Raw genomic sequence first — 49031 nt, 5'->3', positions numbered from 1 at the left:
CTGGCATCCGACACCCCCCGAACAACTTCCGGCGCCGACCACTTAGCCGCTGACGGTTATACCCATGGACCGCGCGGTCCCGGCAATGATCTTCTCGGCGGCTTCCAGGGTGGTCGCGTTGAGGTCGGGCAGCTTGGTCTGGGCGATCTGGCGGATCTGCTCCGCAGTGAGGTTCGCCACCTTGGTGCGGTGCGGAACACCGCTGCCCTTTTCTATTCCAGCGGCCTTGAGGATGAGCCGCGCCGCCGGCGGGGTCTTGGTGACAAAGGTGAACGAACGGTCGTCGTACACGGTGATCTCGACCGGGACGACATTCCCACGCTGCGACTCGGTGGCCGCGTTGTACTGCTTGCAGAACTCCATGATGTTGACACCGTGCTGGCCGAGCGCCGGGCCGACCGGAGGCGCAGGTGTCGCCACACCGGCGTTGATCTGGAGTTTGATGATGGCCGAGATCTTCTTCTTCTTGGGAGGCATGGTGTCGTTTCTCTCTGGGTTTCCTGGGGTCTCCGTCGGTGCAGAAAGTGCTGCGACGGCGCCGCCGTCAACCGACTAACGGATCGCCGGGCTGGTGGGAACCTCCGGCGGCGCGAGACCACACATGATCGCTCCACCATCGGCCATCGGGCAGATCAGATCTTCGCAACCTGGTTGAACTGGAGCTCGACCGGGGTTTCGCGGCCGAAGATGGACACCAGCACCTTGAGCCGCTGTGCATCGAGGTTGATCTCGCTGATGGTCGCAGGCAGGGTCGCGAACGGGCCGTCCATGACGGTCACCGACTCCCCGACCTCGAACTCCTGTACCCGGACCGTCTCGGTCTTCTTCTCGGGCGGTGCCGGGGGCGCGAGAATCGACACGACCTCCTCCGTCCGCAACGGCGACGGCTTGTTGGTCAGGCCGACGAAGCCGGTCACCCCTGGCGTGTTTCGAACGGCCGACCACGACTGGTCGGTGAGGTCCATACGGACGTAGATATAGCCCGGATACTTCTTCTGTTGAACCAGCTGGCGCTTGCCGTTCTTGATAACCGGAACCTCCTCGGTCGGCACCTCGATCTGGAAGATGTAGTCCTCCATGTTGAGGCTGGAGATCCGAGTCTCGAGGTTCGTCTTCACCTTGTTCTCATAGCCGGCATACGAATGAATGACGTACCAGTCTCCGGGCGCGTCCGCCAGCGCCCGCCGGACATCATCATCATCGTCGTCATCGTCATCGAAGGCGGGCTGGTCGACATCCGTGACCGCCGTGGCGAGATAGCCGGGGTCCGTGTCGGTGCCGGTGGAGCCGTCGCCGCCCTCGCCGTCCTGCGGCAAGGCGCCGGCTTCCGTGCTTGCCACCTCGTCGTGCGCCAGTGCCGCCAGCGGGTTGAGACCGTCGAGAGCCTCCCCCTGTTCGGAAGAGACGTGCTCGGGAAACTGGGACACGCGGACGTTCCTTCTCTCTTGACCGTGCTCTGTGAGCTGTGCGGGCGTTGCGGTGACATGGCTCCGCGGAACGCGGTTCATGTCAACCGAAGATCGCCAACACCGCCTTGGTGAGACCGAAGTCCAGCGAGGCGACGAATGCCACCATGATCGAACAGAACACGAGCACTACGGCCACGTAGGTGATCAGTTCACTCCGACCCGGGTAGATGACCTTCCGAAGCTCGGCGACGATCTCTCGGTAGAAGCGCAGCGGCGTGGTACGGCGCCGGGCTGCAGGCCGGGTCGCTTGGCCGGCCCGCGGTGCCGCGTCACGTGTGTCGGTCGCCACTCACTCCACCTACCTGATCGTCGGATACCGCAGGGGCGACAGGACTCGAACCTGCAACCGCCGGTTTTGGAGACCGGTGCTCTACCAATTGAGCCACGCCCCTTTAACGCCACGACCGTCGCCGCGGTAGCAGCCGCCGATCGAAACGAACCCAGGCTCGACCGTGACTCTGAAGATCACGCGACCCTGGAGATCATCCGCGATGCTACATGCGAGGATGACAGCCTAAGCGCATCCACCATACTCCCTACGCGACCCCTTACGCGGCCCACACCCACGAGTCTGCAATCGGGTTCAACATCTCCACCGCACCCAGGCTAGCTGGAAAGAGGCTGGCTGCACAGCGACCGACCGGACCGCGGCCTGCCTGACCGGCTGCCCACCTGACCGCCGACCAGCTCACCGAACCGGGGGCGCGATTATAGCTCGACATCGCGCCACCGCCAGGCCCAGAGGTCACAGCCGACATAGCCACCAGGTCCGGATACGCCGGGTATCCCGGCACGATCCGGACGGACCGGCCCGATGATCGAGCGGGCAACCCAGTATGCGTGGCAGCATGACGGTCATGACCCGGATCTCTCACCGCGTCGGAGGCATCGCCCCTTCGGCGACACTTGCCGTGGATTCGACCGCTAAGGCGCTGCGCGCGGCCGGCCGGGACGTGATCGGCTTTGGTGCCGGCGAACCGGATTTCCCCACTCCCGACCATGTCGTCGCCGCTGCCGAGAAGGCATGCGGCGATCCGAAGATGCACCGCTATACACCGGCCGCCGGCCTACCGGAGCTCAGGGAGGCGGTGGCGGACAAGACCCGCCGCGACTCCGGCTTCAACGTCCCCGCCAGCCAGGTACTCATCACCAACGGAGGCAAGCAGGCCGTTTACATGGCGTTCGCGACCCTCCTCGACCCTGGCGACGAGGTGCTGCTGCCCGCTCCGTACTGGACGACCTACCCGGAGTCGATCCGGCTTGCCGGCGGCACGGCGGTGGACGTCGTGACCACTCCCGACCAGGGTTACCGGGTCACGGTGGAGCAGCTGGAGGCGGCTCGCACCCCCCGTACGAAGGTTCTGGTGTTCTGCTCGCCGTCCAACCCGACCGGCGCTGTACACACACCCGAGGAAGTCCGGGCGATCGGGCGTTGGGCCGCCGATGCCGGGCTGTGGGTGATCGCCGACGAGATCTACGAGCATCTGGTGTACGGCGACGCCCGGTTCGCCTCCCTGCCGGTCGAGGTCCCCGAGATCGCCGACCGCTGCATCGTCGTCAACGGCGTCGCCAAGACCTATGCGATGACAGGGTGGCGGGTCGGCTGGCTCATCGGGCCGGCGGATGCCGTCAAGGCAGCTATCAACCTGCAGTCCCATGCCGCGTCCAACGTCTCCAATGTGGCGCAGGCGGCGGCGCTGGCAGCCGTGGCCGGCCCCCTGGACGCGGTGGCCCAGATGCGCCTCGCCTTCGACCGACGTCGCCAGACCATGCACCGCATGCTCTCCGACACCCCCGGCGTGGTATGTCCGATGCCCGAAGGCGCTTTCTACTGCTACCCGTCGTTGCTCGGTGTAATCGGTCGCACACTGCGGGGACGCACCCCGACGACCTCAGCGGACCTGACCACGCTCATCCTCGAGGAGGCCGGCGTCGCGATCGTGCCAGGTGAGGCGTTCGGGACGCCCGGCTACGCCCGATTGTCATACGCACTCGGTGACGAAGACCTGACCACTGGTGTGCAGCGCATGTCCGACCTGCTGGCCGAGGCGGACTGACCAGAGGTCGCCCAGAGGGCCAAAGGGCGCGCGATGATCGTCAGATCGCGCGCCCGGAGGCCGCAGTCCCCGGAGCACCAACAACTGACGGTGTGTTCGGGAACCGCGCCAGGCTCCCCGACACACCGTCACAGGTCGTAAGGATGGGTCGCGGATTGTCCCAGGATACGATCAGGAAAGCTGGACGGTGGCACGCGAGCCCAGCAGCACCTTGGTTCCGTCGCAGCGGACGGTGATGTTCACCACTACCTGGTTGTCGTCCAGCTTCTTGGCAACCACGCCGCTGACCACGACCGCGGCACCGGCATCGTCGTCCGGCACCGGCACGAACGACGAGAAGCGGACGCCGTAGTCGACGACCGCCCCGGGATCGCCGGCCCAGTCGGTGACAAGCCGCGCCGCGCTGGCCATGGTGTACATCCCATGGGCGATGACTCCGGGCAGACCGACCTCGGTAGCGGCCCGGTCATTCCAGTGGATCACATTGAAGTCGCCTGACGCCCCGCAGTAACGAACAAGATCTTCACGGCGGATCCGGAACTCGCGTTCCGGAATCAGGGTACCGACCTCAACATCGTCATAGGCAACGGTCGTCGGCATGGTGGCCCTATGTGCCCTTCTCGGCCATGGCTGTTCCGCGGGAGACCAGCGACGCACGTGCCGCTGCCACCACCTCACCAGCAGTCGTCACGAACTCGTAGTCACTGATCAACAATTCGTTGCGGCCTGCATTTCGGATGTCGGTGATCGTGCCCGACACCACGATCTCATCGCCGGCGACGACCGGCCTGCGCAGCGAATATCGCTGCTCACCATGCACTACCAGTGAGTAGTCAAGGCCGAGCGTGGGATCATGAGTGGGAATGACCGGCCGCCACATACCGAGCGCTGTCAGGAAGGTGGGTGGCGCGACAAGATCAATATAGCCGGCAGCCTTGGCAGCATCAAGATCATGGCAGAGTGGACTGTGCTCGCCGATCGCCAGCGCGAACTGTCGGATGTGCTCGCGTCCGACCAGAAACGGTGTGTCAGCGACAAACCTGCGCCCGACGAAATCCCGGTTGAGCGGCATCGCATGCTCCGATCTCACCCTGGTGGCGCGTGGAGCACCACGGCCTTCGCGGTACCCCATGCCCCGCCAGCCGAAAGACAGCCCGCCATCGACGATCCAGCATTCAATCAGGATGAGGAAATCAATCAGACGGGCACACCATAACGCGACGGGCCCACGCAACTATGCCGACATGCCGAACCGGGTTCACACAGCGAAAGAGACCAGCCGGGGTCAGCGAGTCTCGCGGTGGTCGGTGTGCTGCCGGCAGTTCGGGCAGAACTTGCGCAGATCCAGACGATCGGGATCGTTGCGGCGGTTCTTGCGTGTGATGTAGTTGCGGTGTTTGCACACCTGACACGCCATGGTGATCTTCGGACGGACATCGGTGGCGGCCACGGTGCTGTGCCTCTTCCTGCAGGTCGGACAAGAACGAACCAGAGCTTATGGACATGCGGGACGACCGCGTGTCGTTTTTGGCGGGTCGCGACACCCGGCCGGTAGCGGTGGCCGGATTTGAACCGGCGACACAGCGATTATGAGCCGCTTGCTCTGCCTGGCTGAGCTACACCGCCTTGGTGGATCAGCTCCGCCAGCAATCAAGCCAGCCGACGGAGCAGCGGCCGGACGTCGGTTGCCCGACTACCGACCGCTACCACAGAGCCCCTTTACGGAATCGAACCGTAGACCTTCTCCTTACCATGGAGACGCTCTGCCGACTGAGCTAAAGGGGCATGTGCGCGCGCTTAAGGCTACACGACAGAACGACGCTTCGGACGGCACCCGGCCGACGAGCTCGAGTCCCCGGTCGCGGCGAATCCACAGCCCGACCGGTAGGCGACCGGCAGGGGCGAGCCGCGGCAAGTAGATCTTCAGCGGATGTCGCCAAGATCAAAATTCAGATTACTACTTAATGCTAGGAAGTTTCGCCCAATCGCGACGCATGAAGACTGTGAGTAGCGACAGAGTCTGTCTGGCGCCCATCCATATACCTCTAAGTAATATGCCAAGCGCTTAGCGTAGCCATCGGTCGAGCGAGGCTGTCATCAGGGATCACCCATCGGCCAGTCCACCCCACCTGCCAGGGAGCCCCATGCACGTGACACCTCCCACCACCCGCCGCCACGATGATCCGGGCCACTCGCCGACTCCCCTCCGACGGCGCCCAATGCGAACGGTCACACGCACGATCACCACCACTGCCGTGGTGACGCTCATCACCGCCGCGAGCGCCGGCGCCGCCGGCAACCTCACCGCCGCGAACACCACCGCCGCGAACACCACTGCGGTGGACCTCCGCCAGGACTACGTCTCACCCGGCGATGTTCCCCTGGGCGAAGGCACCACCGTCGCGCCACCCGGCGAGGGGATGCCGACCCGAACCCGCTCGGCGCTGGCCATCCCAGCCGGCTGGCCGCGGGGCGTGGACGTCTCGTCATGGCAGCATCCCGGCAGCACGGAGATCGGCTGGAACGCGGTCCGCTCAGCCGGCATCGACTTCGTCGTCATCAAGGCGACGGAGGGCAACAGCTACACCAACCCCTACTTCGCCACTGACCGCGCCCACGCTCAGCAGGCTGGCCTCGTGGTCGGCGTATACCACTACGCGCGGCCCATGCTGCCGATCGCGACGGCGGTCGACCAGGCAGACCGCTTCCTCGCCGTCACCGGACCGACCCGCTCCGCGGGGCAGCTGGCGCCCGTCCTCGATCTCGAGGCGCAGGGCGGGTTATCAGCCGACCAGCTCGCCGCGTGGGCTCATGCCTTCCTGGAGGAGGTCGAGACCAGAACCGGGCGGGCTCCGATCCTGTACACCTATCGATCGTTCTGGACCGACATCATGAAAAACACGACATCGTTCTCCCGCTACCCGTTGTGGTTCGCCATCTACAACGCGGCATCGTCCCCCGGACCCCTGCCCGGTGGCTGGCAGAAATGGTCGATATGGCAGTACACGTCGTCCGCGAGCGTCCCCGGTATCGCCGGGAACATCGACATGAACGTCTTCTGCTGCAGCGCCGGATCATTGACACTCGGTGCCGACGGGCGGACCAGCGAGATCGACAAGCGCTACGGCGCGGACGCTCGAGTACGTTCGCTGCTCGCGGTGCCCAGCCGGGACGAGGAACCCGCCGGCGGCGGCGGACGGTGGAGGCAGTTCCAAAAAGGACTGCTCTTCTGGTCGGTTGCCACCGACGTCCACGAGGTTCACGGTGGAATCAGCACCCGGTACCTCGCCCTGGGTGGCAGCAACAGCCTCCTGAGACGGCCAACCAGCGACGAGGTGGACGCGGAGGCTGCGGGCAGCCGCCAGTCGGTGTTCCAGGGCGGGCGGATCTACTGGAGCCGCTTCACCGGCGCGCACGAGGTCCACGGGTCGATCCTGCGCAACTATCTGGCGTTCGGGGCTGCCGGCTCCGACCTGGGCCTGCCGATCAGCGACGAGTACTCGGTGGACGGTGGACGCGAGAGCGCCTTCCAGTACGGCTGGCTGCGCTGGGACGAGGCCACCAACTCGGTCACCATCATCCGCCCCTGAACAGTGGATCCGGCGCAGGGCGACCGCCCGCAGCGGGGAACATCACCCGCCGAGGGTGGGATCCGCACCCACCAGGCTCGACCAAAGGCCGAACAACACCACCATTGCAGGCTGTCGGAGCTGTCGTGCACCTGGTCCCGGACGGGGATGTCGGGCAACCGGGCATGTCCTGGGCATCACGAGGGCATGCCAAGGAGGGCTCACCGTCCCGTCACGCTCCGGGGAGGATTCGTATGGAACGGGCACGCTCTGCGCACACCGGCGGTGGATGGCTGGTATTTGCGGCAGCCATGATCTTCATCGCAGGCTTCCACAACCTCATCTATGGAATCGCCGCACTCAGGAACTATGCCGTCCTCATCACGGCCAACGACACCGTCATCTACCAGGATCTGGACTTCTGGGGCTGGCTGCTGCTGTGCATGGGCATCGTCCAGATAGGCACCGCCGCCGCGATCCTCACCGGCAAACAGTGGGCGCGGTGGTTGGGCATCGCCATGTGCGGGATCAACGCGATCGCCCAGCTCGCCTTCTTCGCGATCTTCCCAGGCTGGTCGTTCATCCTCATCGGGCTCGACCTACTCGTGATCTACGGACTGACCAGGCACGACGCGCTGCCGCGCGACTCCTACGACCCGTACCCCGAAAGCGACCGGACCCAGACTCGAATGGATCGCCCGGAATATACCGGATCAGCCCGGTCCGGTCCGACTGGTACCTCCCGGTCCGGCCCGGACGTATAACCTCGGAGCTGATCCATCAGGTCGGCCGACGGGCGCGTGATCACAGCAGATCCATCAGGTCGCTGCAGGATTTGCCATGACCACCAAGATCACGCGTCCGAAGACGCCACGCGGCGCTGCCGGCCGCCGGTAGCGGGCGCCTTCAGGCGTCGCGCACCTCAGGCGACGGCGTCCAGATCAGCACGGGTGAGCACCGAACGAAGGTCAAGGCCGATTCCAGCGAGGTTCGCCCGCCCGCCCTCCTGACGATCGATCACGCACAGGGCTTGTTCCACGATCGCGCCCTGTTCCCGCAGGACCCGGGCCGCGTCCAGGATGGCACCGCCGCTGGTCACGACATCCTCGACGAGCACGACCCGCAGGCCCTCGACAGTCCCGCCCTCGGCGGTCCGACGGGTGCCGTACTCTTTGGCCTTCTTGCGGACGAACCGAGCCGGCATTCCCGTCCGCTGGGACAGCAGGGTGACCAGAGGGATACCACCGAGCTCAAGACCGGCCAGCACGTCCGCGTCCGTGGGTAGCAACGGACGCATCGCGTCGACGATCCCGGCGAGCAGCCCCGGGTCGGCCTCGAACAGATACTTGTCGAAGTACTCGCCGCTCGTCCGCCCGGAACGCAGCAGAAACTGACCGGTCAGATGCGACACGGCCCGTACGCGGCCGGCAAGCGTGCCAGTGTCAGTCATGTCTGCGGACTCTATAGATCGAATAGATCCGCCGTACCGGGACGGCATGATCCCGCAGCGTAGGTGGTTTCGGTCATGATAACGACCGCATCCACCTACTACTTCCGCCGCCGAGGCCTGGGCGTAGGTAGAAACTGTCACCGCAGCGACCATTACCACCTACAGCGTCCGCTGCCGAGGCGGACGCGACCGGGGAGCGTCGGACGGACGCAGGCAGGCCCCGAGCATCGCTCGGGGCCTGTGCAGCAGCGTGTTCCGGGACGAAGCTGAGGTGGTGGCAGGTGTTGGGTTCGAACCAACGTAGGCTGAGCCGGCGGTTTTACAGACCGCTCCCTTTGGCCACTCGGGCAACCTGCCGTTGGTGGACAGCATACGGGATGGACCGTGTTGGTCGACAACCGGTCCCACCGAGGTGAGCGGCGGGGCACGAACGAGGGCGTGCCGGGTTACGCGGGCGCGGGCAGACTCGGGATCAGGGATCGGGCACTGCCCTCGCCCGAGGCGCTGGGCGAGGATGCGAAGGTCCTGCGCCTACGCGCAGGTACGGGCGATGAGAAGGAGGCACGTCACCGTGGCGGACCCGTCGTTCGACATCGTGAGCAAGGTCGACCGTCAGGAGATCGACAACGCCGTCAACCAGACCGCCAAGGAGGTGGGGACCCGCTTCGACTTCCGCGACACCGGCGCGTCAGCGGCGTGGTCCGGAGAATCCATCCTGCTCACCGCGAGCACCGAAGAACGGGTGAAGGCCGTACTGGATGTCCTTCAGGAGAAATGGGTCAAGCGTGGCATTTCGCTCAAAGCGCTGCAGCATGAGGAGCCCACTCAGTCCGGCAAGGAGTACCGGCTGGTGGTGACCGTGCAACAGGGCATCGCCGACGACAAGGCCAAAGCGATCTCGAAAAAGATCCGGACCGACGGCCCGAAAGGTGTGCAGGCCCAGATTCAAGGGGATCAGCTCCGGGTCACCGGCAAGAAACGGGACGACCTCCAGCGCATCATCCAGATACTTAAGGAAGCCGACTTCGGACTGCCGCTCCAGTTCGTCAACTACCGCTAGCCGGCCAAAGGGCGTGCGAGCATGCTTCTCCCCGCACGCCCGGCGGCCCCACACAGCCGACACGGCCAAAGGGCGTGCGAGCATGCTTCTCCCCGCGCGCCCGGCGGCCCCACACAGCCGACACGGCCAAAGGGCGTGCGAGCACGCTTCTCCCCGCACGCCCGGCGGCCCCCAGCAACTCAGCACGCCAAAGAGCCTACGATCCTGCGCAGAAAGGTGCGCCCCGCCCGATGGGGGGTTTCGGGCGGGGCGCTGCACGGCGAGGCATGGGGGGTTTGCCTCGCCGCGGGTCAGGGATTACGGGGTGCCTGGCGTCTTCGGCGATACGAAAGCCACGATCACTTCGCCGTAGGACGCCCACTCCCCTGACCGGCCGCCAAGCGCCGGCCAGCTTGATGATCTTACAGGATCGAGTGTGCTAGCTTTTTCAGGGTACGACTTTCCGTCGGAGATTCAACGGTAGGGGTCCATCCGAGCCATCTCCTCCAGCCGCTCGATCCGACGGTCCATGGGTGGGTGGGTACTGAACAGCTGGACAACCCCGCCGCCCCGAAACGGGTTCGCGATCATGAGCGACGACACAGGTCCAAGCTGGGAAGTCTGCGGGAGCGGTCGGGCAGCCGTGCCAGCGTCAAGTTTACGCAGCGCCGTCGCGAGGCCGAGCGGATCACCAGTCAACGTCGCGCCAGAGGAATCCGCCTGATACTCCCTGGACCGGCTGATGGCGAGCTGGATGATCGTTGCCGCGATCGGTCCCAGCAGGACGAGTAGCATGATCTCCAGGATGCCCGGACCGTCATCGTCCCCACTCCGACCAAAGCCGAAAATCGCCGCGAACTGCGCAAGGTAAACGATAACGCTCGCAAGCGCACCGGCGACGGACGCGATGAGGATGTCTCGATTGTAGACGTGGCTGAGTTCATGGCCCAGGACGCCGCGCAGCTCACGATCATCCATGATTTCCAGAATTCCCGACGTACAGCAGACCGCCGCGTTGCGGGGGTTGCGGCCGGTGGCGAACGCGTTCGGCGCCCCGGTCGGGCTGATGTAGAGCCGCGGCATCGGCATCCTTGCCCGAGTTGCGAGTTCCTGAACGATCGCGTACATGCGTGGCTGTTCAACCTGGCTCACCGGATAAGCCCGCATCGCGCGTAGGGCCAGCTTGTCCGAGAAAAAATACGAGAACCCGTTCACACCCAGGGCGACAATGAACGCGATGGCCAAACCACGGCTCCCGAACAGGGAACCGACAAAGAGAATCACCGCGGACAGCACGCCCAGCAGGGCGGCGGTTTTAAGACCGTTGTGGTAGCGGTGGGACATGGCGATCGGGTGTCCTGTCATCTCGAAGGTCGCACCTGTAGTTAACGTCCGGATCAACCAGAACCGTTCCCCACCCCAAGCGATCGCGGGATGCACCAGGAAGGTCACCTGATACGAAGTGCCCCGTTCATCCGGAAGTCACGCGCGACCGTCACCTTCTGTGGCGATCACCACACCAGTGCGTCCTCCGCGCCATCCGTGCTCTCACAAGACCCATCCGTGCTCTCACAAGACGGTGTGCGTGACCGGAGCGGACAACGCTTCCCGGACGGCCTCGCCGCGCTCACGCTCAGTAAGACCCGCTTGTTCGAGCTGGTTCAGAGCGAGCGATGCCAGCGCCGCGTAGGCCGACATCGCAGCCGGGTCGAGTGCGCCGAGCGCGTCCAGATGCGCACGTACCGTGCCCGCATCTCCGCGCCGGACCGGGCCGGTCAGCGCGGCCGGGCCCCGTTCGATGGCGCTGTCCAGCGATTGTCGCAACAGCGGAGCGAGGGCATCGGCACCCTCGGGGACGCCAAGCTCGTCCAACAGGGCCAGAGTGGCCGTGACCAGCGTCGCCAGATAGTTGGATCCGAGGACGACGGCGGCATGGTAGGCCGTCCGTACCTGCTCGGGTACGAAAACGACCCGACCGCCGATCGCTGCGACCAGCGTGCACACGACCTGCTCGGCGGCCGGGTCGGCGGTCACTCCGAACGAAGCCCCGGACAGCAGGCCCGCGTCCGCCACGGTGCCGCTCAATGTCATGATCGGATGCACCGCTGCTCGTAACGCTCCGCAGTCACGAGCGGGCTGAAGAATACCCACCCCGTGCTGTCCGCTGGCGTGGGCGACGAGCTGTCCGGTCCGCAGCACTCCCGCAGTCACGATGTCCGCCAGGACATCCGAGATCGCGTCATCGGAAACAGTGAGAAACGTCATATCCGAAACATCAGCCACTTCGGCCGGCGTCCCCGGCGAAGCCGCCGGGAAGGCGACCCGAGCCCGCGCCCGGCCCGCCGCGGACCGCGCATGCACCGCTACGACCGGATGGCCGGCATCGGCAAGAGCCACGCCCAGCGCTGTCCCCGCCCGTCCGACACCGACGATCCCGATCCGAAGTGCCGGCGCCACGATCACAGTCTCGGCCGAGCGCCCTGCCACGGAACTTGTGTCGCCAGCCATCGGGCCATGTTCCCACCATGCTTTCCCCGCCCACGCACCTGACCGCCGCCACCATGATCGGACCAGCCCGTGTCGCAGTCGTCACACTCAGATGACTCCGTCGGGACGTTACGCCCCGCCTCAATAGTCCGCCCGGTACGCTCGAGAGGTACCCGAGGAGGTCACACAACGTGTCAGGCCAGGTCAGAGACCGTCAAATCCATCGACTCGACCGGGTCGTCATCCGCTTCGCCGGTGACTCAGGTGACGGGATGCAGCTCACTGGGGAGCAGTTCACCAGTGAGACCGCCGCGTTCGGTAACGACTTGTCAACTCTTCCGGACTTTCCAGCGGAAATCCGTGCGCCAGCAGGTACCCCGGCCGGCGTGTCCGGATTTCAGCTTCACTTCTCAGACCACGACATTCTCACGCCCGGCGATGCCCCGAACATGTTGGTGGCCATGAACCCGGCGGCGTTGAAGGCCAACCTGAAGGACCTGCCCAACGGCGCCGACCTCGTCGTCAACACCGACGCTTTCACCGGCGCGAACCTGAAGAAGGCCGGATATTCCTCCAACCCGCTCACCGATGGCTCGCTGGACGAGTATCGGGTGCACCGGGTACCCCTGTCGTCGATGACCATCGACGCGGTGAACGCCCTGGAAAGCAGCGCGGGGACGGTCAACAAGAAGGAAGCCGAACGGGCGAAGAACATGTTCGCCCTCGGGCTCATGAGCTGGCTCTACCAGCGGCCCACCACCGGCGTCGTCGCTTTTCTTGAGAAGAAATTCGCGAAGCGCCCGGAAATCGCCGCCGCGAATATCGCGGCGCTGCGCGCCGGCTACAACTACGGCGAGACGACCGAGGCTTTCGCCGTCACCTACGAGGTCGCGCCCGCACGCATGAAGCCGGGCCGGTACAGGCGCGTCTCCGGCAACACGGCGCTGTCCTACGGACTGGTCGCCGCCGCCGAACTCACCGGCTTGCCGCTGTTCCTGGGCTCCTACCCGATCACCCCCGCATCCGACATCCTGCACGAACTGAGCAAACACAAGCGCTTCGGGATACGGACCTTCCAGGCCGAGGACGAGATCGCCGGCGTCGGGGCCGCGCTCGGCGCCGCCTTTGGTGGTTCACTCGGCGTGACCACGACGTCCGGTCCCGGCCTGGCCCTCAAGACCGAGACCATCGGGCTCGCGGTGGCTCTGGAACTCCCGCTCGTCATCGTGAACATCCAGCGCGGCGGGCCGTCCACCGGGTTGCCGACCAAGACCGAACAGGCCGACCTCAGCATGGCCGTGAACGGCCGCAACGGCGAGGCACCGCTGCCGGTCATCGCTCCCCGCTCGCCCGCGGACTGCTTCGACGCCGCCATCGAGGCGGCACGGCTGGCGACGAAGTACCGGACGCCCGTCATCCTGCTCTCCGACGGATACCTCGCCAACGGTTCGGAACCGTGGCTGCTCCCCAGCCGCACGGACCTCCCCGACCTCGAAGTGTCGTTCGCGACCGAGCCGAACCACACCGGCGACAAGGGTCCGGAGTTCTGGCCATATCTTCGTGACGGCGAGACGCTCGCCCGGCCCTGGGCCGTTCCGGGAACACCCGGGCTGGAGCACCGCATCGGCGGTCTGGAGAAGGCGGACGGTTCGGGCGGCATCTCCTACGAGCCTGCCAATCACGACCGCATGGTCCGTCTGCGCCAGGCGAAGATCGAGGGAATCGCCCGTGACATCGCCCCGCTCGAGGTCGACGACCCGTCCGGCGACGCCCGGGTGCTCGTCCTGGGCTGGGGTTCGACCTACGGACCCATTGCCGCCGGATGCCGGCGTGTCCGCGCAAAGGGGCTGCACGTCGCCCAGGCACACCTGCGTCACCTTTTCCCGTTTCCCGACAACACCGGGGAGGTCCTGCGTGCCTACGACAAGGTCCTCGTCCCGGAGATGAACCTCGGTCAGCTCAGGGCCATGGTCCGGGCGGAGTTCCTGGTCGACGCCATCGGCTACAACCAGGTGCGCGGGCTTCCGTTCAAGGCCGCCGAACTGGCGGGCGTCTTGGAGGACGTGATCAACCAGTGACCGTCACGACGAACCAGGCCGGCATCACCAACCGACTACTCGATCTCATCCCGGTCAGCGACCGCCCGCAGACCCGTAAGGACTTCACCTCCGATCAGGAGGTCCGCTGGTGCCCCGGCTGCGGCGACTACGCCATCCTGGCTACCGTCCAGGGGTTTCTGCCCGAACTCGGGATTGCCCGCGAGAACATCGCGTTCATCTCGGGTATCGGGTGCTCGTCCCGTTTCCCGTACTACCTCCAGACCTACGGGATGCATTCCATCCACGGTCGAGCACCGGCCATCGCAACGGGGCTGGCCGTCTCCCGACCGGATCTGTCGGTATGGGTTGTCACCGGCGATGGTGACGCACTGTCCATCGGCGGCAACCATCTGCTCCATGCGCTGCGCCGAAACGTGAACATCAAAATCCTGATGTTCAACAACCGGATCTACGGGTTGACCAAGGGTCAGTACTCCCCCACCTCGGAAGTGGGGAAAATCACAAAGTCGACACCGTTCGGGTCCCTGGACCGCCCCTACAACCCGATCTCACTCGTGCTCGGGGCCGAAGCGTCCTTTGTCGCTCGCTCGATCGACTCCGAACGGGCGCACCTGACCGCCGTCCTGCGGGCAGCCGCCGCGCATCCCGGGTCAGCGTTCGTCGAGATCTTTCAGAACTGCAACATCTTCAACGACGGGGCCTTCGACGCCCTCAAGGAGCGGTCATCCAAGGATGACGCGACCCTGCGCCTCGTCCACGGCGAGCCGATGATTTTCGGTACGGACCTCGACAAGGGCATCCGCCGAGGTGCGTCGGGCGAGCTGGAGGTGTGCGCCGCGACCGACGATGGTGTGCTGGTCCACGACGCACAGGCCGCGGAGCCGAGCCAGGCGTTCGCGCTGTCACGACTCACCGGAAGCTCGGCCGGGGTCACCCCGGTCGGGGTCTTCCGCAACGTCGACGCTCCCACCTACGACGAACAGCTCAACAACCAGATCACCGACGCCCGGGCCCGCCAGGGCGAGGGCGACCTGATGGCTCTGCTGAGCAGCGGCGACACCTGGACGGTTGCCTAGGAGGCCGCTGAACAACGTCTGTCCGGCCCGTCGGCATCCGACGGGCCGGATGCGTCTGACGGGCCGGAGACCGCGCGACCAGCTGCCGATCCGACCGCCGCGGGCGGTCCCGGGCTCCACGGCTTCAGCCGCTTCGGGGCCTTCGACTGCTTCGACGGCAAACCACTGTGATCGTGAAGCGTGCCTGCGTTGCGCCCGGATAGCACCTTTGATGCAACCTTGTCCGACTCTTGCTGGGATGACGGCAACCGGTCGGGTAAGGTCATAGAGCAGCTGACATCCCGACTCCGCCTTTTCGGATCAATCTGGATCAGTCAGGCGTGTGGTGGGGTTCGGGGGGCTACCATCAGCTACCGATCCGGAGGAGCAGTGCAGGACGAACCGTCCCGTCGCCGGCAATCCCGAACAGCGCGGATGTATCCCCAGATCGCACCCGATACCAGATTCGAGGTGGGCCGTGGGTAACCACTCCGCTGGCCGGCATTCACTTCAGGCGCTCGACAACCCAGGCCGCCCAGATCCCGACCATGCCCGCCCGGCCACCGGCCCTGCGATCACCAGGTCCGCGGGCGGAGCGGAGCGGACACCCAGGCCGGCGGGGGCGATGTTCCTCCCTCGCCAGCAGCTGTTCGACTCCGGTGAACTGGACACGGTAACCGGCCCGCTCTCGATGAGCACCACAGCCCGCGCCGGTCAGACGACGGTGCTTGCTTCCACCGCGATGGCACGACGCCAGGCATGGCCAACCGGCAGCACCGACGAGCGGAGTGCCGTGTCTGCGTCAGACGTACCGGCTTCAAGCAACGACGGCAGTGCCCGATCGCGCGGCACCCGCCCACGTGGCGCGCATCGCGCCACGCACCGGCGCGTCGCCACCAAGCAGGGTCGCAGCCGCCTGGTCGTCGCCGGCACAGCATCGCTGGCCGGTATCTCCGCGATACTGACCGGCATGGCCCTGGCGGGTGGCGGTGACACCCCGGCAGGTGATCCCGCCACCACGGGAGCCGCACCCAGCATGGGGATCGGTACCGGGGTCTCGTTCACCGAACCCGCCACCACCCAGGGGCACAGCGAGACCGGTCAGCCGTCGCCAAGGCTCGTACCCCCAGGCATCCGGAGCAGATCAACCCTTTCCGGACGGACCGTTACGGGCGGCGATCCGACCACGGCGCCCGACGATGCCGGCCGACCACAGGTGGGCATCCCGGCAAGCGCCCCAGTCACCGGCACCGGCACCGGCACCGCAGCCGGCGACATCCCAGCCGGTGCACCCGCGCTCCCGGTACAGCCCGGAGCCACCGCACCGTCCACCGACGGGGCATCCAACGGGCCGACCGGTACCGGACAGGTAGCGACCACCGGGAACGATCCGGCCGCACCCGCGGCGGGCCCGGCGACGTCTGTGGCGGTCTCCGCGAACCCACTGACGAACACGTCGCCCCCGACCGCCGTACCGCCGGGCGCCACGCCCCCGCCCGGCACCCCGCCAGCCGACGTGGTTGCGCAGACCGGCAGCGCCACGGCCGGCACGGCGCAGGCTCCGGGCGCCAGCGCCTCAGCCGGCGGACCGGCGTCCTCCGGCCCGGAGATCACGGTTCCCGTTCCCGTTCCGACGACTCCCGGCATCCCGCTCGAAGATCTTTCCAACAGTGTGTTGGAACTCCGCAATATCGCGCCGGTCTGGCCGCACAGCCGATAGAGATTCGTACCGCGGTCCGCCCACTCGGACCTCCCTGCATCCCCGAGTGGGCGCTCGCTGTGAGAGCCCGTTGCGCCCGGTTCACCCCGTACGGTCGATCACATAGTCGGCAAGTGCCTCCAGAGCGCCCCTGGCCGGTCCGTTCTCCAAGGAGGCCAGACAGTCACGCGCGTCGCTCGCCCAACGCGCCACCTCGGCACGAGCCCGCCGCATGGCCCGATGGCCGCGCAGCAGATCCAACGCCTCTGCAAGCGCCCCCTCCGCGGCGAAGCCGTCCGCCATCAGCCTGCGCAGCCGCTCCGCTGCGGCATCGTCCTCCTGCAGCACATACAGCACCGGTAGCGTGGGAATCCCCTCGCGCAGATCGGTGCCGGGCGTCTTGCCGGAGGCCGCCTCGTCCGAGGCCACGTCGATCAGGTCATCGGACAGCTGGAAGGCGACGCCGAACCGTTCCCCGAACGCCGCGAGGGTGTCCGCGGTATAGGCATCAGAACCGGCGAGCATCGCGCCGAGCCGACCGGACGCGGCGATCAGCGACGCGGTCTTCTCTGTGATCACACGGAGATAGTGGTCAACGGGATCCTGTCCCGCAACCGGTCCGACGGTTTCCCGGATCTGCCCCTCGCACAGCGTCGCAATCGTACGCGCCAGGATACGGGTGGCCGCCGGACCCAGATCAGCGGTGATGTCTGACGCCCGGGCGAACAGGAAGTCACCGGTCAGGATAGCGATCGTGTTGGTCCACCGGACGTTCGCCGACGCCGCTCCCCGTCGCAACGGCGCTTCGTCCATGACGTCATCGTGGTAGAGGGTCGACAGGTGGGTGAGCTCGATCGCCACCGCGGCCGGAACGACACCTTCGGCGTCAGGGTCGGCAAACTGGGCGGCGAGCAGCACGACCATCGGTCGGAACCGCTTGCCGCCGGCGTCCACCAGGTGCCGCGACGTCTCGGTGACAAAGGGTACGTCGCTGCGGACAGCATCGCGCAACATCCGTTCGACTTTGTCAAGGCCAAGGCGAACAGCAAATTCAAGATCAGGATCTGTCCTGATCCCCGTGAGATCCAGCCCGGTTGTGCTCATATGTTCGTCAGCGTACGAAGCCGGAGGCGGCAGCGGTGCCGGCGAGGTCGAGCAGCGGCTGTGGAGCAACTCCCAGCAGCAGCGTCACAATCGCCCCGACGCCGACTGCGGCATAGGTGAGTGTCGGACGAGTGACGACTATCGGACCTTCCGTCGCCGGTTCCTGGAAGAACATCAATACGATCACCCGAACGTAGAAGAAGGCGGCGATCGCGCTCGTGACGAGTGCGACAACCACCAGTGGCGTCGCGTGTCCGGCGACGGCTGCCTGGAAGACCGCGAACTTCCCGGTGAACCCGCTGGTCAGCGGGATGCCGGCAAGAGCGAGCAGAAGGAAGGCAAAGATGCCCGCGAGAGTCGGCGACCGCCGCCCCAGCCCCTGCCACTGGGACAGGTCGCTGGCCTCGCCGTCCGAGGTCCTGACCATGGTGACGAGCCCGAATGCGGCAATCGTGGTGAAACCGTAGGCGACCAGGTAGAACAGAGAGCCGCGCAGCCCGTCGCTGTTCGCCGCAGCCAGGCCGGTGAGCAGGAAGCCGGCGTGCGCGATCGCCGAGTAGGCGAGCATCCGCTTGATGTCGCGCTGAGTCAGCGCCAGCACCGCGCCGACGACCATGGTCAGGATGGCGATCGTCCATACAATCGGCCGCCAGTCCCAGCGCAGGCCGCCGAAGGCCACGTAGAAGACCCGCAGCAGCGCCCCGAACGCCGCCACCTTCGTACCCGCGGCCATGAACGCGGTGATCGGTGTCGGTGATCCCTGATAGACGTCTGGAGTCCACGAGTGGAACGGCGCCGCACCGATCTTGAAAAAGAGACCGATGCCGAGAAGGGCCATACCCAGGTACAGGTAGGTGTCGTTCGCGCCGACCGTACCCGCGGCATCGGCGATCCGGCCGAGGTCGACGCTGCCGGCATAGCCGTAGAGGAAGGCCAGCCCGTAGATGAAGAAGGCCGAGGAGAACGCCCCGAGCAGAAAGTACTTCATCGCGGCTTCCTGCGACAGCAGCCGGCGGCGGCGGGCGAGGCCGGCGAGCAGGTAGAGCGGCAGCGACAGAATCTCCAGCGCCACGAACATGGTCAGAAGTGTGTTGGCGGAGACGAACAACAACATCCCGGCCACCGAGAAGGCCATCAACGCGTATACCTCGGTCTGCACACCAGCCGAGGTCCGCGCGGCGGTCGCCCCCGGTGAACCCGGGGTGAGCGCCGCGGAGGCCACGATCGCGCCGCCCGAGGAGTCCAACCGCCGTTCTGCAACGAGCAGCACCGCCAGGAAGGCGAACAGCAGGATGGCGCCTTCCATGAACAACGTGGGGCTGTCGATGGCCACCGCACCGGCCGCAAGGATCTGCCGGCGGCCGCGCAGCAGCACGACCGCGACGAATGCCGCCGCGAACCCGCCCGCAGCCAACAGCGGCTGGAGGGTCCGGCGTGCCTTCGCCGGCGCGAAGGCGTCGATGAGAACGGCCGCCAGCGCCACCCCGAACACGATGATGATCGGACTCAGTGCCCCGTACTGGATCGACGGGACGTCGATCGTCCCCCGGGTGCTCTGGGTCAGGACGTCCTGAGCCAGGAGCTGCTGGCCCAGGACGGCGGTTGGTGCGGCGCTCACGAGTGGCCTCCGGCCTGGCTTGCGTTCACGGGCGCGGCGTTCACTGGGACGCTAGGCGCCGGATCGGTGTGCCCGGCATCTTCGAACGTCGCCGTGACCGTCGGACGGATGATGTCGATGAGTGGCTTCGGATACACGCCGAGCGCAATGATCAGCGCGACCACCGGGGCAACGACGATCTTCTCTCGAACACTGAGATCGAGAACGCCCTTGGCCTGCTCATGGACCAGCGGGCCGGTCATGGTCCGCTGAAAGAGGTACAGAATGTAGATCGCGGCCAACACGATTCCACAGGTGGCCACGATCGCCAGCGCCCGATACCGGGTGAACGTTCCGGCCAGCACCAGAAACTCACTGACGAAGCTGTTCAGGCCGGGCAGCGCCAGCGATGACAGACCCGCGATCAGGAAGACCCCGGCCAGTACCGGGGTGACCTTCGCCATTCCGCCGTAGGCGCTGACGTCCCGGCTGCCGCGCCGGGTCACCAGGAACCCGACCACGAGGAACAGCAGCCCCGTGGACAGACCGTGATTGACCATGTAAAGCACCGCGCCCGTCCCGCCCTGCGACGTCAACGCGAAGGTTCCCATAGCGATGAAGCCGAAGTGCGCCAGCGACGTGTACGCAACCAGGCGTTTCATGTCCCGCTGGCCGATGGCCAGCAGCGCACCGTAGAAGATTCCGACCACAGCGAGGGCGAGCACCATGGGCGCGAAGTAGGACGAGGCATCCGGGAACAGCGGGATGCAGTATCGGATCAGCCCGAAGGTTCCGACCTTGTCCAGTACCCCCACCAACAGGATCGCGCCTCCGGTCGGCGACTGCGCGCCGGCGTCGGGGAGCCAGGTGTGGAAGGGGAACAACGGCGCCTTGATGGCGAACGCGATGAAGAAGCCGAGGAACAACAGCTTCTGGACACCCGGAGTGATATCGAGCTGGCGCAACGTTGCGAAGTCAAAGGTGCCGGTGCCCAGCTGGTCAGCCGAGACCACATACAGGCCGATCACGGCGGCGAGCATCAACAGGCCGCCGAACAGGCTGTAGAGCAGGAACTTCACCGCGGCGTAGGACCGCTGCGCCTGCTCCTTGACCGCTCCGTAGCTGCCGATCAGGAAGTACATCGGGATCAGCATCGCCTCGAAGAAGACGTAGAACAGGAAGACGTCGGTCGCCGCGAATACGCCGATCATCCCCACTTCGAGGGCGAGCAGGAGTGCGAAGAACGCGGAAACGCTGCGTCGGCTCACCACATCGGCACCACCGGCACCGGCCTGCGCAGGGCCCGCAACCTCATCCCAGGAAGCCAGCACGACGACCGGCACCAGCAGCGTCGCGAGCAGGATCAGCACCAGCGAGATGCCGTCGGCGCCGACCGAGTAGGAAACCCCGAACTGCCTGATCCAGGAGTACTTCTGGGCGAACTGGAAACCGGCACGCGACGGCTCGTAAGCGATGGTGGCCAGTAGCGCCAGCCCGAACTCCACGAGCGTGACCGCAAGTGTGATCTGCTTGGCCACGGTGGCGAACCGCCGCGGGACGGCCATCACGACAACCGCGGCCACGGCCGGGACGATCAGCAGGACCGTCAACCAGGGGAAACTGTTCACGTCATCCGGCCTTTACCAGGTAGAGCGCGCCGACCACGAGGACGGCACCTCCCAACATCGACAGCGCATAGGAGCGGACGAATCCGGTCTGGGTCCGGCGCAACCGTCCGGACAGGCCGCCGACCGCCGCGGCGGTGCCACGGACCACACCATCCACTCCGACGGTGTCCAGCCAGACCAGGAACCGGGTGGCGTACTGACCCGGGCGCATGAACACGGTTTCGTTGAACGTGTTGGCGTAGAGATCGCGTCGCGCGGCGACGGTCACCAGGCCGACCTCGGCGTCGGGCCGGGCCACGGCATCGACCGGACGGAGCTGGTAGCGAAGATAGGCCCCGGCGAACCCGCCAGCGGCGACGAGCAGGGTGAGTGCGGTGAGGACCGCCGGGGACATGGTGTGCACGCCCGCCTCGACGCTCTCGCCGACCACCGGCGCCAGCCAGTTCTGAATGGAACCACCGAGGACGAACAGTCCACCGGCAACCGCAGCCCCGATCGCCAACGGAACCATCGGACCGGTCATCACGGTCGGGGACTCGTGCGGGTGCCTGGCCTCCGGCCCCGTGTCCGACCAGCGGCGCTCGCCGTGGAAGGTCATGAGAAACAGCCGTGTCATGTAGAAGGCGGTGATCCCCGCGCCGAGCAACGCGGCCGAGCCCAGCAGATACCCGCTGGTTCCACCCTTGTCGAAGGCGGCTTCAATGATCTTGTCCTTGGTGAAGAACCCCGACAGCGGGGGCACTCCGATGATCGCGAGATAGCAGATACCGAAGGTAGCCCAGGTGATCGGCATCAGCCGCCAGAGGGCACCGTATTTTCGCATATCCTGCTCGCCGTTCATGGCGTGGATCACCGAACCGGAGCCGAGGAACAGCCCCGCCTTGAAAAAGCCGTGCGCGAGCAGATGCATGATCCCGAGGGCGTAACCCGCCGGACCGAGACCGACGGCCAGGAACATGTAACCGATCTGGCTCACCGTCGAATAGGCGAGCACTTTCTTGATGTCGTCGTAGGCACAACCGATGACACAGCCGATCAGGATGGTGCCAGCGCCGATGATCACAACAACGGTCCGGGCCGCCTGGGTTTCGGTGAAGATCGGATTGGCCCGGGCGATGAGATACACCCCGGCTGTCACCATGGTGGCCGCGTGGATGAGCGCGGAGATCGGGGTCGGACCCTCCATCGCATCGGGCAACCACGCCTGCAGCGGGAACTGGCCGGACTTCCCACAGGCGCCCAGTAGGAGCAACAGGGCGATCGCCGTCAGCGTCCCATAACCGATGACACCCGCGGCGGCCGCGCCGAACACCGTGTCGAAGTTCGTGCTGCCGACCGTCGCGAACATGAACATGACGGCCAGGGCCAGCCCGACGTCGCCGACCCGGTTCATGTAGAAGGCCTTGTTCGCCGCGGTCGCCGCGGCCGGTTTGTCCTCCCAGAACTTGATGAGCAGGTAGGACGAGAGACCGACCAACTCCCACCCGGCGTAGAGGACCAGGAAGTTGTCACCGAGCACGAGCAGCAGCATGGACGCCAGGAACAGGTTCATGTACGCGAAGAACTTCCGCCGCGCCGGATCGTGCGCCATGTAGCCGATCGAATAGACGTGGATGAGTGTCCCCACCCCGGTGATCAACAGAACGAAGAGCGCGGACAGCTGATCGAACAGCAACCCGGCATCCACCTGGAAACTGTTGACCGGAATCCAGGAGAACAGGTGTTGCGAGACCGCCCGATCGTCGCCGCTGCGCCCCAGCAGCGCGAAGAACAACACCAGAGCCACGACAAAGCTCGTGGCGGCGGTCGCGGTACCCAGCAGGTGGCCCCAGCGGTCGGTACGGCGCCCACCCAGCAACAGGATCGCCGCCCCCGCCAGCGGCAGCACCAACAACAGCCACATCAGCGAGAACGAGCCGACGGCGGGGGCGTACTGCAGCTCATGCGGCATGGCGTACCTCGTTACCGTCGGCACGGCCACCGAATGCATCGACGCGGTACTCATCGACACTGGATGCATGGCCAAGATGTATATGCGTCACTGCACTCATCGTCCGTTCTGCCGTAACCGGTATTCCGGCCACCGATTCGTCACTGCACCTGGCGCCAGCGCCCTCGACCGGCGGACTGGAGACCTTCTGGATCATCGCCCGCATCGACCGATATCCACCGGACAGGTCCTAGTACTTCAGTAGATTCACATCGTCCACCGAGATGGAGCGGCGGGTTCGGAAGATCGTAAGAATGATGGCCAGGCCGACGACCACCTCCGCGGCGGCGACGACCATCACGAAGAACGCGATGATCTGGCCGTCCAGCGTTCCGTTGATCCTGGAGAAGGTGACCAGGGTCAGGTTCGCCGCGTTGAGCATCAGCTCGACGCACATGAACACGACAATGGCGTTACGGCGCACCAGGACGCCCACCGCCCCGATCGTGAACAGGAGAGCGGACAGGATCAGATAGTTCGCGGGATTCATCGGACCGTGCCCTTTCCGGCCCCGACCGGGTGCGGGCTGTCCGCATCGCCACCGCCGGAACCACCGCCGGAACCACCGCCGGAACCACCGCCGGAATCGCTACCGGACCCGGCCGGAAGTGTCGCTGGTGCGCTGGCTGCCTCGGGTGTCGCGTACACGGCCGGTCCCGGCACCGGAGTGACCGGGCCGCCCGCGGCGAACCGCCGCCGCAGCATCTCCTTCTGCGTGATCTTCCCACCGACGCGCTCGCGATGGCCGAGCACCATGGCACCGACCGCAGCGATGATCAGCAATGCGGACACGATCTCGAACACGAACACGTAGTTGGTGAACAGCAGGCGGGCGATCGCCTGGATGTTGCCGCCGTTGTTGGCCGCGTCGAGCCCGGCGGCCCTGGTCCCACTGATCACACCGCCGATCGGAAAGGCCAGCAGCCCGGCGAACCCGAGCCCGAGAACGATCGCCGCCACCCGCTGGCCGCGCAGGGTCTCCACGAGGGAGTCCGAGGAGTCCACCCCGACCAGCATGAGCACGAACAGGAACAACACCATGATTGCCCCGGTGTACACGATGATCTGTACGAAACCGAGGAACGGCGCATCCTGCACCATGTAGAACACGGCCAGACAGAACAGGTTCGCGACCAACAGCAGGGCCGCGTGCACGGCGCTGCGGGCGAGCACCATGGCCAGCGCGGCGAGAACGGCGACCGGCGCGAGTATCCAGAATGTCGTGGCCTCACCGGTGGATGTCCGGGTGAACTCACCCGCCGCCTGAACCATGATCTGCGCGCTCATCGGATCAGCTCCGAATCCCCGCCACGCGCCGTGTCCGGGTCAGGTGACCCGGAACCAACCAAGCCCGAACCTGCGGACCCGGCGGCGTCGAACGGACCCGAGCGGTTCGGGTCAAATCGGTAATAGTCCGTTTCGCTATCGCCGAGGAACATCGGATGCGGCGGCGCCGTCATCCCTTCCCGCAGCGGAGCGAGCAGTTGTTCCTTGGTGAAGATGAGATCCGAGCGGCTGTCGTCGGCGAGCTCGTAATCGTTGGTCATGGTCAGTGCCCTGGTCGGGCATGCCTCTATGCACAGGCCGCACAGGATGCAACGCAGATAGTTGATCTGATAGACGCGCCCGTACCGTTCTCCCGGGGAGTACCGCTGCTCGTCGGTGTTGTCGGCGCCTTCGACGTAGATCGCGTCCGCTGGGCACGCCCAGGCGCACAGCTCACACCCGACGCACTTCTCCAGCCCGTCCGGATGACGGTTGAGTTGGTGCCGGCCGTGGAAACGGGGCGCGGTCGCCTTCTTCTCCTCCGGATACTGCTCGGTCGTCGGCTTCTTGAACATGGTCGAGAAGGTGACGCCGAAACCCTTGTAGGGGTCGAAGATCCCCATGGCTCAGCTCTCCTGACGCGGTCCACCCGCGGCGATGACGGAAGACGGTCGATGCGGGCCGGGGGTGTACGGCGGCGACGGCGACTTCGATGATGACTGCGATGACGGCTGGTGCGGCGGCCACGGAATCCGCTCCAGGCTCGGTTTGTTGCGCGTGCGCTCGTCTTCGGCGGCCTGAAGGCGTTCAGCGTGCTGTCGGGCGCCGGGGTCGAGCAGGGTGATGATGAGCAGGATTCCCACCGCGATCCCGAAACCGATCAGCCACGGCGTCCGGTCGGTGACGTTCTCCCGGTACACCTTGAATGTCGCGACGGCGAGCAGCCATACGAGCCCGACCGGGATCAGGACCTTCCAGCCGAACGCCATGAACTGGTCGTAGCGCAGCCGGGGCAGCGTGCCGCGCAGCCAGATGAAGACGAACAGGAACGCCAGCAGCTTCAGCACGAACCAGATCACCGGAAACCAGCCGGTGTCGAAGTGCGAGAGGTACGGAATCGGCGGCGGCTGCCAGCCGCCGAGGAACAGCGTCGTCGCCACCGCGGACACGGTGACCGTGTTGATGTATTCGGCGAGGAAGAAGAACGCGAACTTGATCGAGCTGTACTCGGTGTGGAAACCGCCGACCAGCTCGCCTTCGGCTTCGGGCAGGTCGAACGGCGTCCGGTTGGTCTCGCCGACCATCGCGATGCAGTAGATGATGAAGGACGGCACCAGCCACACATTCCACCAGTGGCGCTGACCGGCGACAATACCCGAGGTCGACAGCGTCCCCGAGTTGAGGAAGACCGCGACGAAGGACAACCCCATCGCGACCTCGTAGGAGATGATCTGGGCCGCCGAACGCAGGGAGCCCAGCAACGGGTAGGTCGATCCGCTCGCCCAGCCGGAGAGAATCAGCCCGTACACGCCCAGCGACGACGCCGAGAGCACAAACAGAACCGCGACCGGTAGGTCCGCGAGCTGCAATGCGGTGTGATGGCCGAAAATCGATACTTCAGGACCGAACGGAATGACCGCGAACGCGAGGAATGCCGGGATAGCCGAGACGATGGGTGCGAGGATGAAGACCGGCCGGTCCGCGAGAACCGGGATGATGTCCTCTTTGAGCATCAGCTTCACGCCGTCGGCCAGACTCTGCAGCCAACCCTTGGGTCCGTGCCGGTTCGGGCCGACCCGCTGCTGCATCCGAGCGACCACCTTACGCTCGAACACGATGGCGAAAAGCGTGATCAGCAGCAGGAACGCGAACACGGCGACGGCCTTGAGAAGGATCAGCCAGAACGGGTCGCCGCCGAAGGCCGACAGGTCCGGATCTCCGGCGGCAGCGGCCAGCGGCTGCCCCACGGACGCCCCGAGCGAGGATGAATAGCTCATGACCGGCCCTTCGAAGTCCGCCCGCTCGCGCCGACCCGCACCAGCTCGCCGGTGCGGGACGCGAGGGAGCGGCGCAGGTGTGAGCCGGGCGAGTAGGTCGGGACCCACACCACCCGGTCGGGCATGGACGTGATCTCCAGGGGCAGAGTGATCGTCCCACGGTCGCTGGCGACCTCGACCAGGTCACCGTCGACCACGCCGATCTCGCCGGCGCTCGCCGCGGACAGCCTGACCTTCGGCGGTCGGGCCGTCCCGGCGAGATAGGGCTCGCCGTCCTGCATCCGACCGTCGTCGATCAGCTGGTGCCAGCTCGCCAGCACGGCGTGACCGGCAGGCGGGTCGGCGGGCACCGGCGGCGCCACCGACGGCGCCGGTACCCGCCGAACCTCGTCACCGGCGCGGCCGAGTGCGCTGAGCTCACGGGCGGCCGCGCCGGGGTCCGCGACACCGAGGGCAACCCCGAGTCGGGCGGCGAGCATGTGCAGCACCCGCACGTCGGCCAGGGCCGGCGTCTCCAGTGCCTGCTGGAACGCGCGCAGGCGTCCCTCCCAGTTGACGAACGAGCCCGCCTTCTCCGCCACCGGCGCGACCGGCAGAACGACGTCGGCGACCTCGGCCACCGCGGACCGGCGAACTTCCAGTGAGACGCAGAACGGCACGCCCGCGATCGCCGTGAATGCGGCGGCCGGGTCGGGCAGGTCCTCGATGTCCAGCCCCGCCACGACGAGCCCGTCAAGCTCACCGGCGGCCGCCGCGGCGAGGATGGCCGCGGTGTCGCGGCCGGGCCGCTCCGGAACGGCCGCGCCCCAGGCTTCCTCCACCTCAGCCCGTGCCACCGCGTCGGCGACCGGGCGGCCACCGGGCAGCAGCGAGGGCAGGACGCCGGCGGCCAGGGCACCGCGCTCGCCGGCTCGACGCGGCACCCAGGCCAGCCGAGCGCCGGTCGCCTCCGCGAGCCGGAGGACCGCGGTGAAGGTCCCGGGAGCCTGCGCGGCCCGCTCCCCCACCAGGATCACGGCCCCGGGCGCCCGCAGCGCCGCACCGGCCGACGATGATGGTTCCCTGCCGGCCCTGCCGGCCCCGGCTGCCAGGCCCGACAGCAGCGCGGCCTCCCCGCCGGGGGCGGCGGGCAGCAGCGTCCCGGCCATCTTGGCCAGGCCCGGGGTCGCCACCGGCGCGATCGAGAAGACCGCCGTCCCCCGCTTGGCCGCGGCCTTGCGCAGCCGTAGGAAGGTGATCGGCGCCTCGTCCTCGGGCTCCAGGCAGACCAGCAGCACGGCGGGCGCGGCCGCGAGGTCCGCATGCGTCACCCCGATGCCGGTACCGGCGACGGCGTGGGCCAGGAACTTCTCTTCCTCCACCGAGTGCGGCCGGGCGCGGAAGTCCACGTCGTTGGTGTGCAGGACGAGCCGGGCGAACTTGGCGTAGGCATAGGCGTCTTCGCGGGTCAGCCGCCCACCGGCCAGGACGCCGACGCCATGGCGGTCCCGGCACTCCGCCAGGCCCCGGGCCGCGAACGCGAGCGCCTCGGTCCAGGATGCCTCGACGAGCTCGCCGGTGGCATCGTCGCGGACCAGCGGCGTGCGGAGCCGGTCGGCGCCGCCGGCGTAGGCAAAGGCGAACCGACCCTTGTCGCAGTTCCACTCCTCGTTCACGGCCGGGTCGTCGGCGGCGAGCCGCCGCATCACCTTGCCGCGGCGATGATCCGTCCGCAACGCGCATCCGTCGGCACAGTGCTCACATGTGGTCGGGGTCGAGACCAGGTCGAACGGCCGGGCGCGGAAACGGTAGGCCGCGCTGGTGAGCGCTCCCACCGGGCAGATCTGCACGGTGTTGCCGGAGAAGTACGACGTGAACGGCTCGCCTTCGGCGACCGCCACCTGCTCGTCCGCACCCCGCTCGAACAGTTCGATGAACGGGTCGCCAGCGATCTGCGCGGAGAACCGGGTGCAGCGCGCGCACAGCACGCACCGCTCCCGGTCGAGCAGGATCTCGGTGGAGATGGCCAGCGGTTTCGGGTACGTCCGCTTGGCCTCCTTGAACCGGGAGACCGCCTTGCCGTTGGCCATGGCCTGGTTCTGCAGCGGGCACTCGCCGCCCTTGTCGCAGACCGGGCAGTCCAGCGGATGGTTGAGCAGCAGGAACTCCAGCGTCCCGGCCTGCGCCTTCGTGGCGACCGGCGAGGTGAGCTGGGTGCGCACGACCATGTCGGCCGACACGGTCGCGGTACAGGACGCGACCGGCTTGCGCTGCCCCTCGACCTCGACGATGCACTGCCGGCAGGCGCCGACGGGGTCGAGCAGCGGATGGTCGCAGAACCGCGGGATCTCGATCCCGAGCAGTTCAGCCGCACGAATGATCAACGTTCCCTTGGGCACGCTGACGGCCTGGTCGTCGATGGTCAGGGTGACGAGGTCCGGCGGCGTGGGCACGACCGGAGGTGGCGAGGCGCTGCTCGTCGACACGGTTGTCATAGTGATCAGTGGGCTCTCGCGAGGGCGTCCGGCGAACCGGCGACGCTGTCGGTGGCGGCGGAGTCAGTCACGCCGGATCCGGACACGCTGGATCCGGCGGCGGGTAGGCCGGTGCCGGGCGGACCGCTCGACGCGGACCGCGCGGATGCAGGCCGGAGGAACTCGTCGCGAAAGAACGCGATGCCCGAAACGATCGGCGAGGTCGCACCGTCGGCCAGAGCGCAGAAGGCCCGGCCGAAGATGTTGTCGCAGGCGTCGAGGAGGGTGTCGACGTCGGAGGCGTCGCCGTCACCCCGCTCGAGGCGGGACAGGATCTGCACCATCCACGGGGTTCCCTCACGGCACGGCGTGCACTTTCCGCACGACTCGTGCGCGTAGAACTGGGTCAACCGCCGGACGACCTTGAGCATGTCAACGGTCTCATCCATGATCATAATAGCGGCCGTGCCGAGCAGCGAACCAGCCTCGACGACACCCTCGAAGTCCAGTGGGACGTCAAGATGGTCGGCGGTGAGCATCGGCGTCGACGATCCGCCGGGGGTCCATGCCTTCAACCGCCGCCCCCCGCGGATGCCCCCGGCCATCTCCAGCAGCTCGGCAAGGGTGGTTCCCATCGGCGCCTCGTACTGGCCCGGGCGGGTCACATGCCCGGACAGACTGTAGATCTTCGGCCCGGGTGAACGTTCGCGGCCCATCGACCGGAACCACGCCACCCCGCGCCGGATGATGTACGGGACGCTGGCGATGGTCTCGACGTTGTTGACCACCGTCGGTGACGCGTACAGCCCGTGCGTCGCTGGGAAGGGCGGGCGCAGCCGGGGCTGGCCGCGGCGGCCCTCCAGGGAGTCCAGCAGCGCGGTCTCCTCGCCACAGATGTAGGCACCGGCGCCGGAATGGACGACCAGATCCAGGTTGAACCCGCTGCCGAGGATGTCCGCGCCGAGGTAGCCGGCCTGGTATGCCTCGGCGACCGCGGCCCGCAGCCGGCGTCCGCAGTGCACCAGTTCCCCGCGCAAGTAGATGAAGGCGTTGTTCGCCCGCACCGCGAACGAGGCGATGATGATGCCCTCGATCAACGAATGTGGGTCGGCCATCATCAGCGGCGCGTCCTTGCAGGTACCGGGCTCGCCCTCATCCGCGTTGATGACCAGATAGTGCGGTTTGCCGTCGCCCTGCGGGATGAAGCCCCACTTCATGCCGGTGGGGAAGCCAGCGCCGCCACGGCCCCGCAGACCGGAGTCCTTGATAAGCCCGATGATGGCGTCCGGACCCGTCTCCAGCGCCTGGCGCAACGCCTGGTAACCATCGGTGCGTTCGTAGGTGGCGAGCGTCCAGGACTCGGGAGTGTTCCAGCGTCCGGTGAGAACCGGGGTGACCGGCATGGTCAGCTCCCCTTCGTCTGATGGGCGGTCCGCCCGGTGCGGGCCCGCTTGGCGGTGCCGGTCGGGGCGACCGTCGCACCGGCGGTAACCGGGTCGGGCGGGCCCGCGGCAACCGGACCCGGCATGTCCACGGCATCCGCGATGAGGAGACCCGCCACGGATGGTTCACCCACGCCCGGTCCGGCCACCGCGCCGGGGCGCGGGTCGGGGAAACCGGCCAGCTGCCGGGACGCCTCGACGAACGTGCACAACGGCGCACCGCGCGTCGGAGCCGGACGTTCGCCGCGTTGCAGCGCGGCCACGATCTCGACGGCGGAGTCCGGGTCGACCTGGTCGAAGAACTCGTAGTTGATGGTCATCACCGGCGCGTAGTCGCAGGCCGCCAGGCACTCCGCGTGCTCCAGAGTGATCGCGCCATCCGCTGTCGTCTCGTCGTGGCCGACACCGAGATGACGCGAGAGCCGGGCGTAGACGTCCTCGCCGCCAAGCAGGGCGCACGAAAGGTTCGTGCAGACCGACACCAACCAGTCGCCGACCGGCTGGCGCTTGTACATCGTGTAGAAGGTCGCGACCGCGCTCACCTCGGCCTGGGTGATGGCGAGTTCGGTGGCGCAGAACTCGATCCCCTCGGCCGTCACGCAGCCGTCCTCGGCCTGCACGAGATGCAGCATGGGCAGCAGCGCCGAGCGGGAGCGACCCGCTGGGTACCGGGCGATGATGTCCCGCGCGGCGGCCCGGGTCTGTTCGGTCAGTGGCATTACCGGTCAACTCCCCCGAGAACTGGGTCGACGGACGCCACGCCGACGATCACGTCCGCGACCTGGCCGCCCTCGGTCATCGCCGGGACCGCCTGCAGGTTGACGAAACTGGGATCCCGGACATGGACACGGAAGGGTCTGGTGCCACCGTCGCTGACGACGTGATAGCCCAGCTCGCCGCGAGGCGACTCCACAGCCGTGAACGCCTGCCCGGCCGGGACCCGGAAGCCCTCGGTGACCAGTTTGAAGTGGTGGATCAGAGCTTCCATCGAGGTACCCATGATCGTACGGATGTGATCGAGGGAGTTGCCCATCCCGTCGGTGCCGATGGACAGCTGCGCCGGCCAAGCGATCTTTTTGTCTGCGATCATCACCGGACCGGGAGACAGCCGCCCCAGGCACTGTTCGATGATCTTCAGCGATTCGCCCATCTCCTCCAACCGCACGAGGTAGCGGGCGTAGGAGTCGGCCTCCAAGCGGGTGGGGACCTCGAAGTCGTACGTCTCGTAACCGCAGTACGGCATGGTCTTGCGCAGGTCCCAGGCCAACCCGGCCGCGCGCAGCACGGGCCCGGTCACGCCGAGCGCGATACAGCTGGCCGCATCGATGTAGTTGACATCGACCATGCGGCCCTTCCAGATCGGCTGCCCGGTCAGCAGCGCATGGTACTCCTCGATCCGTTTCGGCATGTCGGCGAGGAAGACACGGATGTCGCCCTCAATCCCGTCGGGAAGGTCCTGGGCCAGCCCGCCGGGTCGGATGTAGGCGTGGTTCATCCGCAGACCGGTGATCGCCTCCAGAAGATCCAGAATCTTCTCGCGCTCGCGGAACCCGAAAATCATCCCCGTGGTGGCGCCGATCTCCATCGCTCCGGTGGCGAGCCACACCAGGTGGGAGGCGATCCGCTGGAGTTCCATCACGAGCACCCGGATGACGGTCGCCCGCTCGGGAACCTCCTCGGTGACACCGAGGAGCTTCTCCACCGCCAGGCAGTAGGCCGTCTCGTTGTACAGCGGCGCGAGGTAGTCGGCCCGGGTGAGAAAGGTGACCGCCTGCGTCCAGGTGCGGAACTCGCAGCTCTTCTCGATCCCGGTATGCAGATAACCGATCACGACCCGGGTCTGGATGACCGTCTCGCCCTCGATCTCCAGCACGAGGCGCAGCACTCCGTGGGTGGACGGATGCTGCGGGCCCATGTTGACGGTGAGCCGCTCGGTGTAGTCCTCGCCGCCGCCGAGTACCTGTTCCCAGTCACCGCCAGTGACCGTGTATATCCGCCCGTCTGCCGATTCGGTGAAGCCGGCCTCATAGGCGGTGGCGGACGCATCAGCCGCGGGAACATCAGCAGGAACATCGCCGGCCGGCGGTCCCGCGAACGTACTGGACCTGTTGGACCTGTTGGACGTGGTGGACGTCTCGGAGGCGTGGGTGGTCATAACGAACCTCGTTGGTAAGAATGACACATATCGGAACGGCACATATCGGAACGGCACATATCGGGACGGCACATATTCGAACGGCACAGCTTCGAACGGCACAGATGAGGGCTGCGTCCGATCACGAGTAGCTCCGCCGCGTGTCGGGTGCCGGTATCTGGGCGCCCTTGTAGTCGACGGGCACGCCGCCGAGCGGATAGTCCTTACGCTGTGGGTGACCGGACCAGTCGTCCGGCATCATGATCCTGGTGAGGCTGTCGCGGCCGGAGAAGACGATGCCGAAGAAGTCGTAGGTCTCCCGCTCGTGCCAGTCCGCGGTAGGCCAGACACCCATGACGCTCGGGACGGTGGGGTCGTCGTCGGCGAGGGCGACCTCGACACGGACGCGGCGACACCAGGTCATCGACAGCAGGTGGTACACGGCGTGCAGCCGCCGGCCGCTGGGGTCGTCGGGGTAGTCCACCCCGGAGACCGAGGACAGCAGTTCGAAGCGCAGATCCGGATCATCCCGCAGCGTCTGCGCGACTGCGAGCAGGTAGCCGCGCCGCACGTGCAGGGTCAACTCGCCGCGTTCGACCACCACGCGTTCGAGCGCCTCGCCGAGCGCTGGGAAGGAGCGCTCCAAGGCGTCGTAGACGGTGTCGGCGTCAGGGTCGCCGAACGGTCGTGCTGTCGACGCCGGAGCCGACGGGCTCTCCACGAGTCCGCCGAAACCGGAGGTGTCGCCGGAGCCGGACGCACCGAAGGCGTCGTGCCGACGCGGTCCGCCCGTGCCCGAGGACACCGCACGTTCGCTCATTCCCTGTCTCCGTGCTCCGGTGCGGCCCCGGCGGTCGGCTTCGTGGTGGGCACCGGACGCTTGGTCCGGCCGAACACCGAACCGGGCGCGATCGCGGCAGGTCGGCGGGTGTCGAGCGACGGTTCGACCGCGCCGACTCCGGTAGGAAGCGGGGCACCGGCGGGAAGACGGAACCGCTTGCGATCGTTGACCGACAGCGTGTCGGTTTCCAGCGCCCCAGCCGGCAGACCGGCCCGCGCGGTGGCCACCTCGATCGGCTTCGGGTAAGGCGAGTCGCCGACCGTCGTGTATTGGAGCTTACCCGTCACCGTGCCGGCGAGAATCTTCTCGTGCAGCTTCAGGATCGCGTCCATGAGCATTTCCGGCCGCGGCGGGCAGCCCGGCAGATACATGTCCACCGGGACGATGTGGTCCACACCCTGAACGATGGCGTAGTTGTTGAACATCCCGCCGCTGCTCGCGCACACGCCCATCGCGAGCACCCACTTGGGTTCGGGCATCTGGTCATAGATCTGGCGCAGTACCGGAGCCATCTTCTGGCTGACCCGACCCGCGACGATCATAAGGTCGGCCTGGCGCGGGCTGGCCCGGAACACCTCCATGCCGAACCGAGCGAGGTCGTAACGACCTGCGCCGGTCGACATCATTTCAATGGCACAGCATGCCAGGCCGAACGTGGCCGGCCACAGCGAGGACCGCCGTGACCAGTTGGCCATCTTCTCCACGGTCGTGAGCAGCAGGCCACCGGGCAACTTCTCTTCTAGTCCCATTCGAGGCCTCCGCGTCGCCACACGTACGCATAAGCGACGAATACGGTCGCGATGAACATCACCATCTCGACCAGACCGAAGACCCCCAGGCTCCCGAAGGCAACCGCCCACGGATACAGGAAAATGATCTCGATGTCGAAGACGATGAACAGCATCGCGGTCAGGTAGAACTTCACCGGGAAGCGGTGGGGGCCGGCCGGCTCGGGCGACGGCTCGATTCCGCACTCGTAGGCGTCGAGCTTGGCGCGGTTGTACCTCTTCGGGCCGACCAGCGACCCTGTGATCACAGATCCGATCGCGAACGCTGCCGCGATCACTAAAAGTACGAGGATCGGCACGTAGTTCGACAGCATGCCGAGCTCCTCTCTGCAGGTCCGGTGCGGGATGTGGCAGTGGCAGTGGCAGTGGCGGTGTGCCGTTGACGATCAGTTCCAGGCGACCCGCGGTGAGCTGGTCGGATCGCGCCCGGGAGCCTACGCGACGCCCGATCCGGGGGGTGCGACCGGTTTACCCCGACCCGGCAAGTGATGTCCGATGGCGTCCGATGGCGTCCGGCGGCGCACGTTTCGGCACTCAGGTCGCAGGCGCCAGTTTGGTCATCGCGTTGATCAGACGGTCCAGCGCATCACCTCCCCGCGGGTCGGTGAGATTCGCCAGCAGCTTCAGGGTGAAGCGCATGAGCGTCGGCCGAGGCAGCCCATATCGAGTCGCCGTCCGCATCACCGCCGGGTTTCCGATCAGCTGGACGAACACCCGACCGAGGGTGTAGTAGCCGCCGTACCGCTGCCGGAGAACCTGCGGGTATGCCTCAAGTGCCCGTTCCCGCGACGGTCCGGACGTGCGGGCCATCGCCTGCACGGCGACCTCGGCCGCGAGGCGTCCGGACTCCATGGCGTAGGCGATACCCTCACCGTTGAAAGGGTTGATCACGCCACCCGCATCCCCGACGAGCATGAGACCGTCGCGATAGTGCGGCGTGCGGTTGAAGGCCATCGGCAGCGCGCTACCGCGGATCGGACCGGTGGCATTCTCCTCGACGTAGCCCCACTCCGGTGGGAGACCACCGAGCCAGCGGCGGAGCAGGTCCTTGTAGTCGGTGTTCTGGAAGGCGCTGGTGGTGTTCAGCAGCCCGAGGCCGACATTGCTCGTTCCGTCCCCGACGCCGAAAATCCACCCATAGCCGGGAAGCAGCCGGGAGGCCCCCGGTGCGCCCTCCCACAGTTCCAGATGGGACTCCAGGAAATCGTCGTGGGTGCGGGGGCTGCGGTAATACCGGCGCACCGCAACCCCGAGCGGACGATCATCACGGCGGCCGATGCCGAGCGAGAGGGCCATCCGCGCGCTGTTGCCGTCCGCGGCGATCACCAGCGGAGCGCGGAACTCGACCGGTTCGCGGCCACGGCCAGCCTTCGCGTGAACTCCGACAACCCGACCGGTGCGCTCGTCGAGCACAGGGCCGGTGACCGCGGTGTCCTCCCGCAGCTGCGCCCCTGCCTTCTCGGCGTGCCGGGCGAGCAGCTCGTCGAAGTCGAGCCGGGGACGGACCAGGCCGTAATCCGGCCAGTTCGCAAGCTCGGGCCACGGCAGTTCGAGTCGCACGCGGCCGCCGACGATCCGCAGGCCGCGGTTTCGGACCCACCCATCGCTGCCGGTGTCGATACCCATCTCGATCAGGCTGCGAACGGCCCGGGGGGTGAGCCCGTCACCGCAGACCTTCTCCCGCGGGAAGCTCGTCTTCTCCAGCAGGACGACATCCAGCCCGGTGCGGGCCAGGTGATACGCAGCAGCCGACCCGCCTGGTCCAGCACCGACAACGATGACATCGGCGTGCTCGGCCTCGACCGCTGTCATGATCACGCACCGCTCCGGATCGCCGGGGTATTCCCACTCGCCACACTTCCGCCGCTCGTGAACGTTTTCACGAGCGCAACGGCGAGTCTAGGCCCTGCGCCCGCGGTTGGCACAGGTGCCGGGATCGCGAACACGCCCGCGTCGCGTGCAGCGACCAAGCACGGGTCCGAACCGCAGCAAATGGATCACCATGGCCGTAAGGTGAGTGGGGATGATGTACCGGATCAGGCGCTGTGATCCCCGCCCCGAGGCGCTCGGGGCGCGACCTGATACTCGACCGGACATTCGACCGGACAGGAGCACGGGATGAGCTTCGAGACCGTCACACTGTCCACGGCAGACGGACCTATGGATGCTGTCGTCGCGCATCCGGCCGACGTGCCCCGCGGCGGTGTCATCGTCGCCCAGGAGGCATTCGGGCTCACCGGGTACATCGAGGCCGTGTGCGAGCGTTTCGCCGCCGTCGGCTGGCGTGCCATCGCGCCGGCCTTCTACCACCGGGCGGGGTCACCGGTCTTCGCCTATGACACCGATATCGCCGCCATCCGACCGACCATGCAGGCGCTCAACAGCTTTGAGATCCTCGATGACCTCGACGCGAGCATGGAGTTGCTCGCCGACGAGGGAACCGCGATCGACCACATCGCGGTGGTCGGTTTCTGCATGGGCGGAACGGTGGCGACGATCGCCGCCGCACACCGTCCGCTCGCGGCCGCTGTCAGCTTCTACGGCGGCGGGCTCGTCCAGGGCCGTTTCGGCGAGGCGCCCCTGATCGAAGTGGCGGCCCGCCTCCAGGCACCGTGGTTGGGCCTTTTCGGCGACATCGACCAGAACATCCCGGTGGAACACGTCGAAGCCATGCGATCGGCCACCGGGAACGCCGCCGTGCCGACCGAAATCGTCCGTTACCCGGGTGCGGGGCACGGGTTCCACTGCGATGCACGGCCCACGGCATACAACGCCGTCGCCGCCGCGGATGCCTGGGCCCGCACGCTGGCCTGGCTGGACGCCCACATCCCAGACTGATCATCAAGCTTGGTCGCCCAAGGTGCCTCGGTGGCGGCGTGCCTCGGTGGCGGCGTGCCTCGGTGGCGGCGTGGTGGGATACCGGGTCAGGACGGGCGGGTGGCCCGGTGCAGGGCCACGATCCCGCCGGTGAGGTTACGCCAGCCGACCCGCGTCCAGCCCGCTCCGGCGATGCGCGCGGCCAGGGCCGGCTGGTCCGGCCAGGCGCGGATCGACTCGGCCAGGTAGACGTAGGAGTCCGGACTGCTGCTGACCGCGCGGGCGAGCCCGGGTAGCGCCCGCATCAGGTACTCCAGGTAGACCGTGCGCCACGGCGCCCAGGTGGGCCGGCTGAACTCGCAGACGACCAGGCGTCCACCCGGCCGGGTCACTCTCGCCAGCTCCGCGAGGCAGGCGTCCACATCGACGACGTTGCGCAGGCCGAAGGAGATCGTCACCCGGTCGAAGGAGGCGTCCGCGAACGGCAGCTTCAGGCCGTCCCCTGCGACCAGAGCAACAAGGCCGCCACCAGCAGTATTCAACTGCTGACGGAGGCGCCGGCGGCCGACCCTGAGCATGCCCAGGGAGAAGTCACAGGCCACGACCGCGGCGCCGCGGGCGGCGAACGCCCGCGAGGAGGTGGCGGTACCGGCCGCCAGGTCCAACACCCGAAGTCCCGGACGCAGCTCGAGTGCGTCCGCGGTGGCAATGCGCCAGGTCCTGTCCCGACCGGCCGACAGCACCGTGTTGGTCAGATCGTAACGACGCGCAACACCGTCGAACATGGCCGCAACCTCGTCCGGACGCTTGTCCAGCCCGGGTCGGCCGGCCGAGGTACCGGGCGTCGGCGCAGCGCTGCCGCCTGCCCCGCTCACCGAAACACCGCCGGGGGGCCTGCGGTGGCAACATCAACGGCCAGCTGATCGTCTCCGGCCGCCATGGCGAGCGCGGCCTGGGCCGCATCCCAGTCGGTGGCGGCACCGATCGCCGTGAGCCGCGCCCGGGTCGCGGTGTCACACAGCGCTCCGGCCACCCCGGCCTCGTAGAGGTCGCGGGCACCCACGCCCAAGGCGGCGGCCACCGCGTGCTCCCGTCCGAGATCGGTGTCGAACATGGCCGGGTCGTCGGTGGCCAACGAGCAGCGGACGCCGGCGGCCATGAGCGCGGGCAGCGGATGCGCGGCGAGCTCGGCCACCGACCGGGTCCGCAGGTTGGACACCGGGCAGACGTCCAGGACGATGTTCCGTTCGGCGAGTTCAACCATGAGATCGGGATCGTCCACGGCGCGGATGCCGTGGCGGATGCGGCGTGCACCCAGCGCATCGACGGCGCCCCTGATCGATTCCGGTCCGGTGGTCTCGCCCGCGTGCGGGACGGCGGCCAGCCCGCCGTCGGCGGCGATGGCGAACGCCCGTGCATACGGCTCGGGCGGATGACCGACCTCCGGCCCGCCGAGGCCGAGGCCGACGATCCCCAGGTCCCGGAACCGGACCGCCTGGCGCGCCACCTCGCAGGCCGCATCCGGTGGCAGGATGCGGTCGACGTCCGGAGTGAGACGCATGTCCAGACCGAACCGTTCCCGCGCCTCGGCCACACCGTCGGCGTAGCCGTTGAAGATCTCCTCCCAGGAGATTCCGCGCTGGACCCGGAACCACGGCGAGAAGATCCCCTCCACATACACAGCCCCGTGCGCCGATGCCTGCGCCGCGTAGTCGACGACGACCTGACGGAAGTCCTCGGCGGTGCGCATCACGTGCGTGGTGAGGATCCAGATCTCGATGAAATGGTCGAAGTCCCGGAACCGGTAGAGCTCGGTGAGGCCCTCGACGGTCGTCGCAGGCAGCGGCTCGCCGTTACGCCGCGCCATCGCCAGCAGCGTCGCCGGGCGGACGGTGCCCTCCAGGTGGACGTGCAGTTCGATCTTCGGTCCGGTGCGCACGGTCACCCGGTCAGGTTAGCCGGGTCGATCCCGCACGGGGCGTGGACCTGGCATTCATCGATCGAGTCAGAGATCGAGTCAGAGATCGAGAAAATACCGCAGGACCTTGCGAATTGCGGCAAGCGTGGCGGTGTCGACGGTTCCCAGACAGCGTTCGAGCCTGGCGCCGTCGATCGCCCGGATGTCTTCGGGACGGGCGAAACTCCGCTTGCTCAGCCCGGTCGCGGGTCCGTCGATCCGGGGTTGTGTGACCAGACCACGGTCCTTCCCCGTAAGGGGGACGACGATCACCATGTCGATCGGAAGACCATGGAGACCGTCGGCCGACACGATCACGACGGGCCGCCGGCCGCCCTGCTCATGGCCGACGACGGGGTCGAGGAGCGCGAGCCAGATCTCGCCGGTGTGGACCTGCCTCATTCCCACCAGCCCGACGTGTCGTCGAGCGCGAGCGCGTCCCGGTCGGTGCCGTGCTGCCAGGCCCTCGACTCGTTCCGGTCGCGGTCCCACTCCTCGGGAGCAGCGGCGCGCAGCTCCTCGAGCTGCACTCGCGCCCGCGCGAAGAAGGACTCGCGTTCAAGTGTTTCGACGATCTCGGCAAGCATGCGGCCCATCGTGGTTCCGCGATCCTGGGCGAGGGATGCGAGCCGGTCCCGAACTGTTACGTCCACTTTGATCGTCGTCGTCGCCATACCAGACAGTCTACCGATCAGTAGACCGTCCAGTCGACCATGTCACGGCAATGCATCTGTCGCCGCGTCACGCACAATGGGATCTTCGTCGTTGTCGGCCCGGTCCCACAACAGGAGTGCGGTGGCGGGGTCGTCCGGCCAATAGGTCGCGATCGCTTCGACAGCCATCCGGCGCACGTCCCGGTGCCGGTCGTTGACGGCCCGATCATGCAGCCACGACAGCGTGCCGGGATGCTCCCGCCAGTCGGCGACGATCGCCTCCATGGCGACTGAACGAACATCAAAATGAAGGTCGTCGGTTACCCGCTCCCGCAGCAGCGCCACGGTGGTCGGATCGTTGCGCCAGCCCGCGACGATCGCCTGTACTGCTGCCCGCCGCACATCCACTCGTTCGTCCTGGAGCCCGTGGTCACGCAGCCACGACAGGTTCGTAGGGCCGTACCGCCAGCTGTCGGCGATCGTGCCCACCAGCAGGGAGCGCGCGGTGGAGTCATCCTGCGCCCGCCGACGCAACCACGGCAGCAGCTCCGGGTCATCGCGCCAGCGCGCGGCGAGCACCCGTGTGGCCGTGTCACGCACACCGGCTTCCTCGTCGTCGACGGCAAGCGCACGCAGCAGCGGCAGGGTCTCCGGGTCATCGCGCCAACCCGTGGCGAGCGCCCCCGTCGCCGCGCATCTGACCACGACGTGCCTGTCGTTGCTGATCAGTTGATGCACCAGGGACCGGATGGCTGCCTCGTGCGGCCAACCCGCGCTGATGGCTCGTACCGCGGCGGACCGTACGTTGCCGTTGTCGGCATGTGCGACCTGCTCGGTCAACCACGCCAGGCTGGCAGGACCGCCTCGCCAGCTGTCGGCGATAATCGTGAGTGCAGCCTGCGACTCAGCCGTGTTCGGGTAGGCAGCGACCACGTCGGGCAGCAACGGCAGGGCACTCGGATCATCCCGCCAACCGGCCGCGATCACCGTCAGCACGGCCTTGCGCACCGCTGCATCCTCGTCAGCGACAGCTCGCGCACCGAGCACGGGTAGGGCGGTCGGATCGCCCTGCCAACCAGCCCCGACCGCTTCCACGGCCACTCGACGCACCGCCGCATCCGGGTCCGCGACAGCGCGGTCGAGCAGGAACGGCAGGGCGCCCGGATCGTCCCGCCAACCGGCCCCGATCGCCTCCACCGCCATTCGCCGCACAAACGCATTCTGATCGACGACGGCCCGATCCCATAGCAGCGGAGGAACGCCGGGATCATCGGGCCACGTCTGCGCGATCGACTTGAGAAACACCCCCCGCATGAGCGGATCTTCGGCACCAATCGCCTGAGCCCGCAGCCTCGCAAGCAGCGCAGGATCATTTCGGCCCGCTGGATCGATCTTGTGAGTCATGATTCTGCCCGGCTCCATATGCACGCATGGTAGTGCCACCGTCAGGCCTGCTGACTCGCGACTCGTGGCTCCTGCCTGTGATTCGACGAAGAGCCCCGGCCCGACCGGAACCTCGGCGCCGAGCCGTACGCCACCCTGACCGCGTGAATCCGCCGTGGATAATCTCAGCATGCCTTCGACAACACACACTCTGCACATCGACTACTGGCAATACTCCATGTGTGATGGCAGCGACCTACCACCAACCGCTGCCGCCCACTCTAAGGTTACATCGGGAAATAATCTCGTAACTGCCGGAGAAGGGTACGCTCGCTTCCGGTCCGGTACACAATGGGGAAAAATTTGGGTGACCGTCAATTTGTGCGAAACCGAGCCTTTGCTCGTCCTCGATGCGTGGGAAGCCGTCGTGGATGTGAGTTACCACAGCCCGGAAGGAAAAACGTACCTGTATACCTGGGACTTTTCCCTGCCCGAAGACGCCGGAAACCTTGCGCATGCCGGGCCCGGCTGGTACCGGACCCGGGTCCAGACACGCGGCCGCGCGGAAGGTCGTAGGCACGATTCGTCCAAGGAACCCGTCGAAGAACATTCGATCAGCCTCTGGCCGGCCACAGGCCCCGAACCGGACCGTGTCCACAAAATGGACGACGCATTTCCTGCTCGCAGATAAAACACGGAGGTTTCTGATTACCAGCGTCAATGACTGTGCTCGCCAACCGGTGGACGAGCCGTCAGCGGATCATCCAAGGCCACGGAAGACCGGGCTTGACGTCAGGTCTGTCTGGCCGGCGCTTGGAGTGCTCGTTGTCCTTGTCACCGGCTGTGGCGAATCAGCCAAGGCGAACTCCTCGCAGTCCGCCCCGACCGTCGCTCGAACGGCGGAACCCACATCGGTCGGATCGTCGCCGACCGCATCCACCACTCCCATCGGGGATCGCGCCACGGTCCGGCCGTCGGTCTCCCAGTGGCTGATCGACCGGACGGCGGAGCCCGGTGTGGTCAGGTCGCCTTCCGCGTCCAGCAAGGTCCGGACGGTTCCGACGAGCGCCACGGCCCCGGCGGCAGCCGACGTGACGGTGTCATGCGGTATCGAGTACGAGTCAGGGTTGCCCACCGCCTTTGTCGTCGTCTCCAACCACTCGACGGTTACCAGCGACTACGTCATCCACGTCGCGTTCGGCAGCAAGGACGACCCGACGGACACGGGAGCCGGTGTGGCGACGGTGAGTAACATCGCTCCCGGCCAGATATTGTCCCCATCGCAGCGAGTCAGCTGGGGGCACGACGACCTGCCCGGCGGCTTTACCTGCAGGGCAACGCAGGTGGATCGGCACGCACACTGACCGAACAGGGCAACCACCCCTGGCGCAGCGGCGGCAGCCGGCGATCTTTCGAGGTTTATGCGCTGAATACCCGCTTGTTGATCTCACAAACCTCGAAAGATCGTTACGAACGAGGCTGATTGCAGGCCGGAGCCGGTTTCAGGCTGTCGGCAGGGTGGTCGAGGAGAAGCGTGAGGCCACTCGGCCGTCGACGAACCCAGTCATCAGAAGTTCTGAATCAGCTATCATGAAGAGCATGCATGTGATGACGGCGTCCGAAGCGTCCCGGAATTTCAGCGCGGTTCTGGACGAGGCCGAGCATGGCGAGACGATCGTCGTGACCCGCAGCGGACGGCGGGTCGCCGTGATCATGCCGGCACCACAGACCAACGGCGAAGCCCTGCGGGAAGTGTTCCGCCGCTGGGGCGGCCAGGCTGGCATCGACGAAACGTTCGCCGCCAACGTCGCCGGCGCGCGGGAAGCTGCTTCGACTGTGCATGACATCGACCCGTGGCACGACTGATCCTCGACACGGGCGTGCTGGTCAACGGCGCCCGGGGCCGGCTCGACCTCGCCGCGATCAGCGATCAGGACGACGTCGTCCTACCAGCCGTGGTTCTTGCCGAATACGGCGTCGGCGTACTGCTGGCCACCGATGAGGCCACCCGGGCCGCGCAACGCGCGTTCCTCGCGGACATGCTCGCCGTCACCCCCGTGGAGAACTACACCCCTGACGTCGCCGAGCACCACGCCGAACTACTCGCCTGCACGCGTCGCACCGGCAAGCCCCGCGGGGCTCATGACCTCATCATCGCCGCGACCGCTCGCGCCACCAAGCGTGTTCTGGTGACCACCGACGAACAGGCCCGTTTCGACGAGCTGCCCGATGTCACCGTCCGCCTGGTCACCCCCGACCGCGCAGGCCGATAAGAACGCGCAGCGGCGGCAGCCGGCGCGCCCGTCAGCGCGTTGCGACGATCGGCAGCATGGGTGGCGACGACAGTGCGGTCGAAGAGAAGTGGGAGGCCACCCGGTCGTCCACCGGATCCTGCGCAGGGTCATGGTGCACGACCAGGTGCCGGTAGAGCGTGTCGCGCTGTGCGGGAATCCGATCGGCGGTACGGATCAAACCGATGAGCTCGGTCCGGTTGGTCCGGTGCCGGGCGCCGGCCGAGGACACCACGTTCTCCTCCAGCATGACCGAACCCAGATCGTCCGCGCCCATGTGCAGGGTGAGCTGACCGACCTCCTTACCGGTCGTCAGCCACGAGCCCTGCAGGTGCGCGATGTTGTCGAAGAACAGCCGGGCCACCGCCACCAGCCGCAGGTATTCGATCGTGGACGCCTGTGTGCGTCCGCGCAGGTGGTTGTTTTCCGGCTGGTAGGTCCACGGAATGAACGACCGGAAACCGCCGGTGCGGTCCTGGACGTCACGGATCATCCGCAGGTGCTCGATGCGCTCGGCGTTGGTCTCACCGGTGCCCATCATGAACGTCGCGGTCGATTCGACACCGAGCCCGTGCGCGGCTTCCATCACCGACAGCCACACATGGCCGGGTTCCTTCAGCGGGGCGATGGCGTGCCGGGGACGCTCGGTGAGAATCTCCGCCCCCGCGCCGGCGAAGCTGTCGAGCCCCGCGTCGCGCAGCCGGACGATGACATCGCTATAGCTCAGCCCGGACGTCCGCGCGATGTGGACGACCTCGCTGGCACCCAGGGAATGCAGGGTGAGCTGCGGGTACGCCCGCTTGATCGCCGCGAAGGCACTCTCATACCACTCGATACCGAACTCGGGATGGTGACCGCCCTGGAGCATGATCTGGGTTGCCCCCAGCTCAACCGCTTCGCCGCATCTGGCGACGATGTCCTCGACGTCGCGGACCCAGCCTTCGGAGTGCCCCGGAGCGCGGTAGAACGCGCAGAACCGGCACGCGGTCACGCAGACGTTCGTGTAGTTGATGTTCCGATCGATGATGTACGTCGCGATGCCATCCGGGAAACGGCGGCGACGGACGACGTCGGCGGCCTGGCCCAGGGCGTGCAGCGGGGCCTTCGTGTAGAGCAGCAGCGCCTCGTCGGGGCTGATCCGCCCGCCGTCCGCGGCGCGGGCGAGCACGGAGGAGATTTCCCCCTCGCTCACCACCGAAGGCGCTGCAACTACCGGAGAACCGCTGTCGGCATCATCCACAAGGCTCACCCTGCGATGGTACGGCGAGCGGGCCTGCCGCCCGGGCTTTCGGGTGCGGGGGGACGACAGCCGATGCCGCATCACCCCTGGCCGGTCCGGGCAGAGCCGGTTTGATCAACGCCGGTCCGGGTGTCGTCGACCTTGTTGCGCACCCGGTCGACGACATCGCGCTGAAAACGGTCGACCACCTCGTGCTGGAAGCCGTCCTGGACATGGGTCCAGACCTGCTCCCACAACCGACCGCGCTGCGTGTCCCAGATATGGGTGACACGGTCGACCCCGGACATCACCAAAAAGATCAACAGAAGGAGAATGACCAAACGCTTCCCCGGTATCCGAGGTCGCCACCGCCGTCGGCGGCGCGGCGGCGCATACCGTTCCGGCGCATACCGTTCCGGCTTATACCTTCCCTCTGCATACCGACCCCGTGCATACCGCTCCGGCACAGGTGGCTCCGGTGCATACCGCTCCGGCACAGGTGGCTCCGGTGCATACCGCTCCGGCGCGGGCGCCTGCGGAACGCCCAGCCTGGTACGGCCGTCGTGCACGGGCCTGGCTGCGACCGCACCCACCGCGGATTGCCCACGCCGGCCACCCGACCAGGTGCCGTCGAGGACCTCGGGCACGGCGGCGCGGGTGCCAGACCGTGCCCGTGCCTGGTCACCGAGCAATGCCAGCACGAGATCTTCGGCGGACGGCCGGGCACGCGGATCCCGGTTCAGGGCCGCCGCGACCAGCGGACGAAGATCCTCGGGAACACCGCCGAGGTACGGACGCTCCATGACGATCCGCTGGGCGATCTCAAGCGGGGCACCGTCACCGAAAGGATGGCACCCGGCCGCCGCATAAGCGATCAGCAGGCCCCAGGCGAAGACGTCGGCGGCCGGGCCTACCGGCGCGCCCTCCATCTGTTCGGGTGCCATCCAACCCGCCGACCCCAGTACCAGGCCGGTGCGGGTACGCCCGACCACCGCGTCCAGCGCCCGCGCGATCCCGAAATCGATGACCCGCGGCCCCGAATACGACAGCAGCACATTGCTCGGCTTGAGGTCGCGGTGCACGATGCCGGCGCCATGGATGGCGGTCAGCGCAGAGGCCACCCCCACCGCGACTCCCTGCAGAGTCGACAACACCAGCGGCCCACGCGCGGTGACGACGTCGTCCAGGCGGACCCCGTCGATGTACTCCGTGACCAGGTACGGCGGGTAGGCGCCGGGATCTGCGTCGAGCACCTGTGCGGTACAGAAGGGTGCGACGCGGCCAGCCGCCGCGACCTCGTCGGCGAAGCGTGCCCGGAACTCCGGATCGGCCGCGAGGTCTTCTTTGATCACCTTGACGGCCACCGGACGGCCGGCTTCGTCCTGGCCGAGGTACACCACGCCCATGCCGCCGACGCCGAGCCGACCGACGACCCGGTACCGGCCGATCCGGGCGGAGTCCCCTGGTTGGAGTGGCATGACCCCACGCGGTCCATCCGATGCCGACTCCGGTCGCACGTTCCCGTTCACCATGTCTTCTCTGATCGCAGTCCTCCCTACCAGCGCCGCGACCACTGACGCACAGTCATGAGACGGCATACGGTCCGCTTCGACGGTAACCGCACGGCGGGCGCGCCACCCGTCGGTGTCCCCGGCCTGACCGCGCTCCGGTCTGCCACGGCGGTCGGGTTACGCCGTCACGGCGTCTCAATCGCCGATACGGCAGGATGGAGCGCGAGTCTCCTTTCCATGGTGCCGACCGGCCCTTGCGTATGCGATCCGGCGGGGCCGCATATCCCCGAAAGCCCCAGGAGTTACGCGTGGACGCAGTGACCCCCGCAGGCCCCGACAGCGCCGGCCGTGACAGCTCGACACCAGCGGACCTCGACACCGATATGTTGATCATTGGCGCCGGGCCGGCCGGGCTCTTCGGCGCCTACTATGCGGGGTTCCGCGGCATGTCCGTGACACTGATGGACTCGCTGCCCGAGGCCGGCGGTCAGGTCACCGCGATGTACCCAGAAAAAGTGATCTACGATGTAGCCGGTTTCCCGGCCGTGCGCGGCCGCGATCTGGTCGCCGCGCTCGTCGCGCAGGCCGGTGCGTTCTCCCCCACCTACCTGCTCGGCCAGCAGGCCGCTGAACTGACCCACGAGACCGACGCCGTCGTGGTCACCAGCGCCCAGGGGACACGGATCCGGGCGAAGGCCGTCGTCATCACCGGCGGCCTCGGGACGTTCACCCCCCGGCCGCTACCCGTCGGCGGCGATCATCTGGGCCGTGGCCTGGTGTACTTCGTCCCGAAACTCGACGTCTACACCGACACCGACGTCGTCATCGTCGGCGGCGGTGACAGCGCCTTCGACTGGGCGCTCGCCCTGGAACCGTTGGCACGCTCGGTGACCCTCGTGCACCGGCGGGACAAGTTCCGCGCCCACGCACACACCGTCGGGAAGGTGCAGACCTCCCGGGTCGAGGTCCTGACCTTCACCGAGGTCAGCGCCATCCACGGCGAAGAGCGGGTCGAGAAGGTCGAGCTCGCGCACAGCAAGTCCGGTGAGCGCCAGGTCCGCCCGGCTCAGGCGATCGTCGCCGCCCTCGGCTTCACCGCGGACCTGGGACCCCTGACCCGCTGGAACCTGACGATCGACAAACGCCACATCGTGGTGGACTCGACCATGGCGACCGGGATCGAACGGGTCTTCGCCGCCGGCGACATCACCGAGTACCCCGGCAAGGTCCGCCTGATCGCAACCGGCTTCGGTGAGGTCGCCACCGCCGTGAACAATGCCGCGCCGGTCATCGACCCGTCCGCCAAGGTCTTCCCCGGGCACAGCTCCGACGACGGTGCCGGTGTGGGTGACCAGACTGTGCCAGCCTGACCGAGCTGGCCGGGCGCGTCGTGGCGCAGACTGGTGCACATGCGGGGTCTACTGGTGATCGGGCACGGCTCGCGGCGGGATGAGGCGAACGCGACCGTCCGCGCGGTCGCCCGACTGCTTGCCGAGCCCGACCGCGCCGAAAACGACGGTGCCACAAGCAACGGTGCCGACAACGGCGGGCAGGCCCGCTGGGACGCGGTGGAACCCGCGTTTCTGGACCTCGTCCAGCCTGACATCGTCGCCGGCTACGGGATCCTGACCGCGGCGGGCTGCACCGAGATCGTCGCCCATCCGTTCTTCCTGTTCGAGGGCAACCACACCGCGCACGACATCCCGGCTGCCCTCGCCAGGGCGCAGGAGCAGTTCCCCGACACCCGTTGGCGCCTGACCGCACCGCTCGGTCTGCACCCCGGCGTGCTGGCCGCCGTCGCCGCCCGCATCGACGACACGCTGACCGGCGAGCATGCGGGAAACGATCAACTGGCTGGCAATTCTGTCAGCGCTGTCAGCGCTGGCACCGCCCTCAGCGCGAACGGGCCTTGGTAACAGCCGTGACGACCGCGGCGGCAAGCGGGTAGATGCCGGGCTCGGTTGCCACGGCGTCGACTCGCAGGCCGGCCCGCTGACACGCAGTGACTGTACGTGCGCCCATGGCCGCGACCAGGATCCCCTGCGACAGCGGACCGTAGAGCGCCGCCGTCGCCCGAGCCGCCGTCGATGACGCGAACGCGACCGCGTGCAGGTCACCGTGGCGCAGCTCCTCGGCGATCCGCGGGTCGGGCTCGGCCTCGACGTCGGTCACCGGACCGGGACGCGACACCACGGTCTCCACCGCGTCCGCGCCGAGAGCGCGCAGTCGTACGGCGAGCAGACCCGGACGCGATCTGGTCCGTGGGACGAGTACGCGGACACCCGCCAACGGATACCCGGCGCCGCTTGGCCCGGCACCGCTCGGCGGGCATTCGTCCCCACCGGGAGACGGGATGATCCGTGGCGCGGCGTCGCAGCGGGCCGCGACAGCACCGATCACCACCACCGCGGGCGAGCGGACACCCAGCGCGATGGCGTCGACCGCGATCATGTCCAGAGTACCGCGGACGACACGCTGGGCCGGCGTGGTGGCCCGTTCGATCACTGCGACGGGCGTATCCGGTAACCGTCCTCCGTCGATGAGCGCGGCGGCGATGTCAGCGAGCCGCGCGACGCCCATCAGCACAACAACGGTCATCCGGGAGGCCCCGAGCGCCGCCCAGTCCACGCCTGACTCCGGATGCCCGGGCGGCAGATGGCCGGAGACGACCGCGACATCCTGGGCGACACCACGATGGGTGACCGGGATCCCGGCATAGGCAGGACCCGCGAACGCCGAGGTCACCCCGGGGACGACGGTGCATGTCACTCCGGCGAGCCGGCAGGCTTCGGCCTCCTCGCCACCACGTCCGAGCACGAACGGGTCCCCGCCCTTGAGCCGGACGACCAGGTGACCGGCAAGCGCGCGATCGACCAGCAACGCGTTGAGGTCCTCCTGAGTCCGGGTCAGCGCGCCGGCGCTCTTACCACTGTAAATGATCTCCGCATCGGGCCGGACGAACGCAAGGACCTCAGCGGAAACAAGGCGGTCGGTGACGACGACGTCGGCCCTGCCAAGCAGTTCCCGGCCACGGATGGTCAGCAACCCCGGATCCCCCGGCCCGATGCGGAGATC

48 protein-coding genes and 4 tRNA genes are annotated in these 49031 nt (G+C 67.3%); 14 read left to right on the top strand and 38 right to left on the bottom strand.

Translation table 11 applies throughout. The features are described from left to right. Positions 1-42 precede the first annotated feature (42 nt). The 4 genes from rplK to U9978_RS02945 all read right to left on the bottom strand — a co-directional run bounded on the left by rplK (position 43) and on the right by U9978_RS02945 (position 1861). On the bottom strand, positions 43-477 hold the full coding sequence (rplK, locus tag U9978_RS02960) for a 50S ribosomal protein L11 (RefSeq protein WP_322759473.1): 435 nt from the start codon (positions 475-477) through the stop codon (positions 43-45). A gap of 155 nt (positions 478-632) precedes the next feature. After that, the gene (gene nusG, locus U9978_RS02955) at positions 633-1427 is read right to left on the bottom strand and encodes a transcription termination/antitermination protein NusG (RefSeq protein WP_322759472.1); all 795 of its coding nucleotides are present in this window, start codon (positions 1425-1427) and stop codon (positions 633-635) included. A gap of 82 nt (positions 1428-1509) precedes the next feature. Next, complete coding sequence (secE, locus tag U9978_RS02950) at positions 1510-1758, bottom strand: preprotein translocase subunit SecE (RefSeq protein WP_322759471.1); 249 nt, start codon at positions 1756-1758, stop codon at positions 1510-1512. A 30-nt stretch (positions 1759-1788) separates the two neighbouring features. After that, positions 1789-1861 (bottom strand) — tRNA-Trp (locus U9978_RS02945). 456 nt (positions 1862-2317) lie between these two features. Here U9978_RS02945 and U9978_RS02940 point away from each other — a divergent pair. Next, a complete protein-coding gene (locus tag U9978_RS02940; RefSeq protein ID WP_322759470.1) occupies positions 2318-3526 on the top strand; it encodes a pyridoxal phosphate-dependent aminotransferase in 1209 nt (402 codons plus the stop codon). 171 nt (positions 3527-3697) lie between these two features. On the opposite strand, the gene U9978_RS02935 is transcribed toward U9978_RS02940, so the two are convergent. The 5 genes from U9978_RS02935 to U9978_RS02915 form a co-directional block, all read right to left on the bottom strand. After that, positions 3698-4126 (bottom strand): MaoC/PaaZ C-terminal domain-containing protein, encoded by a 429-nt coding sequence (locus tag U9978_RS02935; RefSeq protein ID WP_322759469.1) that lies wholly within the window; start codon positions 4124-4126, stop codon positions 3698-3700. 7 nt (positions 4127-4133) lie between these two features. Then, on the bottom strand, positions 4134-4598 hold the full coding sequence (locus U9978_RS02930) for an FAS1-like dehydratase domain-containing protein (protein WP_322759468.1): 465 nt from the start codon (positions 4596-4598) through the stop codon (positions 4134-4136). A gap of 213 nt (positions 4599-4811) precedes the next feature. Then, on the bottom strand, positions 4812-4976 hold the full coding sequence (rpmG, locus tag U9978_RS02925) for a 50S ribosomal protein L33 (protein WP_322759467.1): 165 nt from the start codon (positions 4974-4976) through the stop codon (positions 4812-4814). A gap of 102 nt (positions 4977-5078) precedes the next feature. Then, positions 5079-5152: transfer RNA gene (locus U9978_RS02920), tRNA-Met, on the bottom strand. A gap of 86 nt (positions 5153-5238) precedes the next feature. Continuing rightward, positions 5239-5311, bottom strand: a tRNA-Thr gene (locus tag U9978_RS02915). 434 nt (positions 5312-5745) lie between these two features. Here U9978_RS02915 and U9978_RS02910 point away from each other — a divergent pair. Together U9978_RS02910 and U9978_RS02905 are read left to right on the top strand one after the other, a co-directional pair. After that, positions 5746-7116: a GH25 family lysozyme gene (locus tag U9978_RS02910; RefSeq protein ID WP_322759466.1), complete on the top strand. Its 1371-nt coding sequence runs from the start codon at positions 5746-5748 to the stop codon at positions 7114-7116. Between the two features lie 233 nt (positions 7117-7349). Further along, positions 7350-7859, top strand: coding sequence for a hypothetical protein (locus tag U9978_RS02905; RefSeq protein WP_322759465.1), 510 nt, complete (start codon positions 7350-7352; stop codon positions 7857-7859). Positions 7860-8017: 158 nt separating this feature from the next. Here the strand turns inward: U9978_RS02905 and pyrE are convergent, their stop codons facing one another. Together pyrE and U9978_RS02895 are read right to left on the bottom strand one after the other, a co-directional pair. Continuing rightward, positions 8018-8545 carry an orotate phosphoribosyltransferase gene (gene pyrE, locus U9978_RS02900; protein ID WP_322759464.1) on the bottom strand — a complete coding sequence of 176 codons (528 nt, stop codon included), beginning with the start codon at positions 8543-8545 and terminating at the stop codon, positions 8018-8020. Between the two features lie 272 nt (positions 8546-8817). After that, positions 8818-8902, bottom strand: a tRNA-Tyr gene (locus tag U9978_RS02895). Between the two features lie 214 nt (positions 8903-9116). Between U9978_RS02895 and U9978_RS02890 the strand changes: the two genes are divergently transcribed. Further along, a complete protein-coding gene (locus U9978_RS02890) occupies positions 9117-9605 on the top strand; it encodes a YajQ family cyclic di-GMP-binding protein (RefSeq protein ID WP_322759463.1) in 489 nt (162 codons plus the stop codon). Between the two features lie 453 nt (positions 9606-10058). Here U9978_RS02890 and htpX read toward each other — a convergent pair whose 3' ends face one another. Next, the gene (gene htpX / locus U9978_RS02885; RefSeq protein ID WP_322759599.1) at positions 10059-10928 is read right to left on the bottom strand and encodes a zinc metalloprotease HtpX; all 870 of its coding nucleotides are present in this window, start codon (positions 10926-10928) and stop codon (positions 10059-10061) included. A gap of 225 nt (positions 10929-11153) precedes the next feature. Further along, positions 11154-12092 carry a Rossmann-like and DUF2520 domain-containing protein gene (locus U9978_RS02880; RefSeq protein ID WP_322759462.1) on the bottom strand — a complete coding sequence of 313 codons (939 nt, stop codon included), beginning with the start codon at positions 12090-12092 and terminating at the stop codon, positions 11154-11156. Positions 12093-12262: 170 nt separating this feature from the next. Between U9978_RS02880 and U9978_RS02875 the strand changes: the two genes are divergently transcribed. The 3 genes from U9978_RS02875 to U9978_RS02865 all read left to right on the top strand — a co-directional run bounded on the left by U9978_RS02875 (position 12263) and on the right by U9978_RS02865 (position 16906). Beyond that, positions 12263-14149 (top strand): 2-oxoacid:acceptor oxidoreductase subunit alpha, encoded by a 1887-nt coding sequence (locus U9978_RS02875; RefSeq protein WP_322759461.1) that lies wholly within the window; start codon positions 12263-12265, stop codon positions 14147-14149. Beyond that, on the top strand, positions 14146-15207 hold the full coding sequence (locus U9978_RS02870; RefSeq protein WP_322759460.1) for a 2-oxoacid:ferredoxin oxidoreductase subunit beta: 1062 nt from the start codon (positions 14146-14148) through the stop codon (positions 15205-15207). Before U9978_RS02875 ends, U9978_RS02870 begins: the two co-directional genes overlap by 4 nt. A gap of 457 nt (positions 15208-15664) precedes the next feature. Next, positions 15665-16906, top strand: coding sequence for a hypothetical protein (locus U9978_RS02865; RefSeq protein ID WP_322759459.1), 1242 nt, complete (start codon positions 15665-15667; stop codon positions 16904-16906). 81 nt (positions 16907-16987) lie between these two features. Here the strand turns inward: U9978_RS02865 and U9978_RS02860 are convergent, their stop codons facing one another. The 16 genes from U9978_RS02860 to U9978_RS02785 all read right to left on the bottom strand — a co-directional run bounded on the left by U9978_RS02860 (position 16988) and on the right by U9978_RS02785 (position 35937). Beyond that, positions 16988-17989, bottom strand: coding sequence for a polyprenyl synthetase family protein (locus U9978_RS02860; RefSeq protein ID WP_322759458.1), 1002 nt, complete (start codon positions 17987-17989; stop codon positions 16988-16990). A 7-nt stretch (positions 17990-17996) separates the two neighbouring features. Continuing rightward, on the bottom strand, positions 17997-19568 hold the full coding sequence (gene nuoN / locus U9978_RS02855; protein ID WP_322759598.1) for an NADH-quinone oxidoreductase subunit NuoN: 1572 nt from the start codon (positions 19566-19568) through the stop codon (positions 17997-17999). Between the two features lie 35 nt (positions 19569-19603). Beyond that, entirely contained in the window at positions 19604-21214 is a 1611-nt protein-coding gene (locus U9978_RS02850) for an NADH-quinone oxidoreductase subunit M (RefSeq protein ID WP_322759457.1), read from the bottom strand. Between the two features lies 1 nt (position 21215). Next, positions 21216-23165, bottom strand: coding sequence for an NADH-quinone oxidoreductase subunit L (gene nuoL / locus U9978_RS02845; protein WP_322759456.1), 1950 nt, complete (start codon positions 23163-23165; stop codon positions 21216-21218). A gap of 229 nt (positions 23166-23394) precedes the next feature. Further along, positions 23395-23694: an NADH-quinone oxidoreductase subunit NuoK gene (gene nuoK / locus U9978_RS02840; RefSeq protein ID WP_322759455.1), complete on the bottom strand. Its 300-nt coding sequence runs from the start codon at positions 23692-23694 to the stop codon at positions 23395-23397. Next, on the bottom strand, positions 23691-24491 hold the full coding sequence (locus U9978_RS02835) for an NADH-quinone oxidoreductase subunit J (RefSeq protein WP_322759454.1): 801 nt from the start codon (positions 24489-24491) through the stop codon (positions 23691-23693). Before U9978_RS02835 ends, nuoK begins: the two co-directional genes overlap by 4 nt. Then, positions 24488-25093, bottom strand: a complete 606-nt coding sequence (nuoI, locus tag U9978_RS02830; protein WP_322759453.1) for an NADH-quinone oxidoreductase subunit NuoI — start codon at positions 25091-25093, stop codon at positions 24488-24490. Before nuoI ends, U9978_RS02835 begins: the two co-directional genes overlap by 4 nt. A gap of 3 nt (positions 25094-25096) precedes the next feature. Further along, positions 25097-26467: an NADH-quinone oxidoreductase subunit NuoH gene (gene nuoH, locus U9978_RS02825; protein ID WP_322759452.1), complete on the bottom strand. Its 1371-nt coding sequence runs from the start codon at positions 26465-26467 to the stop codon at positions 25097-25099. Further along, positions 26464-28941: an NADH-quinone oxidoreductase subunit G gene (locus U9978_RS02820; protein WP_322759451.1), complete on the bottom strand. Its 2478-nt coding sequence runs from the start codon at positions 28939-28941 to the stop codon at positions 26464-26466. Before U9978_RS02820 ends, nuoH begins: the two co-directional genes overlap by 4 nt. Positions 28942-28946: 5 nt before the next feature. Next, on the bottom strand, positions 28947-30323 hold the full coding sequence (gene nuoF, locus U9978_RS02815) for an NADH-quinone oxidoreductase subunit NuoF (protein WP_322759450.1): 1377 nt from the start codon (positions 30321-30323) through the stop codon (positions 28947-28949). A 2-nt stretch (positions 30324-30325) separates the two neighbouring features. After that, positions 30326-31081, bottom strand: a complete 756-nt coding sequence (nuoE, locus tag U9978_RS02810; protein ID WP_322759449.1) for an NADH-quinone oxidoreductase subunit NuoE — start codon at positions 31079-31081, stop codon at positions 30326-30328. Further along, positions 31081-32517 (bottom strand): NADH-quinone oxidoreductase subunit D, encoded by a 1437-nt coding sequence (locus U9978_RS02805; RefSeq protein WP_322759448.1) that lies wholly within the window; start codon positions 32515-32517, stop codon positions 31081-31083. The genes nuoE and U9978_RS02805 overlap by 1 nt, the downstream gene beginning before the upstream one ends. 121 nt (positions 32518-32638) lie before the next feature. Continuing rightward, on the bottom strand, positions 32639-33316 hold the full coding sequence (locus U9978_RS02800; protein WP_322759447.1) for an NADH-quinone oxidoreductase subunit C: 678 nt from the start codon (positions 33314-33316) through the stop codon (positions 32639-32641). Continuing rightward, positions 33313-34086, bottom strand: coding sequence for a NuoB/complex I 20 kDa subunit family protein (locus U9978_RS23960; RefSeq protein WP_416210831.1), 774 nt, complete (start codon positions 34084-34086; stop codon positions 33313-33315). Before U9978_RS23960 ends, U9978_RS02800 begins: the two co-directional genes overlap by 4 nt. Beyond that, positions 34077-34436 carry an NADH-quinone oxidoreductase subunit A gene (locus U9978_RS02790; RefSeq protein WP_322759597.1) on the bottom strand — a complete coding sequence of 120 codons (360 nt, stop codon included), beginning with the start codon at positions 34434-34436 and terminating at the stop codon, positions 34077-34079. Before U9978_RS02790 ends, U9978_RS23960 begins: the two co-directional genes overlap by 10 nt. 223 nt (positions 34437-34659) lie before the next feature. Next, on the bottom strand, positions 34660-35937 hold the full coding sequence (locus U9978_RS02785) for a geranylgeranyl reductase family protein (RefSeq protein WP_322759446.1): 1278 nt from the start codon (positions 35935-35937) through the stop codon (positions 34660-34662). Between the two features lie 306 nt (positions 35938-36243). Here U9978_RS02785 and U9978_RS02780 point away from each other — a divergent pair, with 306 nt between their 5' ends. Then, on the top strand, positions 36244-36963 hold the full coding sequence (locus U9978_RS02780; protein ID WP_322759445.1) for a dienelactone hydrolase family protein: 720 nt from the start codon (positions 36244-36246) through the stop codon (positions 36961-36963). A gap of 86 nt (positions 36964-37049) precedes the next feature. Here the strand turns inward: U9978_RS02780 and U9978_RS02775 are convergent, their stop codons facing one another. The 5 genes from U9978_RS02775 to U9978_RS02755 form a co-directional block, all read right to left on the bottom strand. Then, positions 37050-37817 carry a demethylmenaquinone methyltransferase gene (locus U9978_RS02775; protein WP_322759444.1) on the bottom strand — a complete coding sequence of 256 codons (768 nt, stop codon included), beginning with the start codon at positions 37815-37817 and terminating at the stop codon, positions 37050-37052. Continuing rightward, the gene (gene add, locus U9978_RS02770) at positions 37814-38881 is read right to left on the bottom strand and encodes an adenosine deaminase (protein ID WP_322759596.1); all 1068 of its coding nucleotides are present in this window, start codon (positions 38879-38881) and stop codon (positions 37814-37816) included. Before add ends, U9978_RS02775 begins: the two co-directional genes overlap by 4 nt. A 78-nt stretch (positions 38882-38959) precedes the next feature. Then, a complete protein-coding gene (locus U9978_RS02765; RefSeq protein ID WP_322759443.1) occupies positions 38960-39301 on the bottom strand; it encodes a type II toxin-antitoxin system PemK/MazF family toxin in 342 nt (113 codons plus the stop codon). Next, positions 39298-39552 carry a hypothetical protein gene (locus U9978_RS02760; RefSeq protein ID WP_322759442.1) on the bottom strand — a complete coding sequence of 85 codons (255 nt, stop codon included), beginning with the start codon at positions 39550-39552 and terminating at the stop codon, positions 39298-39300. The genes U9978_RS02765 and U9978_RS02760 overlap by 4 nt, the downstream gene beginning before the upstream one ends. 63 nt (positions 39553-39615) lie before the next feature. Continuing rightward, positions 39616-40956, bottom strand: coding sequence for a HEAT repeat domain-containing protein (locus U9978_RS02755; RefSeq protein WP_322759441.1), 1341 nt, complete (start codon positions 40954-40956; stop codon positions 39616-39618). Positions 40957-41302: 346 nt separating this feature from the next. Between U9978_RS02755 and U9978_RS02750 the strand changes: the two genes are divergently transcribed. After that, positions 41303-41626 carry a hypothetical protein gene (locus U9978_RS02750; RefSeq protein WP_322759440.1) on the top strand — a complete coding sequence of 108 codons (324 nt, stop codon included), beginning with the start codon at positions 41303-41305 and terminating at the stop codon, positions 41624-41626. Positions 41627-41695: 69 nt separating this feature from the next. Here the strand turns inward: U9978_RS02750 and U9978_RS02745 are convergent, their stop codons facing one another. Next, the gene (locus tag U9978_RS02745) at positions 41696-42070 is read right to left on the bottom strand and encodes a hypothetical protein (protein ID WP_322759439.1); all 375 of its coding nucleotides are present in this window, start codon (positions 42068-42070) and stop codon (positions 41696-41698) included. Between U9978_RS02745 and U9978_RS02740 the strand changes: the two genes are divergently transcribed. The 3 genes from U9978_RS02740 (at position 42063) to U9978_RS02730 (ending at position 43208) form a co-directional block, all read left to right on the top strand. Then, positions 42063-42299 (top strand): hypothetical protein, encoded by a 237-nt coding sequence (locus tag U9978_RS02740; protein ID WP_322759438.1) that lies wholly within the window; start codon positions 42063-42065, stop codon positions 42297-42299. The genes U9978_RS02745 and U9978_RS02740 overlap by 8 nt on opposite strands. Before the next feature lie 226 nt (positions 42300-42525). After that, the gene (locus tag U9978_RS02735) at positions 42526-42801 is read left to right on the top strand and encodes a type II toxin-antitoxin system Phd/YefM family antitoxin (RefSeq protein WP_322759437.1); all 276 of its coding nucleotides are present in this window, start codon (positions 42526-42528) and stop codon (positions 42799-42801) included. Next, positions 42789-43208: a PIN domain-containing protein gene (locus U9978_RS02730; RefSeq protein WP_322748790.1), complete on the top strand. Its 420-nt coding sequence runs from the start codon at positions 42789-42791 to the stop codon at positions 43206-43208. The genes U9978_RS02735 and U9978_RS02730 overlap by 13 nt, the downstream gene beginning before the upstream one ends. 31 nt (positions 43209-43239) lie before the next feature. Here U9978_RS02730 and mqnC read toward each other — a convergent pair whose 3' ends face one another. Both mqnC and U9978_RS02720 read right to left on the bottom strand, forming a co-directional pair. Then, positions 43240-44466 carry a cyclic dehypoxanthinyl futalosine synthase gene (gene mqnC, locus U9978_RS02725; protein ID WP_322759436.1) on the bottom strand — a complete coding sequence of 409 codons (1227 nt, stop codon included), beginning with the start codon at positions 44464-44466 and terminating at the stop codon, positions 43240-43242. Between the two features lie 80 nt (positions 44467-44546). Next, a complete protein-coding gene (locus tag U9978_RS02720; protein WP_322759435.1) occupies positions 44547-45923 on the bottom strand; it encodes a serine/threonine-protein kinase in 1377 nt (458 codons plus the stop codon). 416 nt (positions 45924-46339) lie between these two features. Between U9978_RS02720 and U9978_RS02715 the strand changes: the two genes are divergently transcribed. Further along, positions 46340-47326 carry an NAD(P)/FAD-dependent oxidoreductase gene (locus U9978_RS02715; RefSeq protein WP_416210832.1) on the top strand — a complete coding sequence of 329 codons (987 nt, stop codon included), beginning with the start codon at positions 46340-46342 and terminating at the stop codon, positions 47324-47326. A 39-nt stretch (positions 47327-47365) separates the two neighbouring features. Continuing rightward, on the top strand, positions 47366-47872 hold the full coding sequence (locus tag U9978_RS02710; RefSeq protein WP_322759433.1) for a CbiX/SirB N-terminal domain-containing protein: 507 nt from the start codon (positions 47366-47368) through the stop codon (positions 47870-47872). Here U9978_RS02710 and cobA read toward each other — a convergent pair. Next, positions 47850-49022 (bottom strand): uroporphyrinogen-III C-methyltransferase, encoded by a 1173-nt coding sequence (gene cobA, locus U9978_RS02705; RefSeq protein WP_322759595.1) that lies wholly within the window; start codon positions 49020-49022, stop codon positions 47850-47852. The two genes, U9978_RS02710 and cobA, sit on opposite strands and share 23 nt — an antisense overlap. Between the last annotated feature and the right edge of the window lie 9 nt (positions 49023-49031).

This window comes from Protofrankia sp. Cr2, assembly GCF_963555885.1.
Lineage (GTDB): Bacteria > Actinomycetota > Actinomycetes > Frankiales > Frankiaceae > Protofrankia.
This window is presented reverse-complemented; position numbering and strand designations above follow the sequence as displayed.

Excerpts from the sequence above, each read along its gene's own strand:
- nuoL (WP_322759456.1), bottom strand. The coding sequence starts at position 23,165 with ATGCCGCATGAGCTGCAGTACGCCCCCGCCGTCGGCTCGTTCTCGCTG.
- U9978_RS02835 (WP_322759454.1), bottom strand. The coding sequence starts at position 24,491 with ATGAGCGCGCAGATCATGGTTCAGGCGGCGGGTGAGTTCACCCGGACA.
- pyrE (WP_322759464.1), bottom strand. The coding sequence starts at position 8,545 with ATGACTGACACTGGCACGCTTGCCGGCCGCGTACGGGCCGTGTCGCAT.
- nuoK (WP_322759455.1), bottom strand. The coding sequence starts at position 23,694 with ATGAATCCCGCGAACTATCTGATCCTGTCCGCTCTCCTGTTCACGATC.
- U9978_RS02800 (WP_322759447.1), bottom strand. The coding sequence starts at position 33,316 with ATGAGCGAACGTGCGGTGTCCTCGGGCACGGGCGGACCGCGTCGGCAC.
- U9978_RS23960 (WP_416210831.1), bottom strand. The coding sequence starts at position 34,086 with ATGGGACTAGAAGAGAAGTTGCCCGGTGGCCTGCTGCTCACGACCGTG.
- htpX (WP_322759599.1), bottom strand. The coding sequence starts at position 10,928 with ATGTCCCACCGCTACCACAACGGTCTTAAAACCGCCGCCCTGCTGGGC.
- U9978_RS02720 (WP_322759435.1), bottom strand. The coding sequence starts at position 45,923 with ATGCCACTCCAACCAGGGGACTCCGCCCGGATCGGCCGGTACCGGGTC.
- nuoE (WP_322759449.1), bottom strand. The coding sequence starts at position 31,081 with ATGCCACTGACCGAACAGACCCGGGCCGCCGCGCGGGACATCATCGCC.
- rplK (WP_322759473.1), bottom strand. The coding sequence starts at position 477 with ATGCCTCCCAAGAAGAAGAAGATCTCGGCCATCATCAAACTCCAGATC.
- nuoH (WP_322759452.1), bottom strand. The coding sequence starts at position 26,467 with ATGAGCTATTCATCCTCGCTCGGGGCGTCCGTGGGGCAGCCGCTGGCC.
- U9978_RS02805 (WP_322759448.1), bottom strand. The coding sequence starts at position 32,517 with ATGACCACCCACGCCTCCGAGACGTCCACCACGTCCAACAGGTCCAAC.
- U9978_RS02710 (WP_322759433.1), top strand. The coding sequence starts at position 47,366 with ATGCGGGGTCTACTGGTGATCGGGCACGGCTCGCGGCGGGATGAGGCG.
- U9978_RS02935 (WP_322759469.1), bottom strand. The coding sequence starts at position 4,126 with ATGCCGACGACCGTTGCCTATGACGATGTTGAGGTCGGTACCCTGATT.
- U9978_RS02780 (WP_322759445.1), top strand. The coding sequence starts at position 36,244 with ATGAGCTTCGAGACCGTCACACTGTCCACGGCAGACGGACCTATGGAT.
- U9978_RS02880 (WP_322759462.1), bottom strand. The coding sequence starts at position 12,092 with ATGGCTGGCGACACAAGTTCCGTGGCAGGGCGCTCGGCCGAGACTGTG.
- U9978_RS02755 (WP_322759441.1), bottom strand. The coding sequence starts at position 40,956 with ATGACTCACAAGATCGATCCAGCGGGCCGAAATGATCCTGCGCTGCTT.
- U9978_RS02930 (WP_322759468.1), bottom strand. The coding sequence starts at position 4,598 with ATGCCGCTCAACCGGGATTTCGTCGGGCGCAGGTTTGTCGCTGACACA.
- U9978_RS02765 (WP_322759443.1), bottom strand. The coding sequence starts at position 39,301 with ATGAGGCAGGTCCACACCGGCGAGATCTGGCTCGCGCTCCTCGACCCC.
- nuoI (WP_322759453.1), bottom strand. The coding sequence starts at position 25,093 with ATGGGGATCTTCGACCCCTACAAGGGTTTCGGCGTCACCTTCTCGACC.
- nuoF (WP_322759450.1), bottom strand. The coding sequence starts at position 30,323 with ATGCCGGTCACCCCGGTTCTCACCGGACGCTGGAACACTCCCGAGTCC.
- U9978_RS02715 (WP_416210832.1), top strand. The coding sequence starts at position 46,340 with ATGTTGATCATTGGCGCCGGGCCGGCCGGGCTCTTCGGCGCCTACTAT.
- U9978_RS02860 (WP_322759458.1), bottom strand. The coding sequence starts at position 17,989 with ATGAGCACAACCGGGCTGGATCTCACGGGGATCAGGACAGATCCTGAT.
- U9978_RS02940 (WP_322759470.1), top strand. The coding sequence starts at position 2,318 with ATGACGGTCATGACCCGGATCTCTCACCGCGTCGGAGGCATCGCCCCT.
- U9978_RS02785 (WP_322759446.1), bottom strand. The coding sequence starts at position 35,937 with ATGACAGCGGTCGAGGCCGAGCACGCCGATGTCATCGTTGTCGGTGCT.
- U9978_RS02905 (WP_322759465.1), top strand. The coding sequence starts at position 7,350 with ATGGAACGGGCACGCTCTGCGCACACCGGCGGTGGATGGCTGGTATTT.
- U9978_RS02820 (WP_322759451.1), bottom strand. The coding sequence starts at position 28,941 with ATGACAACCGTGTCGACGAGCAGCGCCTCGCCACCTCCGGTCGTGCCC.
- U9978_RS02910 (WP_322759466.1), top strand. The coding sequence starts at position 5,746 with ATGCGAACGGTCACACGCACGATCACCACCACTGCCGTGGTGACGCTC.
- U9978_RS02735 (WP_322759437.1), top strand. The coding sequence starts at position 42,526 with ATGAAGAGCATGCATGTGATGACGGCGTCCGAAGCGTCCCGGAATTTC.